The 57,671-nt window shown below is 31.1% G+C and carries 45 protein-coding genes, 1 tRNA gene and 2 pseudogenes; 15 read left to right on the top strand and 33 right to left on the bottom strand.

Translation table 11 applies throughout. The features are described from left to right. Window positions 1–132: 132 nt before the first annotated feature. Window positions 133–831, bottom strand: a complete 699-nt coding sequence (locus ES045_RS00245) for a zinc metallopeptidase (RefSeq protein WP_147110581.1) — start codon at window positions 829–831, stop codon at window positions 133–135. A gap of 94 nt (window positions 832–925) precedes the next feature. Between ES045_RS00245 and ES045_RS00240 the strand changes: the two genes are divergently transcribed. The 6 genes from ES045_RS00240 to ES045_RS00215 all read left to right on the top strand — a co-directional run bounded on the left by ES045_RS00240 (window position 926) and on the right by ES045_RS00215 (window position 5,297). Further along, window positions 926–1,963: an asparaginase gene (locus ES045_RS00240; RefSeq protein WP_147110578.1), complete on the top strand. Its 1,038-nt coding sequence runs from the start codon at window positions 926–928 to the stop codon at window positions 1,961–1,963. Window positions 1,964–2,190: 227 nt separating this feature from the next. Then, the gene (locus ES045_RS00235; protein ID WP_147110576.1) at window positions 2,191–2,913 is read left to right on the top strand and encodes a MotA/TolQ/ExbB proton channel family protein; all 723 of its coding nucleotides are present in this window, start codon (window positions 2,191–2,193) and stop codon (window positions 2,911–2,913) included. Window positions 2,914–2,919: 6 nt separating this feature from the next. Then, window positions 2,920–3,390 (top strand): hypothetical protein, encoded by a 471-nt coding sequence (locus ES045_RS00230; RefSeq protein ID WP_147110573.1) that lies wholly within the window; start codon window positions 2,920–2,922, stop codon window positions 3,388–3,390. A gap of 4 nt (window positions 3,391–3,394) precedes the next feature. Further along, window positions 3,395–4,018 (top strand): ExbD/TolR family protein, encoded by a 624-nt coding sequence (locus ES045_RS00225; protein WP_147110570.1) that lies wholly within the window; start codon window positions 3,395–3,397, stop codon window positions 4,016–4,018. An 18-nt stretch (window positions 4,019–4,036) separates the two neighbouring features. Continuing rightward, window positions 4,037–4,501 carry an ExbD/TolR family protein gene (locus ES045_RS00220; RefSeq protein WP_147110567.1) on the top strand — a complete coding sequence of 155 codons (465 nt, stop codon included), beginning with the start codon at window positions 4,037–4,039 and terminating at the stop codon, window positions 4,499–4,501. Between the two features lie 118 nt (window positions 4,502–4,619). After that, window positions 4,620–5,297: a porin family protein gene (locus ES045_RS00215; RefSeq protein WP_147110565.1), complete on the top strand. Its 678-nt coding sequence runs from the start codon at window positions 4,620–4,622 to the stop codon at window positions 5,295–5,297. Here the strand turns inward: ES045_RS00215 and ES045_RS00210 are convergent. The 10 genes from ES045_RS00210 to rplM all read right to left on the bottom strand — a co-directional run bounded on the left by ES045_RS00210 (window position 5,292) and on the right by rplM (window position 15,645). Beyond that, window positions 5,292–5,894: a hypothetical protein gene (locus tag ES045_RS00210; protein ID WP_223267140.1), complete on the bottom strand. Its 603-nt coding sequence runs from the start codon at window positions 5,892–5,894 to the stop codon at window positions 5,292–5,294. The two genes, ES045_RS00215 and ES045_RS00210, sit on opposite strands and share 6 nt — an antisense overlap. Then, a complete protein-coding gene (gene rpoN / locus ES045_RS00205) occupies window positions 5,894–7,351 on the bottom strand; it encodes an RNA polymerase factor sigma-54 (RefSeq protein WP_147110562.1) in 1,458 nt (485 codons plus the stop codon). Before rpoN ends, ES045_RS00210 begins: the two co-directional genes overlap by 1 nt. A gap of 24 nt (window positions 7,352–7,375) precedes the next feature. Further along, entirely contained in the window at window positions 7,376–8,809 is a 1,434-nt protein-coding gene (gene asnS, locus ES045_RS00200) for an asparagine--tRNA ligase (protein ID WP_147110559.1), read from the bottom strand. Between the two features lie 104 nt (window positions 8,810–8,913). Then, window positions 8,914–11,286 (bottom strand): efflux RND transporter permease subunit, encoded by a 2,373-nt coding sequence (locus tag ES045_RS00195; RefSeq protein WP_147110556.1) that lies wholly within the window; start codon window positions 11,284–11,286, stop codon window positions 8,914–8,916. A 95-nt stretch (window positions 11,287–11,381) separates the two neighbouring features. Continuing rightward, window positions 11,382–11,936, bottom strand: a complete 555-nt coding sequence (gene frr, locus ES045_RS00190; protein WP_147110553.1) for a ribosome recycling factor — start codon at window positions 11,934–11,936, stop codon at window positions 11,382–11,384. Between the two features lie 21 nt (window positions 11,937–11,957). Further along, complete coding sequence (gene pyrH / locus ES045_RS00185; RefSeq protein WP_147110550.1) at window positions 11,958–12,671, bottom strand: UMP kinase; 714 nt, start codon at window positions 12,669–12,671, stop codon at window positions 11,958–11,960. Between the two features lie 124 nt (window positions 12,672–12,795). Beyond that, complete coding sequence (tsf, locus tag ES045_RS00180) at window positions 12,796–13,761, bottom strand: translation elongation factor Ts (RefSeq protein WP_147110547.1); 966 nt, start codon at window positions 13,759–13,761, stop codon at window positions 12,796–12,798. A 47-nt stretch (window positions 13,762–13,808) separates the two neighbouring features. Then, window positions 13,809–14,651, bottom strand: coding sequence for a 30S ribosomal protein S2 (rpsB, locus tag ES045_RS00175; RefSeq protein WP_147110543.1), 843 nt, complete (start codon window positions 14,649–14,651; stop codon window positions 13,809–13,811). 152 nt (window positions 14,652–14,803) lie between these two features. Beyond that, window positions 14,804–15,190 carry a 30S ribosomal protein S9 gene (gene rpsI, locus ES045_RS00170; RefSeq protein WP_100946437.1) on the bottom strand — a complete coding sequence of 129 codons (387 nt, stop codon included), beginning with the start codon at window positions 15,188–15,190 and terminating at the stop codon, window positions 14,804–14,806. Beyond that, window positions 15,190–15,645: a 50S ribosomal protein L13 gene (gene rplM, locus ES045_RS00165; protein ID WP_147110540.1), complete on the bottom strand. Its 456-nt coding sequence runs from the start codon at window positions 15,643–15,645 to the stop codon at window positions 15,190–15,192. The genes rpsI and rplM overlap by 1 nt, the downstream gene beginning before the upstream one ends. 251 nt (window positions 15,646–15,896) lie before the next feature. Between rplM and ES045_RS00160 the strand changes: the two genes are divergently transcribed. Further along, on the top strand, window positions 15,897–18,536 hold the full coding sequence (locus tag ES045_RS00160) for a DUF5916 domain-containing protein (RefSeq protein WP_147110537.1): 2,640 nt from the start codon (window positions 15,897–15,899) through the stop codon (window positions 18,534–18,536). Between the two features lie 2 nt (window positions 18,537–18,538). On the opposite strand, the gene ES045_RS00155 is transcribed toward ES045_RS00160, so the two are convergent. The 5 genes from ES045_RS00155 to polA form a co-directional block, all read right to left on the bottom strand. Beyond that, window positions 18,539–19,495 (bottom strand): L-threonylcarbamoyladenylate synthase, encoded by a 957-nt coding sequence (locus ES045_RS00155; RefSeq protein ID WP_147110534.1) that lies wholly within the window; start codon window positions 19,493–19,495, stop codon window positions 18,539–18,541. A 175-nt stretch (window positions 19,496–19,670) separates the two neighbouring features. Beyond that, window positions 19,671–22,031 carry a S9 family peptidase gene (locus ES045_RS00150; RefSeq protein ID WP_147110531.1) on the bottom strand — a complete coding sequence of 787 codons (2,361 nt, stop codon included), beginning with the start codon at window positions 22,029–22,031 and terminating at the stop codon, window positions 19,671–19,673. 191 nt (window positions 22,032–22,222) lie between these two features. After that, window positions 22,223–23,029, bottom strand: a complete 807-nt coding sequence (locus ES045_RS00145; RefSeq protein WP_147110528.1) for an N-acetylmuramoyl-L-alanine amidase — start codon at window positions 23,027–23,029, stop codon at window positions 22,223–22,225. A 25-nt stretch (window positions 23,030–23,054) separates the two neighbouring features. Continuing rightward, entirely contained in the window at window positions 23,055–23,432 is a 378-nt protein-coding gene (locus ES045_RS00140; RefSeq protein ID WP_147110525.1) for a hypothetical protein, read from the bottom strand. A gap of 10 nt (window positions 23,433–23,442) precedes the next feature. Beyond that, on the bottom strand, window positions 23,443–26,301 hold the full coding sequence (gene polA / locus ES045_RS00135) for a DNA polymerase I (protein WP_147110522.1): 2,859 nt from the start codon (window positions 26,299–26,301) through the stop codon (window positions 23,443–23,445). A gap of 157 nt (window positions 26,302–26,458) precedes the next feature. Between polA and ES045_RS00130 the strand changes: the two genes are divergently transcribed. The 3 genes from ES045_RS00130 to ES045_RS00120 all read left to right on the top strand — a co-directional run bounded on the left by ES045_RS00130 (window position 26,459) and on the right by ES045_RS00120 (window position 28,882). Further along, window positions 26,459–27,682: a metallophosphoesterase gene (locus tag ES045_RS00130; RefSeq protein WP_147110518.1), complete on the top strand. Its 1,224-nt coding sequence runs from the start codon at window positions 26,459–26,461 to the stop codon at window positions 27,680–27,682. Window positions 27,683–27,767: 85 nt separating this feature from the next. Continuing rightward, a complete protein-coding gene (locus ES045_RS00125; RefSeq protein WP_147110515.1) occupies window positions 27,768–28,061 on the top strand; it encodes a thioredoxin family protein in 294 nt (97 codons plus the stop codon). Window positions 28,062–28,696: 635 nt separating this feature from the next. Then, the gene (locus tag ES045_RS00120) at window positions 28,697–28,882 is read left to right on the top strand and encodes a hypothetical protein (protein ID WP_147110512.1); all 186 of its coding nucleotides are present in this window, start codon (window positions 28,697–28,699) and stop codon (window positions 28,880–28,882) included. An 81-nt stretch (window positions 28,883–28,963) separates the two neighbouring features. Here the strand turns inward: ES045_RS00120 and ES045_RS00115 are convergent, their stop codons facing one another. Together ES045_RS00115 and ES045_RS00110 are read right to left on the bottom strand one after the other, a co-directional pair. Then, window positions 28,964–29,605 (bottom strand): polysaccharide deacetylase family protein, encoded by a 642-nt coding sequence (locus ES045_RS00115; RefSeq protein WP_147110509.1) that lies wholly within the window; start codon window positions 29,603–29,605, stop codon window positions 28,964–28,966. Between the two features lie 6 nt (window positions 29,606–29,611). Beyond that, a complete protein-coding gene (locus ES045_RS00110; RefSeq protein WP_147110506.1) occupies window positions 29,612–32,719 on the bottom strand; it encodes a DUF2723 domain-containing protein in 3,108 nt (1,035 codons plus the stop codon). Window positions 32,720–32,891: 172 nt separating this feature from the next. Here ES045_RS00110 and ES045_RS00105 point away from each other — a divergent pair. Next, window positions 32,892–32,963 (top strand) — tRNA-Gln (locus tag ES045_RS00105). Window positions 32,964–33,149: 186 nt separating this feature from the next. On the opposite strand, the gene ES045_RS00100 is transcribed toward ES045_RS00105, so the two are convergent. The 8 genes from ES045_RS00100 to ES045_RS00065 all read right to left on the bottom strand — a co-directional run bounded on the left by ES045_RS00100 (window position 33,150) and on the right by ES045_RS00065 (window position 46,835). Next, window positions 33,150–33,872 (bottom strand): hypothetical protein, encoded by a 723-nt coding sequence (locus tag ES045_RS00100; RefSeq protein ID WP_147110503.1) that lies wholly within the window; start codon window positions 33,870–33,872, stop codon window positions 33,150–33,152. Window positions 33,873–33,906: 34 nt separating this feature from the next. After that, entirely contained in the window at window positions 33,907–37,050 is a 3,144-nt protein-coding gene (locus ES045_RS00095) for a type I restriction endonuclease subunit R (protein ID WP_147110500.1), read from the bottom strand. A gap of 33 nt (window positions 37,051–37,083) precedes the next feature. Beyond that, a complete protein-coding gene (locus tag ES045_RS00090; protein ID WP_147110497.1) occupies window positions 37,084–39,582 on the bottom strand; it encodes a DUF4268 domain-containing protein in 2,499 nt (832 codons plus the stop codon). 57 nt (window positions 39,583–39,639) lie between these two features. Next, window positions 39,640–40,980 (bottom strand): Fic family protein, encoded by a 1,341-nt coding sequence (locus tag ES045_RS00085; protein ID WP_147110494.1) that lies wholly within the window; start codon window positions 40,978–40,980, stop codon window positions 39,640–39,642. Between the two features lie 64 nt (window positions 40,981–41,044). Then, window positions 41,045–42,190, bottom strand: coding sequence for a PD-(D/E)XK nuclease family protein (locus tag ES045_RS00080; protein WP_147110491.1), 1,146 nt, complete (start codon window positions 42,188–42,190; stop codon window positions 41,045–41,047). A gap of 2 nt (window positions 42,191–42,192) precedes the next feature. After that, on the bottom strand, window positions 42,193–44,004 hold the full coding sequence (locus tag ES045_RS00075) for an ATP-dependent nuclease (RefSeq protein ID WP_147110488.1): 1,812 nt from the start codon (window positions 44,002–44,004) through the stop codon (window positions 42,193–42,195). 28 nt (window positions 44,005–44,032) lie between these two features. After that, window positions 44,033–45,283, bottom strand: coding sequence for a restriction endonuclease subunit S (locus ES045_RS00070; protein ID WP_147110485.1), 1,251 nt, complete (start codon window positions 45,281–45,283; stop codon window positions 44,033–44,035). Continuing rightward, the gene (locus ES045_RS00065) at window positions 45,273–46,835 is read right to left on the bottom strand and encodes a type I restriction-modification system subunit M (protein WP_147110482.1); all 1,563 of its coding nucleotides are present in this window, start codon (window positions 46,833–46,835) and stop codon (window positions 45,273–45,275) included. Before ES045_RS00065 ends, ES045_RS00070 begins: the two co-directional genes overlap by 11 nt. 486 nt (window positions 46,836–47,321) lie before the next feature. Here ES045_RS00065 and ES045_RS00055 point away from each other — a divergent pair, with 486 nt between their 5' ends. Next, window positions 47,322–47,747 carry a hypothetical protein gene (locus ES045_RS00055; RefSeq protein ID WP_147110479.1) on the top strand — a complete coding sequence of 142 codons (426 nt, stop codon included), beginning with the start codon at window positions 47,322–47,324 and terminating at the stop codon, window positions 47,745–47,747. Next, window positions 47,740–48,726, top strand: a complete 987-nt coding sequence (locus ES045_RS00050) for a hypothetical protein (RefSeq protein WP_147110476.1) — start codon at window positions 47,740–47,742, stop codon at window positions 48,724–48,726. Before ES045_RS00055 ends, ES045_RS00050 begins: the two co-directional genes overlap by 8 nt. Window positions 48,727–49,128: 402 nt before the next feature. Here ES045_RS00050 and ES045_RS00045 read toward each other — a convergent pair whose 3' ends face one another. From ES045_RS00045 to ES045_RS00025, 5 genes are all read right to left on the bottom strand, one after another. Next, a complete protein-coding gene (locus tag ES045_RS00045) occupies window positions 49,129–50,019 on the bottom strand; it encodes a BT4734/BF3469 family protein (RefSeq protein WP_147110474.1) in 891 nt (296 codons plus the stop codon). Window positions 50,020–50,132: 113 nt separating this feature from the next. Beyond that, entirely contained in the window at window positions 50,133–51,287 is a 1,155-nt protein-coding gene (locus tag ES045_RS00040; protein WP_147110471.1) for an AAA family ATPase, read from the bottom strand. Window positions 51,288–51,289: 2 nt separating this feature from the next. Next, window positions 51,290–51,577, bottom strand: coding sequence for a helix-turn-helix domain-containing protein (locus ES045_RS00035; protein WP_147110468.1), 288 nt, complete (start codon window positions 51,575–51,577; stop codon window positions 51,290–51,292). A 110-nt stretch (window positions 51,578–51,687) separates the two neighbouring features. Continuing rightward, window positions 51,688–52,707: a hypothetical protein gene (locus ES045_RS00030; RefSeq protein ID WP_147110465.1), complete on the bottom strand. Its 1,020-nt coding sequence runs from the start codon at window positions 52,705–52,707 to the stop codon at window positions 51,688–51,690. Then, window positions 52,704–53,981, bottom strand: coding sequence for a tyrosine-type recombinase/integrase (locus ES045_RS00025; RefSeq protein ID WP_189662985.1), 1,278 nt, complete (start codon window positions 53,979–53,981; stop codon window positions 52,704–52,706). The genes ES045_RS00030 and ES045_RS00025 overlap by 4 nt, the downstream gene beginning before the upstream one ends. Before the next feature lie 290 nt (window positions 53,982–54,271). On the opposite strand from ES045_RS00025, the gene ES045_RS00020 reads away from it, so the two are divergent. Together ES045_RS00020 and ES045_RS00015 are read left to right on the top strand one after the other, a co-directional pair. Next, the gene (locus ES045_RS00020; protein WP_147110459.1) at window positions 54,272–54,793 is read left to right on the top strand and encodes a DUF421 domain-containing protein; all 522 of its coding nucleotides are present in this window, start codon (window positions 54,272–54,274) and stop codon (window positions 54,791–54,793) included. Window positions 54,794–54,921: 128 nt separating this feature from the next. After that, window positions 54,922–55,320 carry a VOC family protein gene (locus tag ES045_RS00015; RefSeq protein WP_147110456.1) on the top strand — a complete coding sequence of 133 codons (399 nt, stop codon included), beginning with the start codon at window positions 54,922–54,924 and terminating at the stop codon, window positions 55,318–55,320. Window positions 55,321–55,437: 117 nt separating this feature from the next. Here ES045_RS00015 and acs read toward each other — a convergent pair. Together acs and ES045_RS00005 are read right to left on the bottom strand one after the other, a co-directional pair. Next, a pseudogene (gene acs, locus ES045_RS00010) lies at window positions 55,438–57,348 on the bottom strand (acetate--CoA ligase); the annotation flags it as partial. An 81-nt stretch (window positions 57,349–57,429) separates the two neighbouring features. Next, window positions 57,430–57,671: pseudogene (locus ES045_RS00005) on the bottom strand (phosphoglucosamine mutase); the annotation flags it as partial.

Below are 57,671 nucleotides of genomic sequence, written 5' to 3'. Positions count from 1 at the left end.
TACATTCTATTATTTCTCAGCATAAGATACTTTATGTAAAAATAAGTTTAGATTATTCTTTCATAGAAATAACAAAAAAAATGCTTCGAAAAAATCCGAAGCATTTTAAATATATATTTAAGATTAGTACTACTAGTCTCTTCCTCCTAAAATCTGTAATCCCCAATACAATAGCATTGCTAAAGAACCTAAAGCAGCAACCAAATATGTTCTTGCAGCCCATGTTAAAGCATCAGTTGCACCAGCCAACTCTTCTTGAGAAACCATATTTTTGTTTTTCAACCAAGCTAAAGCCCTGTTACTAGCGTCATATTCTACGGGCAAAGTAATAAAGCTAAAAAGCGTAGCAAAACCCATAAAAATTAAACCCGCAACTGCAATATAGAAACCAATGCCAGCAGCCCCAGAAGCCGCACCTAAAATTAACCCACCAAATACCAACCATTGAGAAAACTTAGAAGTTACGCTAACAATGGGCACTAATTGAGAGCGCATTGTTAAATAGCTATACGCTTCTGCATGTTGCACAGCATGCCCACATTCATGTGCTGCCACAGCTGCAGCAGACGCGTTTCTTTGGTTATAAACACCTTCACTAAGGTTTACTGTTTTGTTTTGCGGATTGTAATGATCTGTTAACATACCTGGAGTAGAAATTACTTTTACATCCAAAAGACCATGATCTGCAAGCATTTTTTCGGCAATTTCTGCACCACTCATTCCATTTCTAAGCTGAACTTTAGAGTATTTTTTAAACTTATCCTTTAATTTTTTACTAATTAGCCAACTTACTAAAGAGATTGCGCCAATCAAAATATAGAATCCTATCATAATTTATACAGTTTTAAAATTATATATCATTTTTGTTTGATAGATTTACATCATAAAGTATTCCAATTTTAATTCGGAGTATAAAAATGACAAAATGACAAAGAAACCAAAGATTCTAATTGTCTATACTGGTGGTACAATTGGTATGATAAAAGACTACAAAACAAATGCTTTAAAAGTGTTCGATTTTAGCCAAATTATAGATAAAATTCCAGAATTAGAACAACTAGAATGCAACATAAAAAGTATCTCTTTTGAAGAGCCTATAGATTCGTCAAACATGAATACTAAATACTATGTTGACATTCTTGAAATCATAGAAAAAAATTACAATACATATGATGGTTTTGTAATTTTAACAGGTTCAGACACCATGTCCTATACGTCTTCTGCTATTAGTTTTATGATAGAGAATTTGCAAAAACCTATTATTTTCACAGGTTCTCAATTACCCATCGGAGACTTAAGAACAGACGCCAAAGAAAACTTAATTACCTCGATAGAAATTGCAGCTTCAAGAAAAAACGACAAGCCTGTTATTTCTGAAGTTTGTTTGTATTTCGAGTACAAATTATACAGAGCAAATAGAACAACAAAAATAAGTGCAGAACAATTTGAAGCGTTTGCATCGATGAATTATCCTGCATTGGCAGAAAGTGGTGTACATTTAAATTTCAATGAACATTTAATACCCGAGGTTAAAAAAAGAAATGAAGCGTTAATTGTTAGAAAAAAACTAGTTACAGACGTCGTTATTTTAAAATTATTCCCAGGAATAACAGAGCAGGTAGTGCAGGCAATTCTAAATATCAATAATTTAAAAGGTGTTGTTCTAGAAACTTATGGTGCCGGAAACGCACCAAATGAACCTTGGTTTTTAAACTTAATAGCGTCTGCAATACAAAAAAGTATTAAAATAATAAATGTTACTCAATGTTCTGGTGGTAGCGTAATTCTTGGTCATTATGATACAAGTATTGGTTTAAAGGCAATAGGTGTAATTGGTGGAATAGATATTACAACAGAATCAGCTATTGCGAAGCTTATGTATTTATTAAGCGAAGATTTAACGGATGAGAGTTTTAAATACTACTTTCAAAAATCTTTGCGAGGAGAAATTAGTAAGAAATAATTTTTTAGACAAAAACACCCAACTCTAAAAAAAAAGTTTATTTTTACGTAAAATAGATTGATTTTTTTTTGAGGAGCAACAATTTTTTTGTTACTTGCCACTCTATTAAGAAATGAATAAAGTGTTAAGTTGTTTCAAAAAGTATTAAAATTGATTAACATTTGTTTATTTGAGATGAAAATTTATATCTTTAACCCGTTAACTATTAAAAATTAATTATAACAGAGATGAAAAAAGTAGTAAATGTCCTATCTGTAACAGGATTCATGTTTTTTGGAGCTATTCAATCAACTTTTGCACAGGAAGCAGCAGCAGAGTCAAGAACTTTTCACCAAGAATTAAAACTTCGTTTTATTGAAGGTGGCCCAATATTTATGGGAATTGTATTAGTAGCCTTAATTTTAGGTTTAGCAATTGCAATTGAAAGAATTATTTATTTAAACATGGCGTCTACAAATACTAAGAAATTAGTAGCAAATGTAGATGAAGCTTTAAGTTCAGGTGGTGTAGAAGCTGCTAAAGAAGTTTGTAGAAACTCAAAAGGGCCTGTTGCCTCTATCTTTTATCAAGGTTTAGATAGAGTTGATGAAGGTATAGAAAGTGCTGAGAAAGCAGTTGTTTCTTACGGTGGAGTTCAAATGGGACTTTTAGAGAAGAACGTTTCTTGGTTGTCATTATTTATTGCACTAGCACCAATGTTAGGTTTTATGGGTACTGTAATTGGTATGATTGGAGCGTTTGATGCAATTGCAGAGGCAAATGATATTTCTCCAGGAGTAGTTGCAGTAGGTATTAAAGTAGCCTTATTAACAACTGTATTTGGTTTAGTTGTTGCAATTATTTTACAGGTTTTCTATAATTATATCGTTTCTAAAATTGATAGTATCGTTAATAATATGGAAGACGCTTCTATTCAATTGATCGATTTATTAGTAAAGTATAAAAAATAATTTATCATGATAGATAATAAATTATCAAAAATTATCACATATGTTGTGACGGCAATCGCTTTAGTAGGTATAATCTTATTAGTAAGAGTACTTATGGCAGGTGAAGATGCTGTAGAAAATGATGTGGCTGTACAAAACAGTGTTGTTAGCCCACTAATTTCTTTTTCTCAGTACTTATTATACGGAGTAATAGTAGTAACTCTTATTTTATCTTTGTTAGGTCTATTCAAAAACCCAGAAAATTTAAAGAAAACCTTATTAGGTTTAACTGTTTTAGGTGTTTTGTTTATAGTTTCTTATTTCTTAGCAGATAGTACCGTTGTCATAGACAACGCAGGTACTATTTTAGAAGGTGGAGAAGAAGGTTCTACAATTAATAAATTAACAGGAGCTGGAATCTGGTTTAGTATTATTTTAGGCGGAATTGGTTTAGCATTTTTCGTCCTAGATTTAGGTAAAGGTTTAATAAAATCATAAAATTATGGCAAGAAGAGAGAATCCAGAAATTAATGCAGGTTCCATGGCAGATATTGCCTTCTTGTTATTAATTTTCTTTTTAGTAACAACAACAATGAACGTAGATTCTGGTGTTTCTAAAAAGTTATCAGAAAAACCACCAGAAGATTACGTACCACCAATTATCAAAGAAAAGAATATTTTCGAGGTAAATATTAATAGAGATAATGATCTTCTTGTAGAAGGAGACAGAATGGAAATTAAAGACCTTAAAGATGCTGCAATGGCTTTTATAGACAATGGCGGTGGTGATGGTAAAATAGACGAAGGGGTTGCAACGGGGCCTTGTACATATTGTAAAGGAGCTAAAAGTACTTCTTCATCAGATCATCCAAATAAAGCAATTATTTCTGTTCAAAGTGATAGAGGTACAGAATATGGTACGTACTTAAAAGTTCAAAATGAATTGATAAGAGCCTATTCAGAGTTGCGTAACAGACTTTCAAAAGAACGTTACGGAATCCCTTTTCCAGAATTAGAAGAGTCTTACAAAGATGATAGGAGTAATGAAAGTCTGAAGAAAAAAGTAGAGGATATCAAAACTAGTTATCCAGAAATTATTTCTGATGCTGAACCTACGTCTAATTAAATTTTAAAATACAACAATATGTCTAAATTTAGAAAAAAGAAAAAAGGAATGCCAGCAGTGAACACTGCTTCTTTGCCAGACATCGTTTTTATGTTGTTGTTTTTCTTTATGGTAACAACTACCATGAGAGAAACTGAATTGCAAATTGAAAATCCTAGACTACCTAACGCTACAGAAGTAAAAAAATTGGAGCATAAAAGTTTGGTAAGTACTATTTACGTGGGTAAATCTAAAGACCCAAAGTATGGTGCTAGTTACAATAGGATTCAATTAAATGATAAAATAGCGACTGCAGATGATGTACCTGCTTTTATTATTAATGAAAGGTCTAAGGTTTCTGAAGCTGAAGTACCATTTATGACTACTTCTATTAAGGCAGATAAAGAATCTAACGTAGGTACAATTATAGACATTAGGTTAAAACTAAGAGATGTAAATGCGCTTAAAATTAGTTATTCTGCATCTAAAGGTGCAAGCAATTAATTGATACATTAGAGCAAAAAAAAAAGGATAATTCATTTGAATTATCCTTTTTTTTTTGCTCTAAATTTAAATTAGTAATATATGAAATATTGTATCTTTATATTTCGTTACTCGTATTATGAAAATTAGATTGATTTTATTTTATTTTTTGGTGTTCCCTTTATTGGTCTTTTCTCAGAAAGACTCCTTAAGTTTAGGTGATAGATATGCCGAAGATCAAATTTATTTGTCGGTTTCCTATAGTCAGTTTAATAAACAACCATCAACAATTACAAAAAGTAACTTTTCTTATTCTTTATCTACCGGTTTTATTAAAGATTTTATTTTAAATAAAAAAGGAACATTTTCTTTTGCAGCCGGTGTTGGCTATGGCTATGACTTTTTTAATCATAAATTAAAAGTAGCAGAGTTAAACGGTAGTACGATGTTTAGTAATGATAACTCTATCTCAGAAAACGTCTTTAAATCCCATAATTTAGAGGTTCCTTTAGAGATTAGGTGGAGAACATCAACCGCTAAAAAATATAACTTCTGGAGGGTTTATACTGGATTGAAATTCTCATACAACCTTAGTAATAAATTTCAATATTTAGATGCTAATTCTATTCAATTTAAATATGCTAATGTTTCTGCTTATAATAAACTGCAGTATGGTTTAACAATTTCTGCTGGTTATGATGAGTTTAATATTAACTTCTTTTATGGTTTAACACCTATCTTTAACAATGGTGTAATTAACGGAGAAGCAATAGATACAAAAATTTTAAAATTTGGGTTGATTTTCTATTTCTTATAGCAAATAATAGATTCCGAATGGAGCTGTAAAACCAAAGAAAAATCCATAATATATTTCTTTTGGCGTGTGTGCTTTTAAGTAAAGTCTTGCATTTGCAACAACGCCTGCCAGCAATACATTTACAATAACTACAATTGGGAAACTATAGGAGTAGATGATTCCTAGTAAAACAAAAAAACCTGTTGAAATTCCTAATGAAAGTAAATGAATACTAATTTTTAATTGAAAAGTAAAAAAGATATATAGCAATGTAAAAGCTGCACTTGTAGCGTAAAACAACAGGCTAATGTCTCTCATACCAGCAATTGTTGCAATGGTGTTTCCTAAAAGATAGAACAACACAATCATCATAGCAACGGGTATTTTTCTCTCTTTGATGCTGTGTGCATTAAAAGTTTTTATCAGTTTTAATTTTTTGAATAAGATTAATATTAAAAGAGGAACCAAATACGTAGTTACAAATACCAAGCTTAATAATGCTAGTTTTTTATGACTAGCATAGTTGTTAGGAATCAATAAAAAGTACAGCATAACACCAATTGTAGGCACTACAATAGGATGTAAAACTACAGATATGGCTTTGTAAAACCTTTCCACTAAATTTCTTTTCGTAATCTGGCAACAGATAAATCTAATTGCTCTCTGTATTTTGCTACAGTTCTTCTAGCAATAGGATAGCCCTTTTCTTTTAGAATTGCTGCTAACTTTTCATCTGTAAGAGGCTTCTTTTTGTCTTCTTCTGCAATTACTGTTTCAAGAATTTTTTTTATTTCTTTTGTAGAAACATCCTCACCTTGGTCGTTTTTCATAGACTCAGAAAAGAATTCTTTAATCAGTTTTGTGCCATAAGGAGTAGAAACATACTTGCTGTTTGCAACTCTAGAAACTGTAGAAACATCCATATTAATTTTGTCTGCAATATCTTTAAGAATCATAGGTCTTAATTTGCGTTCATCACCCGTTAAAAAATAATCGTATTGATAATGCATAATGGTATTCATAGTTACTAAAAGCGTTTGCTGACGTTGTCTAATTGCATCTATAAACCATTTTGCCGAGTCTAATTTCTGTTTGATAAAAAACACCGCATCTTTTTGTGATTTCGATTTCACAGTAGATTCTTGATAACCTTTTAGCATGTTATTATATTCTCTAGAAACATGTAATTCTGGTGCATTTCTAGAGTTTAAAACCAAATCTAATTCACCATCTATTAGTTTAATAGAAAAATCTGGAACAATTTGTTCTGCAATCTTATTGTTTCCAGCGTAAGAACTTCCTGGTTTAGGATTTAATTTAGAAATTTCTTTAATCACTTCCTTTAACTCATCTTCAGAAATAGTATACTTTTCTTGAAGTTTTTTGTAATGTTTTTTCACGAAATGATCAAAAGCATCTTCTAGAATTTCTATAGATAAACTTCTGTATTTTGTTTTGTCTTTTGCTTTTAATTGAATAATTAAACATTCTTTTAAATCTCTGGCTCCTACACCTAAAGGATCTAAAGTATGCACAACCCTTTTAAGAACCGCAATTACTTTTTCTTCTGTAGTAAATACATTTGCAGTAAAAGCCAGATCATCTACAAGGTCTATAATTTCTCTTCTAATATAACCGCTATCATCTATGCTACCTACTAGAAATTCTGCTATAGCGCGTTCCTCATCATTTAAACTAAACGTATTTAATTGATTGCTTAAGGATTGGTGAAAGCTAGTTCCGGCTGCATAAGGCACATTTTTTTCCTCATCATCTGCGGAATAATTATTGGCTTGTGTTTTATAATTCGGAATTTCATCATCACTTAGATATTCATCTATGTTGATGTCTTCAGCTTCAATTTTTTCTGTTCCGGTATCATCAAATTCATTCGATAAATCATCATCAATGTCATCGGATTCTTCCTTACCAGTATCTAACGCGGGGTTTTCTTCAATCTCTTGTTTTAGACGTTCTTCAAATGCTTGTGTAGGCAATTGAATTAACTTCATCAACTGAATTTGTTGCGGAGATAACTTCTGTAAGAGTCTATATTGTAAGCTTTGTTTTAGCATATTTTTAAAGATACAAAAATCGGATTAAAATTCTGCATTTTGTGGTGTTCTTGGAAACGGTATTACGTCTCTAATATTGCCCATTCCTGTTGTAAACTGAACCAATCTCTCAAAACCTAAACCAAAACCAGAATGCACTGCTGTACCAAATTTTCTCAAATCTAAATACCACCAAAGCTCTTTTTCATCAATATTCATGGCTTTCATTTTCGCTAACAAAACGTCATAACGTTCTTCACGCTGCGCACCGCCAACCATTTCTCCAATTCCTGGAAATAATACATCCATAGCTCTAACTGTTTTACCATCTTCATTTAAACGCATGTAAAATGCTTTAATATCTGCTGGATAATCAAACAATATAACCGGGCATTTAAAATGCTTTTCAACTAAAAAACGTTCGTGTTCAGACTGTAAATCGGCTCCCCATTCATTTATAGGATATTGAAACTTCTTCTTTTTATTAGGTTTAGAATTTCTAAGAATATCTATTGCCTCTGTATAAGAAACTCTTTTAAAATTGTTGTCTGCTACAAATTTTAGCTTTTCTAACAGGCTCATCTCACTTCTCTGTAATTGAGGCTTAGACTTTTCTTCTTGTGTAAATCGTTCATCTAAAAAGGCTAAATCTTCTTTACAATGTTCTAGAACATAGCTTAAAACAGATTTTATAAAATCTTCAGCCAAATCCATATTACCATCTAGATCCATAAAAGCAACTTCTGGCTCAATCATCCAGAATTCTGCTAAATGACGTGTTGTATTTGAATTTTCTGCTCTAAAAGTTGGTCCGAAAGTATAAACTTTACCTAAAGCCATGGCATACGCTTCTGCTTCTAATTGACCAGAAACGGTAAGGTTTGTTTCTTTTCCGAAGAAATCTTTAGAATAATCTATTTTACCATCTTCTGTAACGGGTGCTTTATTGTCTTCGAAAGAAGTAACTCTAAACATTTCACCTGCGCCTTCAGCATCAGACCCTGTTACAATTGGGGTATTTACATAGTTAAAACCATTGTCTTGAAAATATTTATGAACCGCAAAAGAAAGCTTAGAACGCACTCTCATTACTGCACTAAACGTATTTGTTCTTACACGCAAATGTGCATTTTCTCTTAAAAATTCAAAACTGTGTTTTTTGGGTTGAATCGGATATTCATCTGCATTAGAATCTCCTAAAATTTCTATCTCAGAAACTTGAATTTCTACCGATTGTCCTTTTCCTTGACTTTCTGCAATCGTTCCTTTTATAGAAACTGCTGCTCCTGTAGTTATTCTTTTTAAGGTTTCTTCAGAAGTGTTTTCAAAATCGATTACACACTGTATATTGTTTATGGTAGAGCCATCATTTAAAGCAATAAAACGATTGCTTCTAAAAGTTCTAACCCAACCTTTTATAATTACTTCTTGTAAAACGGTACCTGATTTTAATAATTCTGCTACGTTATTTTTCATCATCATCTTTAAATATATTGTATTCGAAATTGTCTTAGTTAAAAGAGTAAAGATACTTTATTGTTAGAAATTAATCAACAAATGAAAGGTCAATAAAATTTTAAAAGTTATTCTGTCTTCTCTTCTTCAGTAGGAAAAATCCTAATTTTTGGCTCTTTAAACACTTTTTTATTCGCAATTTTCTTTTCGAAAGTTAGCAATAAAGAAGGTAATAATAATAGGTTAGAGACCATGGCGAGTAATAATGTTACAGAAACCAAACCACCCAAGGCAATGGTACCTCCAAAACTAGAAAGTGTAAACACTAAAAACCCAAAGAAAAGCACAATAGAAGTGTAAAACATACTTACGCCGGTTTCTCTTAAAGCTGCATATACAGAAGGTTTTATCTTCCATTTATTAGCAATTAGTTCTTGCCTATATTTTGCTAAAAAGTGAATGGTGTCATCCACAGAAATACCAAATGCAATACTAAAAACTAAGATGGTAGAGGGTTTTATAGGAATGTCTAAAAAGCCCATTAAACCAGCTGTAATTAATAGTGGAAGCATGTTTGGAATTAATGAAATTAAGATCATTTGTGGTGATCTAAACATCCACGCCATAAAAATTGCAATCAACAAAATAGCTAATGAGAGCGAAAGGACTAAGTTATTAATTAAATAATTGGTCCCTTTTATAAATACCAATGCTTTTCCTGTTAATGTAACGGTATATTTATCTGCCGGAAATTCCTTGGCAATAACTGCTTTTAATCGCTTTTGAATAATATCCATTTTATCGGTACCAATATCTTTCATAAAAGTGGTAATTCTGGCATATCTACCTGTAGAATCTACAAATGTCTTAAGCATGCCAGCATCACTATTAGAGTTTTTGGTATATGAAAAAATATAGCTTTGTTCTTGATTTGTTGGTAATTGATAATATTTAGGATTTCCTTTATAATACGCTTGTTTCGAATATTTAACCAAGTTAACTACGGATATTGGTTTAGATAGTTCTGGAAAAGTTTCGATGGTTTCATTTAGCTCTTCCATCTTTTTTAAAGTAGAAAGCTTCATCACCCCGTTGTCTTTTTTAGTATCAATTAAAATCTCTAACGGCATAATACCACCAAACTCTTTTTCAAAGAATTTAATGTCTTTGTAAAAGGTAGTCTTCTTAGGCATGTCTTCAATTAAACTACCTGAAACTTTAATCTTATAGATACCAATAATACTTAAAACGATGACTATAACCGTTGCAAAATAGATAGTAATTCTTTGGTTTTTTACCATTTTCTCCATCCAATTTACTACATTTTCGATCCATTTTGTTTCTAAATGGCTTAAATGCTTTTTCTTAGGAAGTGGCATAAAACTGTAAATAATAGGAATGATTAGTAATGCCAGAATAAAAATACTGATGATATTTACAGAAGCTAAAATTCCAAATTCACGCAATAAATTACTTTTTACAAAGACAAAAGTTGCAAAACCAGAAGCAGTTGTAATGTTTGTCATTAATGTTGCGTTACCTACTTTAGAAATTACACGTTGTAAAGCTTTTGCTTGTTGCCCATGTTTTTTTATTTCTTGTTGATATTTATTGATAAGGAACACCGCATTTGGTACACCTATTACAATAATTAAGGGAGGTATCAATGCTGTTAAAACCGTGATTTCATAACCAAACAATCCTATAAAACCAAATGCCCAAACAACACCAATGATAACAACTAGAAGTGTAATAAAAGTAGCTCGAAAGGATCGAAAGAAGAAGAAGAAAATTAAAGCCGTAATGCCCAAAGCGCCCACAACAAAGAGAAGAATTTCATCTTGAATATTTTGTGCATTGAGAGTTCTAATATATGGCATCCCGGAAACACGGACGTCTAGGTTGTTTTCTTTTTCAAATTTTTCTATAGCAGGAATGAGTACTTTAAAGATAAAATCTCTACGTTTTGGCGTATTGATAATTTCTTTCTTAATATAGATTGCTGTTTGTAAAGTTCCTGTTTCTTTATTAAAGAGTAAGTTGTCATAAAAAGGTAGCTTCTCGAAAAGCTGTTTTTTAATCGCATTTACTTCTTCTACTGTTGTAGGATTCTCTTCATATAAAGGTTCTAAAATAAATTTTCTATTTTTTCTATCTGCCTTTAATTTCTGAACATCTGCAATAGAAATGGTGAAATCTATTTCCTCTCTTTCATCAAATTGGGCAACTAATTTGTTCCAAGCATTAAATTTCTCTGGAGTAAATACCGTAGAATCCTTCACACCAAGAATAACTAAGTTCCCCTCTTCACCAAAAATCTCTAAAAATTTATTGTATTCTAAGTTTGCTTGGTGGTCTTCTGGGAGCAGGTTTGCTTCTGTATATGAGAATTTTATATACTTCATTTGAGATGCTAAAAATGCTGTTATTAAAGCAATAATTAATAAAACCAAGTATCGGTTTCTTAATATAAGGCCAGCCGCTTTTGTCCAGAAATTCATTTAAAAAATTTTGAACAAAGGTAACTAAATAGAAGTTGGGTTTTAATCAAAAAAAAAGGTGTTTTATAAAAAACACCTTTTTTAATTTGCAGTTATTATACTGTCATTATTTCTTTTTCCTTAACAGAAAGTTTATCTTCTATTGTTTTAACATAAGCATCTGTAAGCTTTTGTACTTCAGCTTCAGAGTCCTTTTTTAAATCTTCAGAGATATCTGTTTTTTTAATATCGTTGTTAGCATCTTTTCGAGCATTTCTAATTCCAACTTTTGCATGTTCAGCTTCAGATTTTGCTTGTTTGGCTAAACCGATTCTCCTTTCTTCCGTTAATGGTGGAACATTGATCATAATAATATCACCATTATTCATTGGATTAAAACCAAGATTAGCAATCATAACTGCTTTTTCAATTGGCTGTAACATATTTTTTTCCCAAGGTTGTATCGCTATTGTTCTTGGATCTGGTGTAGTAACATTTGCAACTTGACTTAAAGGCGTTTGAGCGCCATAATAATCTACCATTACATTTGCTAACATTGCGGGAGTAGCTTTACCAGCTCTAATAGCTCTTAGTTCTTTTTCTAAATGAGCAATTGCATTAACCATTGCTTCTTTAGTAGTGTCTAATATAAATTCAACTTCTTCGTTCATCTTACTAGTAATTTCAAGATTTTATTTATTATTAATAACAATAGTACCAATTTTTTCTCCTGAAACCAACTTTAATAAGTTTCCGTTTGTATTCATATCAAATACAATTATTGGTAGTTTATTTTCTTCACTCAATGTAAATGCAGTCATATCCATTACTTTTAAACCTTTTGCTATTACATCTTTAAAAGTAATCGTTTCAAATTTAACGGCATCTTTATTCTTTTCTGGATCTACGTTGTAAATTCCGTCTACTCGAGTTCCTTTTAAGATTGCATCTGCATCTATTTCTATAGCTCTTAACACAGCAGCGGTGTCTGTTGTAAAATACGGATTACCTGTTCCTGCTCCAAAAATAACCACACGCCCTTTTTCTAAATGACGAATTGCTTTTCTTTTGATGTATGGTTCGGCAACTTCTTTAATTTCTAAAGCGGTTTGCAAACGTGTCTTTACATCTTCGTCTTCTAAGGCACTTTGCAAAGCCAAACCGTTTATACAGGTTGCCAACATCCCCATGTGGTCTCCTTGTACACGATCCATGCCGTTTGCAGCACCTGCAACCCCTCTAAAGATATTTCCACCACCAATTACAATGGCTACTTCTACGCCTGTTGCTACTACTTCTTTAATTTCTTTCGCGTATTCTGCCAAACGTTTTGGGTCAATTCCGTAGGCTCTTTCACCCATTAAAGCTTCTCCGCTTAATTTTAAAAGAATTCTTTTGTATTGCATAGTTTATTTTAAGAGTTGTGCGAAATTACGTATTTTTTTTGAGTTTCCTTTTTTTGAACAAAAAAAAACCTCGTTTTCAAATAATATGAAAACGAGGTTTTAAAAATATGATTTTTTAGAATGTTTATCCTAAAGTAACTCTTTTGAATCCACTTACAGAAACATCACCATACGTTTTAACGTATTGTGCAACATTTTTCTTTTCATCTTTAATAAAAGACTGATCTAAAAGACATTGTTCCATATCTAAAGTTGTGTTATCTGCAATAAATCTTTCCATTTTTCCTGGTAAGATTCTATCCCAAATCTGCTCTGGTTTCCCTTCAGCTTTTAATTCCGCTTTAGCAGCCTCTTCAGCTTTTGCTAAAATTGCATCAGATAATTGAGACATAGAAATAAATTGAGGTACGTTTTTCAACGTTTTCCCTAATCTACCTAACTCGATATTATCTTTTTCAATTACAGCTATTCTAGCTTCAGTTTCTGCAGCTACAAATGCAGGATCAAAATCTTTATAAGATAATGTAGATGCACCCATAGAAGCAACTTGCATTGCAACATCTTTCGCTAAAGTTTCTGCGTTATTTACAACAGCAGATAAACCAACAATAGCAGCAATTTTACCAATGTGAGTATAAGCACCAACATAAGCAGCTTCAATTTTTTCAAAAGCTGTTATCTCTAACTTTTCTCCAATGACACCCGTTTGTTCAACTAGTTTATCGGCAACAGTCATTCCTTCAAAATCTGCAGCTAAGAAAGCTTCTTTATCTGCTGAGTTTAAAGCGATGTCTGCAAATTGACCACCTAAAGCTACAAAAGATTCGTTTTTACCAACAAAATCAGTTTCACAAGCTAAAACGATTGCTACACCTTCTGTTTTAGAGTCGTTAATTCTTGTTACTGCAACTCCTTCTGTAGAATCTCTATCAGCTCTTTTTGCAGCAATTTTTTGACCCTTTTTACGTAAAATGTTTATTGCTTCGTCGAAGTTATTTTCTGCCTCTACTAATGCCTTTTTACAGTCCATCATTCCAGCTCCAGTAGCTTCTCTTAAATTTTTAACGTCAGCAGCACTTACTTTTACCATGTCACTTATTTTTTGTTAAGAAACCTAAGTTTCTAAGTTGTTATTAATTATTTTTTTTCTTCAGCAGATGCGTCAGTAGCTTCCGTTTTAGGAGCCTCTTCCTTTGCAGGAGCTTCAACTTCAGTTTCAGCCTTTGGAGCTTCTACTTTAGTTTCTTCTTTTTTAGGAGCTTCTTTAACTTCTTTTACTTTTTCTTTGTCTGCTTTTCTATCAGATAAACCTTCTGCAACTGCATTTGTAACAAAAGATAATACGATGTCTATAGACTTAGAAGCATCATCATTTGCAGGAATTACGTAGTCTACTTCTCTTGGATCAGAGTTTGTATCCACCATTGCAAAAATTGGAATATTTAATTTTTGAGCTTCTGCTACTGCAATGTGTTCTTTTTTGATATCAACTATAAATAAAGCACCAGGTAAACGAGTCATATCTGAAATAGAACCTAAATTCTTTTCTAATTTCTCTCGCTGACGATTGATTTGTAATTTTTCTCTTTTAGATAATGCATCAAAAGAACCATCGGTCTTCATTCTATCAATTAAAGCCATTTTCTTAACAGCTTTTCTAATAGTAACAAAGTTCGTTAGCATTCCACCAGGCCATCTTTCAGTAATGAAAGGCATGCTTACTGCTTTTGCTTTTTCTGCAACGATATCTTTTGCTTGCTTTTTAGTTGCAACAAATAAAATTTTACGCCCAGAGTTAGCGATCTTTTTTAAAGCTTCTGAAGTTTCTTCTATTTTTGCAGCAGTTTTATACAAATCAATGATGTGAACACCATTTCTTTCTGTATAAATATAAGGAGCCATGTTAGGGTTCCATTTTCTAGTAAGGTGTCCGAAATGTACACCATTATCTAATAATTCTTGAATGTTTACGTTTGCCATTTTTTAAATGTGTTTACTTTCTGTTTTGAAATCAATAATTAAGTAGTCTTTCGAGTCTTAACTATTTAGATGCTAAACTGTTTACTATTAATTGTTTGTAATAATAACAGTTCTCGATATAATATAATACAGCATAAATTCTGCGTAATATATTAACGTTTCGAGAATTGGAATTTTTTACGTGCTTTCTTCTGACCAAATTTCTTACGTTCAACCATTCTAGGATCACGCGTTAATAAACCTTCTGGTTTCAAGATAATTCTGTGCTCAGCATCAATATGAACTAATGCTCTAGTGATTGCTAAACGAATTGCCTCAGCTTGTCCTGTAATTCCACCACCGTAAACATTTACTTTGATATCATAAGATTCTAAGTTTTCTGTTAACATTAATGGTTGTTGCACTTTGTACTGTAAAGTACCTGTTGTAAAATAACTTTTAAAGTCTTTTTTGTTTACAGTAATGTCTCCTTTACCTTCTGAAAGATAAATACGAGCAACAGCTGTTTTTCTTCTACCTATTTTGTGTACTATATCCATTATAAAAGATCGTTAAGGTTAATAGCTTTAGGTGCTTGACCTGCGTGTTTGTGCTCTGTTCCTGCATATACATACAAGTTTCTGTACAAAGCTGCTCCCAAAATATTCTTTGGTAACATTCCTTTTACTGCTTTTTCGATTAATCTTGTAGGATCTTTCTCAAACATTTCTGTTGCAGTTAATGATCTTTGTCCACCTGGATACCCTGTGTGACGGATGTAAGATTTCTCTTTCCATTTGTTTCCAGATAATACAATTTTTTCTGCGTTGATAATAACCACGTTGTCTCCACAATCTACGTGAGGAGTAAAGTTTGGTTTGTACTTACCTCTAATTAGCTTTGCTATAATAGAAGATAGACGACCCAACGTTTGCCCGTCCGCATCAACCAAAACCCACTCCTTGTTTACGGTAGCGCTGTTTGCTGATACTGTTTTGTAACTTAATGTGTTCATAATTACACTATTAGTTTTTGTATATTAATATAATTCATTTTCCTTAAAAAAGGAGTGCAAATGTAATGCTATTTATTTGATTGACAAATAGTGATTTAGATTATTTTTTAACTTTTTTGTATCAAAAAAGCGTCACTTAAAATTAACACAATCTTAAGAAAACTTTAAGAAAACAGAAAGGTACTTTTGTAAAATCTATTAGTTAGCTATAAAAGTATCTCTGCTACATGATGTAATCAACCCAAAAATCAATGAAATTTATTCTTACACTATTTATATTTACACTCTTTTTTGCATTTAATTTACAAGGACAAGGCAGGTCGTTACAAAAGGTTTCTAAGAGAATTTACACAACTAAAAAACTGGTAAAAACACCGATTATAGATGGTAAAATTTCTGAAGATGCTTGGGATGCTGTAGAGTGGTCGTCAGATTTTGTAGAAAAAGAGCCAAACGAAGGAACCCCGCCAACATATCAAACAAAATTTAAAGTGATGTATGATGCAAAATATTTATATGTTGCTATCAGAGCTTTAGATGGTGAACCAGCATTAATTCAACAAAGGTTAACCAGAAGAGATGGTTTTGCGGGAGATAGAGTAAATGTGATCATAGATAGCTATCACGATAAAAGGACTGCTTTTGTTTTTACAACAACTGCTGCAGGTGTAAAAGGTGAAGAAATTGTTACGCAGAACGGAAGTAATTGGGACGAAAGCTGGAATCCTATTTGGTATACAGACGCAAATGTAGATGAGAAAGGTTGGACCGCAGAGATGAAGATTCCTTTCAGTCAGTTGCGCTTCGGTAATGCTAAAGAGCAAATTTGGGGATTTAATATCAATCGAACTATTTTTAGATTACAAGAACGTTCTCTTTGGCAAAGAATACCAAACGACCAAGCAGGTTTTATAAGTGAGGCTGGTGAATTACATGGTTTAATAGATTTAAAATCTCAAAAACAATTAGAAATTCAGCCTTTTACAGTTTTACAATATGATAATTATCCTAAAGAAGGAAGTAACCCTTTCAGAGATGGAAGTGATTTTAAGGTAAACGCAGGTTTAGATGCTAAAATTGGAATTACCAATGATTTGACTTTAGATTTAACAATCAATCCAGATTTCGGGCAAGTAGAAGCAGATCCTGGGACAATTGCTTTAGACGGATTTCAAGTTTTCTTCAGAGAGCAGCGACCTTTTTTTGTAGAAAATAAAAATATTTTTGATTTTAAATTTGCTAACGGACGAGATAATCTTTTCTATAGTAGAAGAATAGGTGGTAATCCACAAAGAAATGCAGATTTACAAAACGGTGAATTTGCAGATACTCCGAAAAATTCAACAATTTTAGGAGCAGCAAAATTTTCTGGGAAAACACAAAACGGATGGTCTCTTGGTGTTTTAGAAAGTGTTACCGCTAATGAATTTGCAGAAATAAGACAAGTAGATGGTAAAACAAGAGAAGAAATTGTAGCGCCTTTAACGAACTACCTTGTAACTAGAGCTCAGAAAGATTTTAATGAAAGAAATTCTTATGTAGGTGGAATTTTTACAGCAACCCATAGAAATTTAGATGGTAATTTTTCTGAATTACACAAAGCTGCTTATACAGGTGGAATCGATTTTAGGCATACTTGGCGTAAAAGAGAGTTTTATGTGGAAGGAAATTCAATTTTAAGTTATGTTACAGGAAGTGAAAAATCTATAGAGAAAACACAACGTTCTATTACTAGATTGTTTCAGAGAGCAGGTACAGATTATGTAGATGTAGATGCTACAAGAACTTCTTTAACAGGAACAGGGGGTAAGATTGAAACAGGAAAACAAGGCGGAGGCAACTGGCGTTACAACGGTGGTTTTATCTGGCGTTCTCCAGAATTAGAGTTGAATGATGTTGGTTTTTTAAGGCAAACAGATGAAATGATTCAATTTGTGGAAGGAAAATATTTATGGCAAGTTCCAAAAGGAATTTACAGAGATGTTAGTGTAAGTCTAGAGCAATCTAGTACTTATGATTTTGGTGGAAACTTAAACAAATTTAGATACGAGCTAGAAGGAAACGTAAACTGGGAAAATAATTGGTGGACAGAAGCTGGAGCAGGAGCAAGTAGTCAAATTCATAGAAATGCATTTTTAAGAGGGGGGCCCCGATGGCGAGCTGCAAATGATGCGTTTTATTATGGGTCTTTTGGTTCAGATAGAAGTAAGAAATTTAGTTTTAAAGTTGGCTATCTCGCCGTAAGAAGTGAAGAAGATGTTTTTAATAGAAACAGGTATGTTTTTAGTATGAATTATCAACCTTTCGATTCTTTTAGCATGTCTTTGGAAAATGTATTAAATCAAACGGAAAACAAGACACAATATATAACAACGAGAGATTTTGGCAATTCTAAAAGGTACATTTTAGGAAATATAGAAAATGATACTTGGTCTACTACTTTAAGATTAAATTATAGTTTAAACCCTAATTTTTCTGTTCAGTTTTATGGGCAACCTTTTATTTCTAGAGGAAGATATTCTAACTTTAATTTTGTAAATAATCCTACAGCAGCCTCTTTTAGTGATCGTGTGAATTTTTACAATTCAAATCAAATTTCTGAAGCAACAAATACAAGTGGTGGTGCTATTTATACAATTGATGAAAACTTAGACAATACTGCAGATTACTCTTTTAGAAAACCAGATTTTTCTTTTGTACAGTTGCAAACAAACTTGGTTGTAAGATGGGAGTATATTGCAGGGTCAGAACTGTTTTTTGTTTGGGCAAGAGGTTCTTCTGGATCACAAGACTTTAATGACTCGTTAACCGATAGTGTAGATAGTCAGGTTTTTGATGTGCCTGCAAATGATACTTTTTTAATAAAAGCAACGTACAGGTTCGTGCGATAATTTTATGTAAAAGTAGCACGTTGCAAACGGTCATTTATAGAATTTCCTAATCCAAATTCAGGAAATTTTTCGGCAATAATAATGTCTAAATTTTTACTGTCTAATGTATGCATTGCAGCATATAATCTAGATGCAGCTTCTTGTATAGAACCATTTTTTGATAAAACAATTTCTGTTAAAGAAGAGTTCTCTAAAGAGTTTTTGAAAACTAAAACACCTATTTTTTTTCCTAGATGTTTTTTTACTTCGGAAGCAACATCATCAACTAAAAAAGTACGTGTCTTTGGTGCATAATGTCTTGCTAACATGCCAGGAGCATCCGGACTTATTTCTTCTTTATTTTTGATGTTCATTCTACCTACAACAGCTTCAATATCTTCTAAAGCCAAAGCACCTAATCTGTAAATAATTGGTTCTTCATTTTCGAATCCAATAATGGTAGATTCAATTCCATTAGAACAAGCACCACCATCTAAAACCATTTGAATGTCATTTTTAAAATAACGTTCTACATGTGCTGGCTCTGTAGGGCTAATACTTCCAAAAGGATTTGCACTTGGTGCAGCCAAAGGAAAAGGTAATTGTCTTAATAGCTCTAAAGTTACGGGGTGATCTGGCACACGAACAGCAACGGTGTCTTTTCCTGCGGTAATAATATCTGGAATGTTCTTGCTCTTTTTTAAAACCAAAGTCATAGGGCCTGGCCAAAAAGCAGCTGCTAATAATTTTGCCTTTTCAGGAATATGAGTTGCAATAGCTTCTAAAGAATCTACGGAAGGGATGTGCACAATTAAAGGATTAAAAAACGGACGTTTCTTCGTAGAAAAAATACTTTTAATCGCTTTTTCGCTAAAAATATTACCAGCCAAACCATAAACGGTTTCAGTTGGTATCGCTACCAATTGCTCGTTCGTTAATAATGCTACTGCTTTTTGTATGTCTTTAGATATAATGCTCATAATTCGAACGCAAAATTACGTATAAAATTGATTTGTTACTGTAATTCTGGTTAATTTTACTTCATACCAGCTTTAGGGCATATTTATCAACCGAAAAAAAACCAATGAAAAATAATTCACTGGTTTTTTATGGATCAAAAATTTATCAATCTCTTTTAAAAGACTTCAGTTGAAACTATTTTTTGAGTGTTTCCTCAAATAACTTATAGATACGTCGGTATTCATCCGACCAACTAGAGGCTTCTATAAAACCGTGAGATTCCATAGGGAACAAAGCCATTTCCCAATTTTCTTTTTTCAATTCAATTAAACGCTGAGATAATCGTACAACATCTTGAAAATGTACATTTGTATCTACCATACCATGAAGTATTAATAAGTTGTTTTTTAAACCTTCAGCAAAATATAAAGGAGAACTTCGTCTATAAGCAACAGGGTCTTCTACAGGGGTGTTTAAAATATTTGCCGTATAACCATGATTGTAATGTGCCCAATCTGTTACAGATCTTAATGCTGCACCACTTTTAAATGTATCTGGTGCGTTAAATAATGCCATTAATGTAATAAAACCACCATAAGAGCCACCGTAAATGCCAAGCCTGTCTTTATCTATTCCTTGTTGGTCTACTAAATATTTAGCGCCATCAACATGGTCGTCTAAATCTTTTCCTCCCATATGTCTGTAAATAGAAGTTCGCCAATCGCGTCCGTAACCTTCACTTGCTCTGTAGTCGATTGCTAAAACAGTGTAGCCATTATCTACTAGAAAGTTATGAAACATATATTCTCTAAAGTAAGATGGCCACCAATAATGTACATTTTGTGTATAACCGGCACCATGAACAAAAAGTATGGCTGCACCATTTTTATTGGATGCTTTTGGTTTGTAAAGTGTCGCCGGAACTTTTACACCATCTCTGGCAGTAAATTGAACAATTTCAGAATCAATCCATTGGTGTGCGTTAAATTCTTTGGTTGTTGATGTTGTAAGTTGTGTCATTTTAGAACCCGCTTTATTAGGCATTACAAACAATTCCCATGGTTTGTTGGTGTAGGAATAACGAATCGCTAATTGTTTTTCGTCTGGCGAAATAGTAACTTCATGTCCACCTTTTCTAGCGGTAATCTGTTTCATTTCTCCTCCTTTCACTGGTAGGTGATAAAAGTGATGTTCGTGCGGACTTACTTTGTTACTTGTTATATAAAACGTCTTTTTATCTTTTGATAATTCTGTGTTTAAAATTTCAAAATCTCCTTGCGTCAGAGCTTTAATTTTGCCAGAGTTTACATTGGCAGTATATATATGAGAGTATCCCGTTTTTTCAGATTTAAACCAAATATTGGTGTCATCTAACCAACCAATAGCACCGCGTGAAAACCAACCAACTTCTGGTCCACCGATCCATGCATCATCATGTTGTCTGTCTAGTTGTTCTAAATTTCCGTTGGCAAGATCTAAAGACATAATCCAACGGTCTTTATAGTCTTGTGATGTTATATTTACAACTGCTTTACTATTGTTTGAAAAAATCGGATTGCCAATATTTACATTTCTAGCTGACTTGTAAAGTGGGTTAAATATAGAGTCTTTTGCAACATACTCTTTTAGGTATTTTGGTTTGTCAAAAATACCATCAATCTCGTCTGCTTTAATTTGATATATTTCCCTTGTTTTTAAGTTTAAAATCCAAGATTCTGAGGTAGCTTGTTTGCTTCCTGTTTTAGAATGTGCATTCAAATTTGTAGTATAACCGCTTTCTGTTACAAAATCTGGTACAATAGTATTTTTACTTTTTGAAGATTTATATAAATTATAAACAACATAGTTTAAGTCTGGAGAGATGTTTAGTCCGTATACACTCTTAACTCCAGTATAAGTAGTTTCTAAGTCTTCTATTTTTGTTTGTTCATTTCTGTATTTACGGGCATCACGTTCATTTTTACGTTTTTCAAGAACATTAAAATACTTTAGTTGATCATTTCTTAACCATTCATCTTGTTCAGTTGCTGTTTCCTCAGATTCTTTAGAGCCTTTTTTAAAGTTGGTCAACTGTTGTGTAATTCCACTTGTAATATCCCATTTGTATAAATTATTGTTTAGTTGATAAACAATTGATTTATTATCTCCTGAAAATTGAGGGCTCGATTCTCTCGCTTCAGTTTTTGTTATTTGTTTAACCGAGTAGTTAGACATATTCATTAAATAGAGATCACCGTTTTTAGAAGATACCTTCCATTTGTAATCTTTTGTATAATTACCATAACCAGTACTGTTTTTAAGTTCAGAAAAAGTTCGTTTTTTTATGGTTTTAGATTTTACATTTACTTTATATGATGAACGTAAAGTATCATTATCTGGGTTCCAACTAAAAAAAATATCTTTATTATCGTCGGACCAGTTGATGCGTGTTGGAGAATATCCTACAAAATCTTCACCAAGCATTATTTGGTCGATGGTAAGTTTTGATTGATTATTGCTTTGTGCAAAATTAAGAGATGTGGCCATACAGAGTAGCCATAGAAGTGGTTGTTTCATTTTTTAATTAGTTGAATAAAATTGTAAGTACTTTGTTTTGCCACCAATTTAGATATTTTATGAGTAAGATTGGAAACGAACAGAAATATTAACATTTTCTTTAGTAAAAGATGTACAGAAATGTAAGTAATATATTGATTTTAAGTTACAATAATAAATATTATTTAGAGCGTTAATTTTTAAAGGTCTACTTAAATTTCATTCATTAATAAAAACAATATTTTTTTATCTTTTTCAGCCAATTCATGAGATACCTCTTCAGAATTAAAACGGAGTTTAAAAGAGTAAATAGCATTTTTTAAGTTGGTTGTATTGTAGCCAATATATTTTAAAGCAAAAGTGGTATTAAAGTTTAAAGGAAGTACTACTGTGTCTAAATTTTCTTCATCATACCAAATTCCCAGTCCGCTATCTGCTAATGCCTTCCAAGGAAATAATGCACTTGGATCTGTTTTTCTTCCAGGGGCAATATCTGCATGACCAACGATGTTTTGTGTAGGAATTTTATATGTATCCGTCAATTTTTGAAGCAAGAAAACCAAACTGTTTATCTGAGCATAAGAAAAAGGTTCTGAACCATCATTATCTAATTCAATTCCTATAGAAGCACTGTTTATGTCTGTGTTTTTTCCCCAACTTCCGCCACCAGCATGCCAGCCTCTTAGTAAATCGTTTAGCATTTGTGTAATCGTTCCGTCGTTGCAAATTACGTAGTGAGAACTTACTTGTGTGCGCTTTAAAGCAAAGGTTTTGTAGGTTTGTTGGCAGCTATCTTGTGCTGTATGATGGATGACAATTAAATTTGGTTTTCTTAAGTTGAAGTTTTGAGACTTTATAACATTTGTTATTCTATTATTTATGGTGTCTTGCTTTATTTCACGAAGAGAATTTCCGAGTTTTTTAGCTTCTTTGTTGTATGTTTTTTTTGATACCTGGTAGCTGTTTTTAGCACAAGAACCTAGTAATACAAGAATAAGTAATAGTTTTAAATACTTCATAATTAATTTTTTAGTGCACTTTTTATTAAGTAGCAGTCGGACAAAATAACAAATCAGTAGGGTTGTCGATATCATATAGATATTCATAACCCTTAGACTCCTTCTTACAAAAAGGCTCTAAAAGTCTTGCCATGTTTGTAAAACCTTCTATGGTTAAAACACAGAAAAAAGTTTCATTGTCTTTTGTCATTATTCCTTCATCAGATTTAAATAAGCCAAAAATTAAATTGCAATTGCGTGGCGTTATAAAATCTACTTCAGCTAAATCTAACTTCTTTCTTTTAAGAATAATGGTCTCTACTAATAAATCTCTAAACAAAATTGCTTCTGCTTTGTTAAAGTTATATAGTCGTACAATATTTTGCTCGTGACCATTTATATTTTCAATATAATCTAATTCCATTTTATATATGCTAATGTGCTTGTAACCAATTCTCTCCAATTCCAACTTCAACATCTAGAGGAACGCTCATTTTAAAAGCGTTTTCCATTTCGTATTTTATAATGGGTCTGATAATTTCTAACTCGTCTTTATGTGCATCAAAAACCAATTCATCATGCACTTGCAATAACATTTTCGATTTAAAACCTTCTTTCTCAAAACGATTGTAAATATGAATCATTGCTATTTTTATAATATCTGCTGCAGAACCTTGTATGGGTGCATTTACAGCATTCCTTTCTGCTCCAGATCTTACCATTGCATTTCTAGAATTGATGTCTTTTAAATACCTACGTCTGTTTAAAACCGTTTCTACATAGCCATGTTCTCTTGCGAAATCTACTTGTGCAGACATATATGCTTTTAGCTTCGGATACGTTTCATAATAGGTATCAATCAATTCTTTTGCTTCACTTCTAGACAAATCGGTTTGATTGCTCAACCCGAAAGCAGAAACTCCATATACAATTCCGAAATTTACCGTCTTTGCATTACTACGTTGTTCACGAGTTACTTCATCTAAAGGAACATTAAAAACTTTTGCAGCGGTAGAAGCATGAATATCTTCACCATTTCTAAAAGCTTCCATCATGTTTTCTTCTTCACTTAAAGCAGCAATAATTCGCAATTCTATTTGAGAATAATCTGCCGCTAACAGCACATAATTTTCATCTCTAGGAATAAACGACTTTCTTACTTCTTTACCACGTTCTGTTCTAATAGGAATATTTTGTAAATTCGGATTGTTAGAACTCAACCTTCCGGTTGCAGCAACTGCTTGCATATATTCCGTATGAACTCTTCCTGTTTTCGGATTCACTTCATTTGGCAAGGCATCTACATACGTACTTTGTAATTTTTTATACTGACGATATTCTTGAATATCTCTAATAATTTCATGGTCTTTAGCTAAGAAAGATAAAATATCTTCTCCTGTTTTATACTGACCCGTTTTTGTCTTTTTAGGTTTCTTTACCAATTCCATTTTATCGAACAATACAATACCTAATTGTTTTGGCGAAGCAATATTAAATTCTTCTCCTGCTTGTTCGTAAATATTTTTTTCAAGCCTGTTGATGTCATCCGTTAAGGCAACAGATAGTTCTTTTAGGAAATCGGTATTGATGTTAATTCCTTCAATTTCCATGGCTGTTAAAACTGAAACCAAAGGCAATTCGATTTCATTAAAAAGTTTGGTTACATTTCCAGTTTCTAGTTCCCCCATAAAAAGTTGTTTCAATTGAAATGTAATATCTGCATCTTCAACGGCATATTCTGTTTGATCTGCAACTGGAACAACGCGCATAGAAAGCTGATTTTTCCCCTTTTTACCAATTAAATCTACAATAGAAACCGGTTGATAATTCAAATAGGTTTCTGCTAACATGTCCATATTATGACGCATGTCTGGATTGATTAAATAATGTGCAATCATCGTATCAAATAGTTTCCCTTTTACAGGCATGTCATAATTTGATAAAACTTTAATATCATACTTTAAATTATGACCAATTTTTTCGATTTCAGATTCAAAAAAGGGTCTAAATTCTTCTAAAATAGTTTTTGTTTCTTCTTGGTCTTCTGGGAAAGAAACATAATATCCTTTACCAACTTCATAAGAAAAAGCGATTCCTATTAGTTCAACTTCTAAGGCTTTTAAACCTGTTGTTTCTGTGTCAAAACAAACCGAAGTTTGTTCCATTAATTTTCTAAGTAATAATTTTCTTGAGAAAGGCGAATCGATATGTTGGTAAAAATGACTCGTATCTTTTATGGTTTTAAATCCGGATGCTACTTCGGCTTCAGAAACACTTCCGGTTCCTGGAGCCGCAAATAAATCAAACTGACCTTCAGGAATCGGTGCTGGCTTTTTAGTTGTTGACTTCTCGACCGCGCTCGAAGTGACGTTTGAAGAACTTTCTGCTGAATTTGTTTTTTCTGCATTTTCAACAGCAAAAGTTTTCGTGAAATTGGTTAATAAATTTCGAAACTCTAACTCGTTAAAAAGCTCGGTTACTTTTTGAATGTCTGGTTGATCTAACTCAAAATCTTTCGCATGAAAAGTAACAGGAACATCTAGCATAATGGTTGCCAATTGCTTAGAAAGGATGCCTAAATCTTTGGCAGCTTCTATTTTTTCTTTCATTTTTCCTTTTAGCTCATGCGTATTTGCTAATAAGTTTTCCATAGAACCATAAGTAGCTAAAAACTTTTTAGCCGTTTTTTCTCCAACACCAGGTAAACCAGGAATATTATCTGCAGAATCTCCCATCATTCCTAAAAAATCGATGACTTGTTCTGGGGTTTCTACTCCAAATTTTTCTTGTACTTCTGGTACTCCCCAAATATCGTAACCACCACCAAAACGAGGTTTGTACATAAAAATGTTTTCAGAAACTAGTTGCGCAAAATCCTTATCTGGTGTTACCATATAGGTTTTGTAACCTTCTTTTTCTGCTTGTTTAGAAAGGGTTCCAATAACATCATCTGCCTCAAAACCATCTTTTACCATTATAGGTATGTGCATGGCTTTTAAAATCTCTTGAATGTAAGGAACTGCCAATTTTATAGCTTCCGGAGTTTCATCTCTGTTTGCTTTATACGCTTCAAACATTTCTACTCTGTCTACACTTCCGCCTTTGTCAAAACAAACCGCTAAGTGATCTGGTCTTTCTCTTTTTATAACATCTAAAAGAGAGTTCATAAAACCCATAATTGCAGAGGTATCTAAACCTTTACTATTAATTCTTGGGTTCTTTATAAAAGCATAATAACCTCTAAAAATTAATGCAAAAGCATCCACTAAAAAAACTCTTTTTTGATCTGACATATCTATTTTGTAACCTATTTGGATAATAATTCTTATGAAAATGAGTGAAAATATTGTCACCACAGACGCAGCAGTAAAGCTACAAAACTTTAACATGCTATTAAAATTCCATCGACATTATAACCATTATCTTTGTCAAAATTTTTAAATAGAATATATGCCACGTTGGGTACTCCCGTTAATCTTAGTAACCGTTTTAATTGTTGCAGTAGAAATTTACACGTTTCAAGCCTTTAAAACTATTTCAAAAAGTAAGCTAGTCCGTTTTTTATTCTTAGCAACTAGTGTTGGGGTCTATTTATATTCTTTTATCACCATTTTCGGGTACGATAGAAGTAACGGTCAAACACCACAATTTCAAATGGCAATGGGTTTGTTATTAACGGTTTCAATACCTAAGTTGGTTATTATTTTAATTCTTTTTGGGGAAGATAGCTACAGATGGATTCTAAAATTAATTTCCGCAATCTCATCCGGAGAAACAAAATCTTTAGTTGGTAGAAGAAAGTTTATTTCTCAAATAGCTTTGGGTTTAGCAGCAATACCTTTTGCTTCTTTTATCTACGGTATTGTACAAGGAAAATACAATTACAAGGTTTTAAAATATCAATTAACATTTAAAGATTTACCAGAAGCATTCGATGGTTTTACAATTACCCAAATTTCAGATATTCATTCTGGGAGTTTTACCAACAAAGAAAAAATTAGATATGGCGTCGATCTAATCAACGAACAAAAATCTGACATTATGTTGTTTACCGGAGATATTGTAAATAATAAAGCAGATGAAATGGACAATTGGATGGATGTTTTCGACAAGTTAGCGGCAAAAGAAGGAAAATATTCCATTTTAGGAAATCATGATTATGGCGATTATATGGATTGGGACAATCCGCAAGACAAAATAGATAATTTTCAGAAAGTAAAAGACATTCATCAAAAAATAGGATTCGATTTATTATTAGATGAACACCGTTATTTAGAAAAAGACGGACAAAAAATAGCCTTAGTGGGTGTAGAAAACTGGGGGAAAGGATTTAATCAGGCAGGAGATTTGCAGCGAGCGGCTTCAGGCATAAAACAAGAAGATTTTAAAATCTTAATGAGCCACGATCCAAGTCATTGGGAATATAAAGTAAAACAAGATCCACTTCATTATCATTTAACTTTAAGCGGTCATACACACGGTCTGCAAATGGGCATCGAAATTCCGGGTTGGTTAAAATGGAGTCCGTCTAAATATGTGTACAAACAATGGGCTGGTTTGTATGAAGAAGCTGGCAGGTATATAAATGTAAATAGAGGTTTTGGGTACCATGCCTTTCCTGGTCGCGTAGGTATTTGGCCAGAAATTACGGTTATAGAATTGAAAAAGGGTTGATAATGAGTAGAGTCCTATAGGTTTCTTATATTTGTAAATTAACTATTAAATGTTCTATACGTTTTTCCCTTAAAAAACTTATGATATGACAAAATTCGGAGAATTAATTAGCATTCAAAAACCAGTTCTTATAGACTTCTATTCAGAATTGGGAGGTGCAGAAAACACCTTAGAAGTACTAAGAGGTGTAGCTAAAGCGTTGGGTGATAAGACCAAAGTAATAAAGATAGACATAAATAAAAATGAATTTCTTGCAGATTCTCTGCGTGTAAAAGGAAGCCCTACATTTATTATTTATAAAAATGGCGAAATGAAATGGCGCCAAACAGGTGCTCAAGACGCCAATACTTTAATTGGTTTGTTGCAACAATATATCTAATTTTTAGAAGCTATTTCCTGCTTTCACTACTCGCTTTTTTTATCCTGAAAAAGGAATAAAAAAGAGCTCAAACAAACCGCTCAATCAGGGCTAGAATTGCTTGCTAACTATTTGTTCTTGCGAAAAGTTAAGTGATTTTTTGTTTTCATTAAATTGGTGCAAAGACATTTTCCTTAGAAGTTACTAAGAAATAATCTTATTATTAATTGAAAATAAATTTATAAAAAGAGCAATGACAAAAATATTGATGGGAATTATATTGAGCATAATTTTTTCTAATTTAAGTTTCGGACAAGAGTTATAAAAGGGTCAAAAAAGATAGAGTGCTAAAGAAAAACTTACAGCTGAAGATTTTAAAATAAAAATTAGTGACGAAAATAATCCTACTGTTTATAGTCCGTTTATGATTTCCTGTGCTGCACAAGGATTTTATTTTTTAAAAAAAAAATCTGAACAGTAAAATTGAAAACCTATTTCTAGGAAATGCTTCTTGGTTAGACGCAACGAAAGTAGAAAGTATTAAAAAGCAAATTGAATTTCAACAAACTCAGTTTGAACTTGCCGAAATTCAGGCACGTAAATTTAGACAGCGATTATTTATAAAAAAATGGAAAATATCGAAAGGTTTTAACATTATGAATGCTATAAGTAATGATATAATGGCAGAATTTTCTGAAATTCGACTGAAACTAATCAAAGAAACAGAAAGTAGTACAAACGAACAAAAAGTTTTTGAATGGAATCAGAAAATTGCGAATGAATTGAAAGAACTAAATGAGTTTCGGTTTGATAATAAAAAGAAAATAAAAAGGAAAAAATAAAACCTGTTTGTTGATAATATTAAGTATAATTTACCACCAAGTTTTTGCTCGCGATAACTATTTTATTAAGAGAAGAGTACCTTAAATTGCTTTAAAAGTAAAACCCTGTTTAGAAAACTCTTTTAAAACTTTAGGCAATACAAAACTTACCTTTTCTGCTGCTTTTATACTGTCATGAAAAACAATAATACTCCCGTTTTTAGTGTTTTTTAAAACGTTCTGCAAGCATTTCTCTTTAGAGATTGAAGTATCAAAATCTGCAGATAAAACAGTCCACATAATTATTTTATAGCCTTTCTTAAGAATTTCTTTCGCTTGAGATTTTTTTATCTTTCCATAAGGAGGTCTAAAAATTTTTGGTTGAATTGTTGCATTGCCATACCTCGTAATTGTTTTTTCGCATACCTCAACATTTTCTAGATAAACTTCGTTTTCAGTGCTCCAGCCTTTTAAGTGATTTTGCGTATGATTTCCTACAGCATGCCCTTCAATAATAATTCGGTTAAAAATATCCGGATGATTTACTATGTTTTTTCCAATGCAAAAAAAAGTAGCTTTTGCATTGTATTTTTTTAACGCGTCTAAAACAAAATCAGTAATTTCTGGTGTTGGTCCATCATCAAAAGTGAGGTAGATTTCTTTTGTATCCAAAGAAAAACGCCAAACATATTTAGAGAAAAATCTCATAATACTATTTGGCGTTTTTGTAAAATATGTTTTCATAAAAGCTTACTCTTCATCTGGCATTAAATGACCAAAAAGCTTTACTGTATTCATAAATTCTGTTTGAATTTTAGAAACGTACTCTCTGTCTTCACTTCCTCTTTCAATTTGATCTATTAAGTTTTTAAACATATAGAGCGAAGTGTCAATTTCATCAAAAATAAGATCACTATCGTTTTTATCAAAAGTACTTAACCAAATTAGTTTTTCTCTAATTAGACGTGCTAAAGTGTTTGCCGTTTGTTCTGCTTTTTCATTTTCACCTAAATTATAATACATCTCTGGGTATCCTAAAGAGAGACTATAATGATCAAATTTTTCAATAGGTAATTTGTCTAAAGATAAATCTAAAACTTCTACGGCTTTTAAAGTATCACCTTCTTTTGCAAAAGCATCAGAAAGTCGCATTAAACTATTTCTTAAAGAAATAGCGTTTCTTTTTGTTTGTTCATCTAAGTAAATTTTACCGCTGTTTATGTTTTTCCATTCTAATTTCTGAATGTTTGCATACATTTTTTCAGCATCGATTCTACCAATATCGAACAAGCTTACTTCTCGCTTTCTACCGCTTTCATCAATATATTTTGCAGGTGTTTTTATGGGTACTAATTTAAATGCCAAACCATCTAGCTGTAAATAATCTTTCAACCAAATATATTCTTCATCTGCATTTGCACCACCTGTAAAGTAAATAGGGCGTTTCCAGTCGTTGTTTGCTAAAATATCTAGCATTAAAATACGGTTTTTAGTAATCCCGCGATCATCAATAGTAATGTCTATAAAATCTACAATTTTGTCTGCATCCTTTTGAGCAACAACACCATTTTTTAAAACATTTTCTTTGTTTACTGGAATTCGGATTCTATTTGTTGGATAGAATTTTTCTTTAATATTATTCTCTTCATCAATATAATATGTGGCATCACTATCTGAAGAAATCCAACGCATAAAGTCTTTAATTGCAATTACAGAATCTTTAAACCTCGGGTGTTCTATGTGGTATGCAATGTCTAAACTTCCGTATTTATATTGGTGATGTTCTAACTGCGACGGAATAGGAGGTGCGTCATAAGTGGCGCGTTTCATCTGATCGATGTACCAATCTGTCGCAAATAAACTCGTGTTAATTAGCTTTAAATCGGTTCTAATACCTTCTACTTCTTGCATGTACCAAAGTGGGAATGTATCATTATCTCCAATGGTAAACATAATGGCGTTATCGTCTGCACTTTCTAAGTATGCTTGGGCATTTAAACGCGTTGTGTATCTGTTAGAACGGTCATGGTCGTCCCAGTTTTGAGAAGCCATTAATGTTGGCACTGCTAGTAAAGAAACTACAGAAACTACAATAGCAATGGTTTTTTTATTGGCAAAGTTTTTTAAATATTCATACAATGCTAAAACACCAAAACCAATCCAAATTGCAAAAACATAGAAACTACCAACAACGGCATAATCACGCTCTCTTGGTTCAAAAGGTTTCGGATTTGTATAAAATATAATGGCAAAACCAGTAAAAGCAAAGAATAAGAAAAGTGTAAAGAAGTTATTTTTGTCCCATTTTATTTGGAAGAATAAACCAATTAGTCCTAAAATTAGTGGTAAAAAGTAGTATTTGTTGCGTCCTTTATTTTCTAAAACCTGTGCAGGAAGTTGCTGTTGAGAACCCAACCTAGCTTCATCAATAAAGTCAATTCCGCTTATCCAATTTCCATTAAAAATATCTAACCTTCCTTGAACATCATTTTGTCTTCCAGTAAAATTCCACATAAAATAACGCCCATACATGTAGCCAAATTGGTAGCTAAACATAAACTTTAAGTTTTCACCAAAAGTGGGTCTTCTTTTACTATTTGCAGGAATACCTGCAATGCCTTTATACATTTTCTCTGAGCCAGGAGCTACCATTCTTGGTATGAACCCCTTGTGCTTATCAGAATAATTAGGCGTTACATTTTTGTATTTATTTACAATAACATATTTGCCGTTTATTTGTTCATATTTAGGTTTGTCATCTTTAAAAGGCTGCTTAGCGTCTTGCTCTCTTTCAAAAGAATTTGAATAATAGGTATCATAAAAAACATTGGCATCTCCATATTGTTCACGCTCATAATACGCTAGTAATTCTCGTGCGCTAGAAGGGTTGTTTTCATTAATTGTGGTATTTGCATTGGCTCTAATTGGTAACATCATCCAAGAAGAAAAACCAATCATAATAAAGAGTACGGATAAAATTAAGGTGTTTGTGTGTATTTTATTGTTTTTTCGTGTGTATTTTAATCCGAAGAAGAACAGGGCAATTAAAATTATGGCTGCAATAATACTTCCAGAATTGTAAGGCATTCCAATAGAATTGATAAAAAATAATTCTGATGCACTAAAGAACTTTAATGTAAAAGGGAATAAAAATTTAAAGACAAACATTAATGCTATAACAGAAAGCACAGTGGCAATTGCCGTGGTCTTTAAATTGATATTTTTATACGTCTTAAAGAAATACAATAGTACAATTGCTGGTATGACCAATAAAGATAATATGTGAACGCCAAATGATAAACCAACCACAAAACTTATTAATATTAACCATTTATTTCCTCTAGCAGTGTGTATTTCACTTTCCCATTTTAAACCTAACCAAAATAAGATGGCCATTAAAAAGGATGACATTGCGTATACTTCACCTTCTACAGCACTAAACCAGAAACTATCTGAAAAGGTGTATGCTAAAGAACCAACAATGCTACTTCCTAAGATTGCGATGTAGCTTCCTTCTGTTGTTTTACTTGATTTTAAGGACAATTTCTTAGCTAAGTTGGTAATTGTCCAAAACATAAATAAAATGGTAAATGCGCTTGCTAAAGCAGACATAAAGTTCACCATTTTTCCTATTTCGGAAACATCTGAAGTAAACATTGCAAAAAATGCACCTAGCATTTGAAACAAGGGAGCACCTGGTGGATGCCCAACTTCAAGTTTTACAGAAGTTGCAATGTATTCTCCAACATCCCAAGCACTAACCGTTGGTTCTATAGTTAAAGAATAAGTTATTAGAGCAATTACAAATGTTAACCATCCTAAAATGATGTTCCATTTCTTAAAGTTTGCTTTTGTCATAAGGATTACATAATATTGTGATGGCGAATTTAACAATAATTATGAATAAATTGCTTGTTAAGCGCTTAATTGCTAAGAGAAATCCTCATAAATGTTTGTTAAATGAAAAATATATTTAAAAATGTTTGCAGATTTTAAAAAAAAGTCTAAATTTGCATCCGCTAAGCAGTATTGGCCTATGGTGTAATTGGTAACACACCGGTTTTTGGTACCGACATTCAAGGTTCGAGTCCTTGTAGGCCAACTTTATAAGCTCATAATCGTTTGATTATGAGCTTTTTGCATTTTATTTGGTTTTTTTGTGTCGGTAATTGTGTCGGTAATTTATAGTTTGTTCTTAAGTACTGATAACGATTTGAATTCTATTTTTTCAATCAGTCTCTCTTATTTTTTACTTTTTTTTAATATTTTTCAATTCTAAAATAGAAATTTAATCCTTAATTTCATCAAGCAAAGGATCTATTTCATTAGCTTTATTATACGCCCAATGGATGTAATCTCGGAGGCTTTCATCTATTTTGTGTCTAAGGTTCAACTTCTGCTCAAGAGCTTTAAGGTAAAGACGTATTTCATGAGCCGTTTTATAATTTGATGCATTCTGAATTAAAATTTCAGTTTTTTCATTTTCAATTACAATTAACATTTCTTTCTCTTCTTCTAGCTTTCTTTGTGCTTCTCTTTTTTTTTCTTCAATTTTTTGGTGTCTACGATGTTCCGCCCATTTTTTACTCTTCTCTTCTATATGGCTATAGATTTTAGGTAAATAATCTTCAATTTTTATAGTTTTTTTATCTATCCAACCTTTACGAGCATAACTACCAACTTGAAATTCTAGATCATCACTTTTAACAAAAGTATTATGAGAAAAACTATAGTCTCCTTTTACTCTAAGTCTGTAATATTTTTGTCTTAAATTAAATTCAGTTAATTGACCATACATTTCAATATGAAGACGATTATATGCAATTTTAAAACCATGACCATTAGCTTCTATAAGATTTATTAAACCATCCATAAAACTAAATGCTCTAGATCTCAATTTAGGTTCTACTGAAATGGGTAAAAGAGAACCTGTATAATTTTTCCTTTCACCCCAAGTAACTTGGTTATTTTCATCTAACTTTTCGAGATCTAGTTTTGTTTTTTGAACCAATGGGTGAGGTTTGTTTGGCATAAAAATTTAAGACCTATGTATTGTACTTCTTAAAATTCTCTGCTTGCTCAAATATTTCTTTAAAAACCTCATCTTTTGTAATAGGAGGGTAGTCATTTTCAGCAAGTAGAATAATTAGATCAACTTTTAGTTCTGCTTTAATATCAGCTCTTTGATTCCAGTCTGTATATTTTGCTTTATCATCCACTACTTTTTTAACTTCTTTAGCTAGATAAATTAATTTATTATCAGGATAAGAAAAATCATATTTATGTGCAATGGCTTTTAGAATATCATAGAAGGCTTTTTCTTCAAAATCAATTCCCATTTCAGAAAAAGAATCTTTCTCTTTTCTTAATTCATGGTACAAACCAATTATTTCATCTGTAAAATCTTCTAAAACATTACTATTTAAAATATCTTGTTCACTACGATCATTATATTTATCAACGATACCTTTAAATTTTTGAGAAAAATCGACTCCTTTTATTTTATTCGTCTTCTTTAATTCATCAATTGCTTTTAACAACAATTGTTGCAGTAATTTTATTTTAGTATTTGGTAATTTTATTTTTTCAATTTTAGCTAAATATGCTTCATCAAAAATATCTATTTCAACTTGTGTATCTTCACCTAATTTAAAAATCTCTTCTACACCATCACTTTTAAGCGCTTCCTTAATTAACTCTCTAATTCTAGCATTCATTTGTGCTGTATCTGGCGCATTTCCTTTCGTTAGCTTAAATACTATTGAACGTATGGCTAAATAAAAGTGAATATGGTCTTTCTGAACACTTGTAAACTGATCTGCACCACAACAAATATCATAGGCAGCTTTTAAACGCTTTACAATATTCATAAAACGTGTTTCAATGTTTTTTGTAAGTTGAACAAATTCTGCACCTTTATTTAAGCACTCTAATTGTTTTAAACCAACTCCAGTAAAATAATCTGTAGCTTCAAACGTGTGGAACAATTTATCTAATAAATCTAATTGGTCTTTAACAACAACTATTGAGGTTTCAATATCTTCAAAATTCTGACCATCTACTTTAGAGTATTGTTTTAAAGCTAAGTTCATTTGCTTTTTAAATCCAATATAATCGACGACTAAACCTTTTTCCTTTGTTTTATATTTACGGTTAACTCGAGAAATAGTTTGAATTAAATTATGCTGCTGAATCGGTTTATCTATATACATGGTGTCTAAAAATGGAACATCAAAACCTGTTAACCACATATCAACGACAATCGCAATTTTAAAATTAGATTTTTCATTTTTAAACTGTCTGTCTAATTCTTTACGGTGTTCTTTTGTCCCAAGTAAATCATACATTTCTTTAGGATCATCTTTACCTCTGGTCATGATCATTTTAATGCGCTCAATCGGTTTTATCTCCTTTTTCTCTTTATCAGATAATTTAGAATCGGCTTCAAAAGCCTTAATTTCTGCCCATTGTGGGCGTAAAGCAATAATTTCTTGATATAAATTAAAAGCAATATGTCTAGAACTACACACAAAAAGTGCTTTTCCTTTTATGGTTGCACCTTCTTCTATTCGAGTTTCATAATGCTTCACAAAATCTGCTGCAACTGCTTTAATTCTGTCAGGATCACCAATAATAGCATTCATATTGGCAGATGCTTTTTTACTTTCTTCTATTTGATAATCGTTTGTACCCTCTTCTGCACAAACACGATAGTATTCTTCTATTTCGTAAAGTTTCTTGTTTTCTAAAAGGACTTTAGCTGCTCTACCTTCATATACAATTCTTACAGTAATATCGTCTTTTTCAGATTCAGTCATTGTATAAGAATCTATAATATCTCCAAAAACATTTAGCGTTGCATCTATTGGTGTTCCTGTAAAACCAACATAGGTTGCATTTGGCAAAGAATCGTGTAAATACTTCGCAAAACCATAGGTTTTTTCTACACCATATTCTGTAACTTTTATTTTTTGATCTAAGTTTATTTGACTTCTGTGTGCTTCATCTGAAATACAAATTACATTTGTTCTATTGGTAAGCAACTCTGTATCCTCTGTAAATTTATGGATGGTTGTTAAAAGTACACCACCACTTTTTCTTCCTTGCAGTAATTCCTTTAACTCTTTTCTACTTTCGACACTTACAACTGTACTATCTCCAATAAAATCTTTTGCATTGGTAAATTGAGCGGATAATTGATCGTCTAAATCTGTTCTATCTGTGATGATTACTATCGTTGGACTTTTAAAATGTTTACTACGCATTAAAAGTCTTGATAAAAACAACATGGTGTAACTTTTACCACAACCTGTTGCGCCAAAATATGTACCACCTTTACCGTCTCCATCGGGTTTTTGATGTAGTTTTATATTTTCTAATAATTTTATTGCTGCATAATATTGCGGATACCTGCATACGATTTTTAAATCGTGCTTGTTGGTATCTGGAAAATATATAAAATGATGAATTACTTGTCTTAATCTGTTTTTATTAAACAAGCCTTGTATCATGGTAAACATAGAATTAATACCATCTACCTCCTCATCTATACCAAGTACTTTTCTCCAAGCATAATAAAACTCATAATTTGCAAAAAATGAACCCATTTTACTATTTACTCCATCACTAATAATACAAAAAGCATTGTATTTAAATAGTTCTGGAATGTCACGTCTATATCTATTCGTTAATTGATCGTAAGCATTCCATATTGTTACATTTTCCTGAATAGCAGTCTTAAATTCAAATACAACTAATGGCAACCCATTTATATATAAAATACCATCTGGAATCCGTTTTTCAGACCCATAAATCTCTAATTGATTTACAATCTTATAAATATTATTATCTGACGATGCATAATCTATTAAATGAATATATAAATCTTTTTTAGAACGATCCTCACGCTCTAATTGAAACCCATTACAAACCAGTTTCATAATAGCTTTGTTAGACTCATACAAATCTGAAGCACTAAAGACTTCTAACTTACGGATAATACTCTGTATTTCATTCGTTGTTATATCATCTGCCTGATATTGATTTTGCAAATAACTTTTAATATCTGCTTTTATAAGAACATCACTTTGTTGGCGGTCAATTGTATTCCCTAAAACATGAGGAATACCTTCTTTACCTAATAACTCTATAAAAACGTTTTCTAATTGTGCTTCTGTAAATTTGCTCATAATATATTTGCTTACAATTGCTAGTAATAGTTTTTATTTTAATTTAGAGATTGATGGTTTAATTGCTTTTTCGAATTTGGGTAAATTATTAATGATAAAATCATTCATTTTATCCCAATCGTTTTGCTCAAATAAACTCACATCTTGTAGTTCAAACTTAATTCGACTCATTTTATGCTCTAAAAACTCTTTCCAAACCAATGGCTCTCCAAAAGAATCTTCAATTGCATTTTTATCTTTTAATAATTGATTAAAATACTGTTTGTTCCTTTCTTTGCTCGCTGAGGAAATGTTCAATTCGACTCTTACATAAGAACCTGTAGTTGTTAATATAAAAGACAAACCACTAATTCCTGCTCCAACACCTACCCAATAATTTTTTGAAGGGCTGATATTAGAAAAAAGGTTGGTGTCTTTGATAAGTGGCAGTAATTGCTGCCAATACTTTTTTCTAATAGAAAATCTACTATGCTCCGTGTCTTCACTTTTATACTTTACGACAAGCTCATCCTCTAATTCAAACAGCGTTAATAGTCTTTTTATTATATTAAATTTTGTCCGACTATCTATATTATACTCAATAAAGTATCCATTTAAAACCTCACCACCTGCTCTAAAGTCTTCTTCATTTTTTGTAATCTTTAATAACTCTTGATTATTAAGTAATAACTGCGTATTCTTTTGAAACAAATTTTTAATTACAAAATGATACATGTTAGCTATTACACTTTCTTCCACTTTAGTATCTTCAAAAATAAAATAGTCTAACTTTTTATTTGTTGGACTTTCAGCTACAAAAATATTTTGTTCTATCGTATTATCTGTTTCTAGTATTTCAGCTTTTGGATATTCCCATATTTGTAGAAAACGATTATAAATAATTTCAAAACGCTCATCACACGCTTCTATATCCCAACTATCTAAGTTTTTTAAATGTGAGTTTAACCAAAGCCTACTAAAATTGTAACCTTGTTCTTCCTCATTTTTATTCATACTTTTTTTGTCTAAAAATGACTTATTACTTAAAGCTCCATTATTACCCGATAATGTTAAGTTTGCGATTGTATTTAAACGTTTTTCTTTAAAAGTAAAATAATCATTTTGTGGTATTGCTGTGCTCCAATCTTCATTTGGATTCCTTGGGAAAATGTGCTCTATAGTAATGTTTTCGTTAGAAGTATCTACATATTCTCGATTATTAAAATTCTCAATCATTTCGAACATGTACTTTCTGTTCTTTGCTTGAATATCGTATAGATTTCTATCTTTTAAAGCAGTTTTTAAATCATCATCTGTAGGGAATTTAGAACTTCCTTTTTTCTTCTTTAAAGAAATTTCAATAGAATTGTAATAATCTTCTACATCAACATCTGCATACAATGCCATGAAAATTTTATTCAATGCACTAGTTGGCAATCCTACTATAAATCTTCGCCAAGTATAACTTTGTATGAGTTTTAATATTTTAATTAGTTCCGTTCTATCAATAATACCGTTTTCCATATCTTCAAACACTTGAAGTAAAAAAGGAAAGGCAACATTAATTTCTAATCGGTTTATGTATTCTAATTCTTTTTTAATACCTGCATCTGAAACATGACTTGGATTTATAAAGCGCTTATAGTGTGCAGAAAGTGATTTAATATTCTCTAATTCTTGCTGATAAACCTCACCTTTTTTATTCTTGTAGAGTTTTTTAAACTCTGCATACACCTTATTTTTATTTGGTATTTTTTTACTTTTAAGCGTCAAATAATCTCTAATATAATCTGAGACCATAGATTTTTGCCTAATTAAATCTTTCGCATTTTCTTCTATTGGATTCCATATTTGCTCAAAAACACGCGATTGATCTTTTGGCTCTAAATCCATTAGAATAAAATTTCTAATTAAATCTGATTGCGATAATTCTAAACCAGTAGAATTTAAACTTTCAAAAATACGTTGTGGATCGTCTTTATCTCTCTCTAAAGAGATTTCTACAAATATCAACCGCTTTAAACCATTTTTAATGACTTCAAAATTCTCAGAAGTAATAATTGTTCTAAAAAAATTATAGTTTTCTATAACATTAGAATAACTGCTAAATTCGTTTTCTGTTGCATTCATTATTGCTTTGAATGCTAACGAGTTTTGATCTGTTTGCTTTAATTTTAACTTACTAGATTCTTGTTCTACATATTGATTGGTCAAAAACATATTGTACAAACGATCTGCTTCACTTTTTAAGCTATTTTCTTTTGCAAATCTATACAATGCAACGTATAAAATATTGATAGTAGTTAAGCGTTGTTGCCCATCTATAATTACCAATTCTTTCACCTCACTAGTGCTATAAATACCTTCGTGAATAAATACAATACTGCCTATAAAATGAGTACCTCTTTTTTCTGATTCTACAGCTATAATATCATATATTAATTCTTTGCACTCTGTAGTGCTCCAATCATAATTACGTTGGTAAACGGGTATTACAAATTGCACATTAGCAGCTTGTAAAAAGTTGTTTATTGGTAGTTCGTTTGCTTTCATTGATTATAGCCTTTTTTTAATTTCTTTCTTTTTCTAACAATCCAATAAAAACACTTTTTAACTTTGTTTTTTTAGATTGACACCTTTTTCTGTTAATTTATATTTCTGTTTACTACTTCTCGGTTTGTCTGGTATTGTCAATTCAATAAAACCTTGTTCTATAGCTTTCTGAAGATATTCTGTTCTAAAATATTCTCTATGTGTTAGTTCTAAAAACTCCATTAATTCTGTTCTGCTATGAACTTTTTCCATGACACCTACTAACTTTTTAACTTGCTCGGTGACTTGCTCGGTGACTTGCTCGGTAACTTGCTCGGTACTTACCGATTTAGGCAACACAATTCGTACAAAATTATCTGAAAAATGAAAACAATCTTTTGAGTAAAACTCAATGATTCTAGGAATGCCAGAACCTAATTGCTCTACCAATTCTAAGTCTTTAAAAACCCGAATTAACTCTTTGTTTCTGGGAATTGAAAAGCCTTCAAAAAACTCTTTTTCACTTAAACCATCTGGCAAAGAACCTGTAGATGTAATTTCTATTCTATCATTAAAAATCTCAAATTTTGGTGGTGCTTCTCTTGTAAAATCATTGTGTACAAAAGCGTTAATAATGGCTTCACGTAATGCAATAGAATTCCATATACGTTCGTCTTTTCGTTCTTTGGCTGTAATTAATGTAGCGGTTTTATTTTCAATATTAATTTTATCTAAAACGTTTTTACAGGCTTTTATTAAAGAGTTATAACCATATTCATTCGTTTCAGAAAGATCTACACGATTTTCACCTGAATACTTGGCTACTTTAATAGACATGTTATTTTTATCTGCTAATAGGTAAGCAGCGTAATTAAACGCATTGTCTGTCGTTGCTAATTCTAGATTTTTTTTAAACTGTTTGTTTAGTGGTTTATTTTTTTCTTGATAGTAAATGTGCAGCTGTTCAAAATCTAAATCTTGTTGTGGCGACGTTATTTTACCAATAGAATTTCTAGTGCGTTTTGCATACAACTCATCAATCATTTTTTGGGTCATCGGTTCTGCAGCTGTACCAATACGAATAAAAGAACCTTCTGGTGTCATCCCTTTTTTACGTTTGTAATACGGTTTTTCTGTACCGCTAGAAATAATAATTTTAATGAGGTTTTTCCCTTCTTTTTCAATAGCTATAATATCAAACAAGCCTAAACAAGATGGCTGAATATTATTTTTAATAATATCTTTTATTTTAAGCATCTCTCCATCTAAATCCGATACACCATATACAAGACCATTGGCATCTAACCCAATATAGATTTCACCTCCTTCTGAATAATTTAAAAAAGCAATTACCTCTTTTTCTAAATCTACTTTTTTAGAAAGTTCTCGTTTGTATTCTATACGGTTGGTTTCGCTCATAATTTAATTCTATCTATTTTACAATGGTCTTGTAAATATCATAATTTTATTTTTGTTGGAATAATTACTTTACTTCAGAATTATCCAAAATGCGTTCAATTTTTTTAAATATAGAAAGTAAATGATCTTCTTCTAATTTTCGCATAATAAAACTTGATAATTGGTGAATGTCTTTAGCCAATAAAATATATTCTTTTATAGCAAAATGAGACCAATTGTAATTTGTAGTTCTAAAGTTTTCAGAAAATGAAATTTGTAATTCATCTTCAGAAAAATCAATTTGTTTATATTTTTCTCTATTAACTAAGGCTTCATTTTGAAGTTCTACAATTAAATACAATTTGTTTTCTCCAGTTAATAAATAATCAAAACCAACAGTAATCATTAGGTTTTTGTTTTTCTGAGAAACAAAACATCTAATCCTACTGTTCATATTAGAATTAGCCCTTGGGCTACTTAAAACTACACCATTTAAAATATTTCCAGCTTTTTCAATTTCAGCTTTTACATGATTTTCTACACCTTCACTAAATACTTTTGTTTCTCTTATCTTTTGTTGGTTATTGAAGTAAAAGTCAATTTCTTTTTCATTCATTATTGTAGAGCTTAGGTTCTTCATGTTTTGTATAAAATCTTTTAAAAATACTGTGTATTTTTCACTAGCTTGTAATAAATAAGTTCCTATATTTTTTTTAATACATTCTAATAATTCTATATGGGTTATGTTTATGTAGTTTGATGCATTTTCATATTCTGAATAATTACTCCTTGAAATATGGTGTAAAGACAAAATTACACCAACCTTGTTGGTGCTTTGAACACTGTTCCAATAATCATCTAAATCATTATCTAAGTAATGATATACTTTATTCTCTATGATTATAGCTTGTTTGTCATTACTAAGTAGCAAGTCAATTCTTCCCTCTCCAATTGTATAGAATTCTGTTATAATATCAAAATCAGTTAAAGTAATATTTTCTTTATTTAATTTAGAGTTTTGTATTAGCTCAAGCAAACTCTTTATAAATAAATCTTTAAAACCATGCTCTTCGAAAACGTTAAAAAAGAAAGCATAAATATTAGACAACACATTCTCATAATGTGGTTGTTTAGCAATACCTAAAAAGGTTTTGGGTTTGCCTTTTATTTTTGGTATCTCGTTTTGATTGAGAAAGTTTTGTAACTCTTCTGGTTTTAGATTTTTACTCATTATTATAAGATTGGATTTTCTTCTTCTTCAACTAATTGTTCATTAATTTCTTTTTTTAAACCTAAAAAAAACTCTAGTTTTTCAGGAAATAAACTTTCGTTAAAATCAAATCCGTTACTATTAATTAAATCCCAAATAGCCAAACTACTTTTATCTACAGAATCATAACCAATAACAGTTTCAAGTTTTTTAACATTAAAATGTATATTATCAATACCTGCGTTATTAAGTAAATTCCAATTGTTAGTTATCATTGCTTTCTTGCTACTTTCTGAATAAATTTGATCTGCCTTTAAATCAGCCAATGTGTCAAAACCAACAATTGATTCTAGTGATAATTCTGCTTCTGCAAAATCCCAATCATTTATAACAAAATAATCAAGTTTAAAATGCTTACACAATTCAATAATATAATTTGCTGTGCTTTTTCCATGATGACATACAATTGTAATGTTTTCAAAATTCATATACGCATCAGCATATTTATCTTTATTTAAAATTGAATCATCATCATTTATAAATTTTAAAACTTTTTGTTTGATGGAATAATTATACACCATAACATCATTTGGGCCTTCAACAATAATTACTTTTTTACTAAAAAGCATTTTATTCAAATTAGGTTCAATAGTTTTAATAAACTCATTGTAACGAGAAATATTTATTGGCTCACCACTTAATGCGTCTAGACCCTCAAAATTAAACTCACCAACATTATTGTATTTTTTTACAGTTTGATTATTTTTATTCATTTCTAATCGGATTAACCCTTTCGTATCAAAAGGATTAATCATTTTAGCTGAATGTGTTGTATAAATAACTTGATGTCCTTTTTCTGCTAAACCACATAAAACAGTTTTGTAAAAATACTCTTGATGATTTTCATGTAAAAAACTCTCTGGTTCTTCAAACAAGAAAAGGCATTCATCATCTTCACTTGATTCTGCAATTGCCTGTATAACTGCCATAACAAACATCGATATATAACCATCTCCAAAATGATCTATTGGTACTAAATTTTCAACATCACCATTCAACCCAACCTTAAATAACATTTTAAGAAAAATATCTTCATAATTTGGCATACCAAATTCTACAGTACAATCATCATTTCTTAAATTTGTAATGTAATTTTTCTTGATTAAGTTTATAAAGTTTTCTAAACCTGAATCTGCTAATACTCTTTTTGTACTTAAGTCTACTTCTTGCTCAAAAACATCTTTTTTATCATTCATAGCAACATCTGTTTTAACTATTTTTTGAATGTGTTTACCTAAAAATGATTTTAAATTGCCCCAACTTGTTTTTTGTGTACTTATTTCCTCTTTAATTTTATGAAAATTAATGTAAAATATATTAAAATATCTTGCAGCTCCATAAGACTGCCAATTTATATCATCAACTAATTCGCCTCCGTAGTTTGGAACTTGAGCTAAACCATTTACTGATTCTATTTTGCTTCCTTCAATTTCATCTCCATCAATATAAAATTTTAGTCGGTGGTAACCTGTAAGATTAGCTTGTTTTTCTCCATCAAATTTAGCTTCAATTGAACTTGTAGCACCAAGTATAATTAAAGGTTCGTTCTCAATTAATCTATTATGAAAATCGTTAATTGTAAAAGTGTCTTTACTAACAAAATTAACCTGTAATGCATACAAAATAGCATTCATTAAGTTTGTTTTACCTGAATTATTGTAACCAACAATAGAAACAGGTTTTTTATATTCGGCATTGGGGAAAACAAAATCTTGTCGTTCGTTAAACGATCTATAATTTGCTATTGAAATTCCATTAATTCTAATTTTTGACATAGCTTTTTTTTATCGAGTGTTTACATAACTAAACCATTTCTTTTTCAACTTCAACCTTAGTCATTTTTGAGAGAAGTAAATTCTTAATTCTTTTAAGTAAGATTTCTTCCTCTTGTAATTTTTGAATTTTATTGTCAATCGTATTAGATATTACTTCAAACTTTTGAAAAACAGAATCTAACGGACAAGTAATTGGAAATGTTTCTATATTGTACATTGGTAATTTTGCTTGGACTGCACCAACATTTCTAACTTCAATTTCATTTTGCCCTTGTTTTGATTTAAAATAATGATATAAATAACTAGAATTTAACTTTGTAAAGTTTGTTATTTTCATACAATTCTCTGTCATATTAGCATTATTCAGCGACTTGTTTATTATTTTAATAACACCGATTGTTCCAACAATTGAAATTAATAAATCTCCTTCAGCAACAATATATTTAGCTATTTTAGATTGAATATCATTTTGCACATATTCATATTTATCATTTAAAATAGCAAATTTTTTAGTTCCTAAATCTGCAACTTTAATATAAGGATGATTGTTTATTTTAGAAGTTAAACTGCATCCAGCGGGCATTCTTTTTCCTCCTTTAATATCAGAAAATGAAACCAAAGGTTTCACCTCCCAATCAAAAGGAATCTCCATATCCAATTCCTCATTAAACTCCATCTCTCCACCAGAAGTTTTATAAGGTTTACCTTCCTGATTTGGAAACTCAAAATCTACAAACCAATGTTTATACAATGCTTGTGCAGTTTCTTCTAGTTTTTGGTTTAGGGTTTCGTTTAAAGTAATTCTGTTTACAACAGTATTGTATTCTTTTATAATTTCTTGCTGTTTTTCTATGGTTGGGATTGGTAAATCTATATCACATAATTCATCCCAATCAAAAGTTTCTCTTGCGCTTCCATGAGATTTATAACGAGCATATCTATCAAATTCTGGTCTTCTAAACCACATCATCAAGTATTCAGCATTTAATACTTCACTATCAATAATTTCAAAAACAGTATATGCTTGTGAAACGATAGCTTCATTATAATCCTCTAAAAGAGCAATGGAAATTTTATCTCCATTTCTAGAAGTTACAGGACCATAAGCAAACTGATGCTTTTTTATAATCTTGTAAGTTTTCATATTTGTGCCAACAGTGTTTGCTATGGAAGGCATTAATACTTTTCTTATACTTACACCTAAAAGCCTTTCAACTTTTAAATCTTTATTTCTAATATTAACAGGTTGTATGTATTTTCCTAGTTTTTTATAACTCATACCCTAAGTCTTTAAAAACTGCTAATAAATCTTCTTTAGATTCTGCTTCTTGTTTTAATAAATCAGTCATTTCTGTTTGTAAAGTTTTCATTTTTTCATCAAAATTGATGTTTTCATCTCTGTTTACAAACTCAATATATTTACTAGGTACTAAAGAATAATCTTTCGCTTTTAAATCTTCTAAAGTTGCAGATTTACAATATTCAGGGATGTCTTTATAACCTGCTTCTTTTTGTTGCCAATTATGATAAGTATCTGTAATCTCTTTAATATTATCTTTAGAAAATTGGGTGTATTTTTTCTCAAAAGGCTCTCCTATTTGGCGTAAGTCCATAAATAAGATTTCTTCTTTTCTGTTTCTATAATTACGAGTAGTTTCTGGTAATTTTACGGTACGTTCTTTTTTATTGTTGTTTAAAATCCAAAGTGTCACAGAAATATCTGTAGTATAAAACATTCCTCTTGGTAAAATTACAATTGCTTCTACCAAATTATTTTCAATCAGTTTTTTTCTAATTTTATATTCTTCTCCACCACCAGACAATGCACCATTTGCCAAGATAAAACCTGCAACTCCATTTTGTGAGAGTTTAGACGCCATGTTTAAAATCCAACCATAGTTAGCATTACTTTTTGGAGGTACATCATAGCCTTTCCAACGTGGGTCGTCTATTAATTCATCACTAGCTCGCCAATCTTTTTGGTTAAAAGGTGGGTTTGCCATAATAAAGTCGGCTTTTAAATCTTTGTGTTGGTCTTTGGCAAAAGTATCTGCAGGTACTTCCCCTAAATTAGCAGCAATACCACGAATGGCAAGATTCATTTTTGCTAATTTGTAGGTAGTAGATGTATATTCTTGTCCGTAAATAGAAACTTCTTTTTTGTCTCCTAGATGGCTTTCTATAAACTTAATAGATTGCACAAACATACCACCAGAACCACAAGCAGGATCGTAAATAATACCTTTGTACGGTTCTATCATCGTAGCAATAAGGTTTACAATACTTTTTGGTGTGTAGAATTCTCCTTTTCCTTTTCCTTCTGCTAGTGCAAACTTGCTTAAAAAGTATTCGTACACGCGCCCAACAATATCTTGCTCTTTGTCTTTAAGCGTATCTATATTGTTTATGGTGTCTAGTAAAGCAGCTAATTTGCTTACGTCCATATTTAAACGAGAGAAATAGTTGTCTGGCAACGCACCTTTTAAGGCAGGATTGTTTTTTTCTACGGTATGTAAAGCGGTATCTATTTTTAGGGCAATATCATCTTGTTTGGCATTTTCAATAATGTAACTCCAACGCGATTCTGTAGGTAAGAAAAAGACGTTCTTCATATTGTAGAACTCCTTCATTTCAAGGTACTTTTCTTTGCCTTCTTCTATTAGTTCTTGTTTGCGTTCTTCAAACTTATCACTCGCAAACTTTAAGAAAATTAAACTTAAAACGACGTGTTTATATTCTGATGATTCTACTGTTCCACGTAATTTATTTGCGGAATCCCACAATGTTTCTTCTATGGATTTTGTCTTTTTTGTGGTTGCTTTTTTAGCCATTCTTTAAATACTATTTTTCACGGTTACATATTGCGCTAACTTCATTCCTTTACTTATTTCTGATCCAAAAGATTCTGGAATATTGGCAGTTTTTGCACTCTCTTTTTTACTAAACTTACTTTATTTTAATTCTTCAGCGTATTTAATTCCGAATAAATGAATCATGGCAACAGCCTCTCCTTTTGGCGCATTATGATACATGTCGCTTAATGCTACGCCTAGTTGGTTGATAGTCATATTTATTATTTTTAATTTATAGAATAGAAATTTTACTGTTCTTTTAGCAAAAGTTTACAGCAGTAGCATTTTTTTTGTTAAAAATAGTCAAAAGAAGCGAAATGCAATTACGGAAACGCATAAAACTATAGCTGTAGAATTTATATGGTGTCTATATGAATAGATATTTTGAATAAACAATAAGAAAACACCTACTTATAGGTAATTTTTAAAGGGATTCTATCTGTACTTTTACGAAAAGGTATTATCATGAGCAAAATAAATATAAATTTCGATGTAAGTAAAAAAGATGCTGCTATGTTTATAACATCTATTGAGTACGTAATAAACAATACCAGAAACCAATCAGCAAAAAACCGTTTGTTTAAAATTTTAAAGGAAATAAAGTTTGATTATTGGAAGGACGACAAAATATTACTTTTTGTAAGCAAGATATTACAAGGTGTAACCAATGAGCCTATTTATATAAATTCTTCTTTAAGAGAGCATTTGGCAATAAACCCAATTTGGATTGGAAATACCCTTTATATAGCATGCAATAATATTGTTAAAAAATTAATGCTGTTAAATGGTAAAAACAAGCCTTTTGTAAAAATAACTCCACAACAGGCTGGTAAATGTGACGTTGTAAATGATATCATTAATTTAATAAGAACTACTTATGACAATGCGTAACCTAATATTTACATTATTTTGTATTATTTCTATACAATTTGTATCAGCACAAGATGGTTGGAAAAAAGGAGTTTCTATAGGACAAGCTTCAGATAATTCTTACACAAAATCATTACCCGCACAATACATTGCAATTTACCCTTCTGATGCAACATCAAGCAATTCACAAAGTATTAACGGTTTTGTAGGGCTTGACTTTTATAAGACAAAGAATGAAAGACAAGCAATAAAGCTTTCTATTTCATACGAACTACATAAAAATAATCTCATTGACAAAGAACAAAACGTATATCAGTTTGGTGTTTCTATAGGAAATATTTTTAGTCTATCAAAAAGCATGACTCCATCTTATCTTTTAACTGATATTTCCATAAAAAAGTCTGAAGATAAAGTTGAGGATAAAAAAGGAATGCAATATCTTGCATATGCGTCCTTCACTTGGTCTAAAGTTTATAAAAAAGGTTCTTTTTTGAATTATCTTCAACCTAATAGGATTTATCCAGGAAACCAAAGAACAAATATACCACCAACAGATTCTAAAAAAGAAGAAGCAAAAAAAATGAAAGAGTATAAAAAAGTTGATTGGTCTAATTTAAAAACTTCGGATATTATTCAGATTAAACATAACCATGCAATTGGCTTAGAAAATATTGCTTATGAAAATTTAACAATGTATAGTGCCAGTTTTAATATTGAAGTGTACCCTTTTAGCGGTCTTTTATACTCTGCTTTGGGAAAATATCAATTCTTGAAATTTCATTATAACATTTCCCATAGAAATACCTTAGGCAATTACTCAGGAAACCTTTTTATTGGAAACCTTATAAAAAAAGGAATTTCTTTAAACTATAAAATAGACAATAAAGACAAGACTGTATTTTCATTAGGATATGAACATGCACAAGGAGGTAACCCATTAAAAGGACTTAAAGACAATACATTTGGTCAATTAACTATTGGAGCTAAAGTAAACTTATAAAATATTTTTGAGATTTATTTAGAATTTAAACACTCTCTAATCCATTGCATAAAAAATCTTCCAAATCACAATTGTAAAAACCTTTATCATTTAACTCCTTATCACTTAAACCGTTTCTCATAGCTCAATTTTTTACAGACAAGTTTGGATTGTTTAGTTTCTTAACTTTTTAGCTGAGATAGTTTTTGCTTACAATTGCAATAGTTTTCCTTTTCTAGCAATATTTTTACATTATTGGTGCAATACTTTTGTGATACAGTTGCAATACTAATTGCAATACTAATTGCAATAGAGCTGCAATAGAGCTGCAATACCAGTATTGCAATCCTTATATATTTATCATTAAAACCCCATTTTACTGGGTTTTTAGATGTCCCCATGCCTGCAATACCAGTATTGCAATTAATAATTAGATACATTATTCAGTTTGCAATAATGAAAGAATGTTGCAATACTAAAACCATATTTATTTTTAATGCAATGATTGTATTGCTTTTCGGTATCTGTATGTTTATACTTATTACTCATTTTACTTAGAGTATGAAAATACGCTCTACCGTTTTCTTCAAACTCATTTGCAATACTACAGCCGATTGAAAACCAATCTTCATAACTCAGTGCGATATCAATACTTTTTTCTTGAATTATGTTTAGGTTTTTTTCTACACTGTTTTTAACTGAAATTGAATTGTTTGTTTGGTAATTTTTTATTGTAATTCTGGTGCTTGTTTTTGGTTTTAAAATTTGTGTAAATTTTGTTGCGGAATGATTAAAATAGGCATTATCATCAAAAGAATAACCTCTAAGTCTTGAAACGTCTTTGCAGCTTTTATCAATAATAATTCCCAAGTTTTTAAACTTTAGATATAATGCTTCAAAATGTTGTTTGTGTTGTTTAGTATTGCTGATAGCAATTAAACCCCAGTAACCTTTTCCAGAAACGGATAAACCACAATAGGCAACTTCTTTTATTTTTCTGATTTCATTTTTTAAGTTTTCATAGTTTTTAATATGTAAATTGTCTTTGTAATCAATGTCAAATTGGATAAATCCAGAATGTTTAATAAGGTTTTTTGCGCATCTTTTAGAAAATGTTCCACTAGGTGTAATTGCAGGAAGTTTAGACTTTAAATTTTTTTTGATTGCTTCATCTGTGGTGTGCCTTATTTTTTCTACTTCTAAGCAATACTTTTTTGAGTTTAACCAAACTAATAAATTTACTTCTTTAGGTTCTGTTGCTTTGTAGTTTGAAAATGTACTTATGTTGATGTCTAATATTGATTTTTGTTCCATAATTATAAATAAGATTTAAAGGATTGTTAAGTTGGTTAGTCAAGTTTGTTAATTGATTAACCAACCTGTTTGTAGGGTAGGTCGGTTGGTTGTATGTGTACACATACCTTTGACTAACTAACCCTAAATCTATCAGAAAGTTTAAAAGGTTCTTGCTGATTATTTCTGACTATCATTTTACTTGTCTCATAAAAAGTTTTCCAATCTCTTATTATTGTATTTCCAATATTGATAGTGTGTTTTGCTAAAGTGTCTTTTAGAAAACGTTGAAAATCTGTGCTTAACATTTCTGTTTTGTTCTTAAAAACTTCATTTAAAATAGTTTTGTGAACATCTTCATCTACGTCTCTAGGTAGTCTTATTTTTTTTTCAGAATTAGTATTGCTGTGATTGTAATCAACAAAGTATGGTAATCCATTATCATCAACTGAAAAACATATAGGTTGTATATCAATTCCTCTACTATGTGATGGAGTTACGGTTGAAATATCTCTGTCTTTTTCTACAGAAAGTACGGTTTCGGCTTTTTGTAAAATAATACTACCTAAATGTCCTTTTGCGTTATTGTCTCCTTTGTTTTGATGTACAATTGTAATTAAATGAATGTTTAGTTCGGCAGTCCACTTCATTATATCATTTACGATGCTAACGGCACTTTCTTCATTATTGTAGCCAACGATTAAGTCTGCAATACCATCAATAACCACTAGTTTTAAGCTTTTTGTATTATAAATGGCTTCCTTAATAATTTCAGCTCTTAATTTTGGGGCATAAGGCCTTAGGCAAAAACACCGATAATACTTTTGACTAATTTCTTTATCGTCAATAAGAGAGATTATTCTTCTTGATACTTTTTGAGTGTGGTACTCGCTTTGTTCTGTATCAAAATGCAATACTGTTGTATTCGGAATTTCTGTTTTAATTCTTTGAAAACTCCCATTATCATCTAAAGCTGCTGCAATTAGAATAGATAGGAAAAATGTTTTTTTACTCTTGGATTTACCAGTAATACAAGAGAAGTTTCCTAAAGTACCGTAAGAAATGTTATCAATACTTAATACTGTTGGTGGTTTTTCAATGGCGGAAAATGGATCTATTTCCGCCTCTGTTAAAAGTTGTTTTATTGATTTAGATTCTTGGTTTACTCTATTGGTATTTAAACTTAAACCCTCTTCAATATTAACTTCATTTTTAGTATCTTGCACTTGATTTTTAACCGAATCTTGGGTGCTGTTTTCAGTGCCCTTTCCTTTTTTTGATTGCTCCATAACTAATTATTAATTTTAGTTAATGCGTTTTCCACTTCGCTGAGCTTGTATCTTTTTTTATTAGAAATTCTGTAAGCTGTTAAGAGGTTTTTGCGGGTCCAATCATCTACTGTTACTAAGCTGATGGAGAGTATTTCTCCAACTTGTTTTCTGGTTTTCCATTCAGTGGGTTTTTGAGGCTGGAAACGTTCTTTAAAAGGTGCGAAGATTTTTTCTACCGCTGTAGAAATGCTTTCTGCTAATTCTTCTGGATTAACATTGTGTACTTGTGTAATTTTTTTATTGCTCATAACTATATTATTTTATTGTTATGGCAAATTTCACTAGTTTAAACATGGATAACCTTACATAGAAATGTTAGTTTATTACATGAAAAAGTTTTTATCTAATATGGGTATATTCAAGTAAAGTTTGAATCTTCTTCAAAAAATTCTTGAACCGCCGGCTCATGAGATGAACCATTAGATAAACGGTCAATATCTAAATCATACTCTATATTTATCATATTTTTAATAAAATCATTTTTATCAACATTGTATTTAAAAACATTTTGATCTTTAAAATCTTTATCTGTTGAAATTTTATAGAATGCATGACACAAAGGTTGAAATTTCCGAGAAACAGGTTTGTTGTTTTTATCTACAGCATTTAATTCGTGTAAAAATTTTTTAAATATGTTTTCGGATTTTATGTTTTTAAAAATTGTAGGGTAGTTAGATGGATCTTTAGTCTCAGTTCCAGAAGACGATTTAGTTTTTTCTTCTTCTTTGTTTTTTGAGGCATTTTTTAAAATATTTAATGCTTCTATGTTTTTGGTGCAGAAACATAATATCTTCCTAGAAATCCACAATTTTGAGCAATAATTAAAGGATTCAGTGCCATTCTCTGGAAAAGAGATACCTAGTAAATAATCAAGAATGTCTTTAGGGTTTTGGTGAAGGAAAAATTGTTTGATTTTAATAAAAGCTTCATCTTCATTTGAAATTTTTATAAAATCTAATTCTTTCTTATTGTTTAAAGATTTTATTGAGTTTTTATAAAGTTTTTTTAAGTACTTTATTTTCTCTTTTTTAGTTAAAAGCTTTTCTAAATCTATTTTATTGCTTGATAAAACATCACCTTGATAATATCCGTTAAATAATTCATTAAAAGACATGTCAAAAAAGTTTATGTATTCATCTATTATGTCTTTTTGAATGTCATAAGTTATTTTTTGATGTAGAATAGTTAAACCAAAAGAATTTATATTTTCAAGGTAAAAGGAGTTTTCTCTTTTTGAATAATTTTTGTCGCTAGTAAAAAACAATTCATTGTCAATTAGATATTGTTTTTTTTGAGAAACACTAAAATTTTTGAAAAGAAAATAATCAATAATTGCTGAATATTTTAGTTGACTGTAATTAAATTTTTTTTCTGTCATTTTATTTTTTCTTTAAAAAAACTGTTTTCTGAAATCTTTAAAGCTCTTTCGTCATCTGTAATTTTTATGTAATTCAAAAAAACTTTTTCTGAAGTATGTCCACTAATTGCCATGATATCTAAAGTAGGCATGCCTGAAAAATAGGCATTGGTGCAAAACGAGCGTCTTGATGTGTGATTTGTTATCAGTTCGTGCTTTTTCTTTGATTCTGTAATTTCTTTTCCGCCTTTGGTCTTCGTTATTATAATATCTTCGTTTAATTTTGCTTTTGCTGCAATCTTTTTTAAGGCTTTATTTATATGCTGTTCTGGCATTCTTTTAGGAGGACTTCCTTCGTTCTTTTTTAAAATAACTTCTACAATTGGGTGAATGGGAATTGGTAGGTACTTGTTAGTTTTTTTTACGATGATTCTAAAAAAACGTTTGCCGTTACTTACATGGATATTGTCTTTGGTTAGACCATTAAAATCAGATACTCTTAAACCAGTATATGCACCAATGATAAATAAGTCACGTGCTATGTTTAGTGTTGGGTCATCGCTGTAGTCAATATCAATAATTTTCTTTAACTCAACTTCATTTAGGTATACTTGCGTAGATTTTGCGCTAGGTTTTATAAAGCGCTTACTTTGAAAACTTAAATTTGTGTTTAGGTTTTCTTCAGTGGCGGCATTCATAAATACTTTTAGTTGCTTAATGAACTTTCCAATTGTGTTTAAAGAGAAATCTAAACTTTCTAGGTACTCAATAAATAGACCATAGAAATCCATGTTTATAGATTCAAAAGTAATTGGATAGCTATATTTCTGTTCAAAGTCTTTAAGTAAATCTAATGTTCTTTCATATTCTTTTATAGTTCGGTTAGAAAGTGTTCTACCAGTGCTATCTATAATTCTGTTTTTTGATTGGTCGATAAACTGTCTTGAAAAAGTGTAGAATGTTAGTTTTTTTTCTATTGTTTTTTTACCAAAGTAAATATCAATATCTTTTTTGAGTTGTATTTCAATTTCAGTCGCCTCATAAGAGTCGTATTCTGTAATTTTTTTTAGAACAAAACTTTTAAATTCAGATAATTTTTTATTGATGTTATCTTTAATTTTAGAAACGTTACTCATGTTTCTAACTTTCTGATTTTTATCATCCCAGTATTTTGGATGAATTTTTAATTTTGTAGCACCTCTTATTCTGCTTTTTGCAGATAGATTTATAGCGAAATAGATAGTAACAAATTTTGTTGCTTTCTTGTCTCGAAGAAGAAATTTAACCGAAGCCATGAAGTAATGATTTTTAACCATATCAAAGATAGTTAAATATTTATTTGTGTCGGTATTTGTGTCGGTAATTTACCTGTTTGCCTTTGTTTGTCTTTTTTCAATTTTGTTAAATATCCTTGTTACCCCTTTGTTTAAAGGGATATATGTAGAGTTTGAAAAAGTGTGGAAAAGAAGCAATTAGTCCTTGTAGGCCAACAAAAAAGTCCTAACAAATTATATTTGTTAGGACTTTTTACTTTTTCGTCCTTTTTTGTATTTTTGTTTATCAAGAAATTTAAAGTATTGCAAAGATGAAAGAATGGATTTTTACAAATATTGAAACACTTCAATTTATAAGTATATCTGCTTTAGGTGTTTACATAACGATCGTTTTACTTACTAGAATCTTTGGCAAACGTAGTTTTTCTAAAATGTCTAGCTTTGATTTTGCTTGCACAATTGCTATTGGTTCTATTATTGCATCTACATTATTATCTAAATCGGTTTCTTTATTTGAAGGAATTTTCGGACTCACCATTGTTTATTTACTTCAAGGAATTACCGCTTATTTAAGAAAGTTTAAATTTTTTAGAAATATAGTTGACAATGAGCCATTATTTTTGATGAAAAAGCAAGAAATATTATGGCACAATATGAAAAAAGCGAACGTTACAGAGGGAGATCTAAGAGCAAAATTAAGAGAAGCAAATGTACTTCGATTATCGGAAGTAAAAGCGGTTGTTTTTGAAACTACTGGAGATATTTCTGTGCTCCATTCTTCAAAAAATGAGGAGATAGCAGAGTGGCTTGTCAAAGGTGTTTTAGAAAAATAGATCAATATTTAAGTGCCTAAAAAATAGAGATACCGTTCATATAAATAGCATTCAAGCAAAGGAATACGTTTTTGAAGCTCTATTTTTGTACGGTAACACAGCATATTAATCTTTAAAATCTAAAAAATATGAAAGTACAAGCTTATTTAGCATTCGACGGAAACTGTCAAGAAGCATTAAATTTTTACGGAGAATTATTTAACGCAGATGTAGAGAACCGAGTTACTTATGAAGATAAAAAAATAGATGTTCCTTCTTCATATAGAAAAAAATTACAACACGCAGAATTAAAAGGAAAAGGCATCGCTTTTATGGCATATGATGCTGCACCAGACACTCCAATAAACTCAGGAAACCAAATACATTTAAGTGCAGACTTTAATGATAAGGAAGAGGCAGAAGATGTCTTTAATAATTTATCTGGTAGTGGAATTGTTCATCACGAATTTAGAGAAAGAGAATGGGGTTTCTTCGGAAGGTGTACAGATAAATACGGCATTAATTGGATGGTAAATGCTAGAAATTAATTTATTATTTCATTCAATATAAAATAGAAAAAATGGATTGTAAGAAATTACAATCCATTTTTTATGAAATTTTTAGTCTATTTTTAACCTTAAAATTTATTGGTGTAAGTTGTTTTTTTACAACCTATTATCAATAATACTCTGCACCACTTCTGGATTTAATAGGGTAGAAACATCCCCCAAATTATCCATTCCATTGGAAGCTATTTTACGTAAAATACGTCTCATGATTTTCCCAGAACGTGTTTTTGGTAATCCATCAGAAAATTGAATTTTATCTAATTTTGCAATTGGCCCAATATGTTCTGTAATAATTTGATTGATTTCTTTTCTCAAATTATTATGATCTCTACTTTCTCCTACATCTTTTAAAGTTACATAACCATACAATGCACTTCCTTTAATATCGTGAGGAAAACCTACAATAGCACTTTCTGCGACTGCTGGATGTTCATTTATTGCATCTTCAATTGGTGCAGTTCCTAAATTATGACCAGAAACAATAATTACATCATCTACTCTTCCTGTAATTCTATAATAACCAACCTCATCTCTTAAAGCACCATCACCAGTAAAATACATGTCTTTGTACGCAGAGAAATAAGTTTCTTTATAGCGCTTGTGATCTCCCCAAATGGTTCGGGCAATACTTGGCCAAGGAAATTTAATACACAAACGTCCTTCTACCTGATTTCCTTTTAATTCTTTTCCGCTTTCATCCATTAAAGCAGGTTGCACTCCTATAAAAGGCAACGTTGCGTACGTTGGTTTTGTGGGTGTTACATACGGAATTGGTGTAATCATAATTCCGCCTGTCTCTGTTTGCCACCAAGAATCTATAATCGGACTCTTCTTTCTACCAATATTATCGTTATACCAATGCCATGCTTCCTCATTTATGGGCTCTCCAACAGATCCTAGCACTTTTAATGAAGATAAATCATATTTACCGACCAACTCTGTACCTTGTTTAGCCAAAGCTCTAATTGCGGTTGGTGCGGTATAAAATTGATTTACTTTATGTTTGTCTACAATCTCCCAAAAGCGTCCGAAATCTGGGTAACTTGGCACGCCTTCAAACAATACAGTGGTTGCTCCGTTTGCTAACGGGCCATATACAATGTAAGAATGACCAGTAATCCATCCAATATCTGCCGTACACCAATATACATCATCATCTCTGTATTGAAATGCATTTTTAAAGGTATATGCTGTGTACACCATGTAACCTGCAGTTGTATGCACCATTCCTTTAGGTTTTCCTGTAGAACCAGAAGTGTATAAGATAAATAACGGATCTTCTGCATCCATAATTTCTGCATCACACACGGTAGAGGCATTGTCTAACAAAGGTTGTAACCACTTGTCACGACCTTCTTTCATGTGAATATTAGACTTAATTCTTTTTGCAACTAATACTGTTTTTACACCAGGACAGTCTTCTAAAGCCTCATCAACAATTCCTTTTAAGTCGATTGTTTTTGCGCCTCTATAAGAACCATCAGAAGTAATGACCATTTTACAATCAGAATCATTAATTCTTGTAGACAACGCTGTGGATGAAAACCCTGCAAAAACGACAGAATGAATCGCGCCAATTCTAGCACAAGCTAATAATGAAATGGCCAATTCAGGAATCATAGGAACATAAATACAAACTCTATCTCCCTTTTGAACCCCGTGTTCTTTCAATACATTTGCAAATTGATTTACCCTTTGGTGCAACTGTTTGTACGTAATATGTTCTGCTGGTTCATCCGGATTATTAGGTTCGAATAAAATAGCCGTTTTATCTCCACGAGTTGCTAAATGACGATCAATACAATTTTCTGTAATGTTTAATTTTGCACCCTCAAACCATTTTATTTCTGGTTTAGAGAAATCCCAATCTAAAATTTTGTCCCATTTTTTTCTCCAAACAAAATGCTCTTCGGCAATTTCCTCCCAGAAATTTTCAGGTTCACGAATCGATTTTCTATAAACTTTATAGTATTCTTCTAAATGTTTTATGTGGTAATTGCTCATAGAGTAGGTAGTTTTAAGTTTTCTAAAGGATGTTTTTTTAGAAAAGTGAGATTATAAATTGGGGTATTTTTAATGATTTACAAATTATGAAATTATTTTTTTAATCTCATTGATAAATCTTACAGCCAAATTATCTGCTGCTTGTTGTGATTTTGCTTCTGTATAAATTCTAATAATTGGCTCTGTATTCGATTTCCTTAAATGAATCCATTCTTCTGCAAAATCAATTTTTACACCGTCAATTGTGTTTACATCTTCATTATTATAGGTAGCTGCCATGGTCTCTAAAATCTTGTCAACATCTATTTCTGGTGTCAACTGAATTT

It is taken from the genome of Polaribacter sp. IC073 (genome assembly GCF_007997075.1).
Taxonomy (GTDB): domain Bacteria; phylum Bacteroidota; class Bacteroidia; order Flavobacteriales; family Flavobacteriaceae; genus Polaribacter.
Note: the sequence above shows the minus strand (reverse complement) of the source record. Positions and strands in the feature narration are given on the sequence as shown.

Coding starts and splice junctions, on each gene's coding strand:
- ES045_RS00020 (WP_147110459.1), top strand. CDS start 54,272: ATGAAAGAATGGATTTTTACAAATATTGAAACACTTCAATTTATAAGT.
- ES045_RS00045 (WP_147110474.1), bottom strand. CDS start 50,019: ATGGAACAAAAATCAATATTAGACATCAACATAAGTACATTTTCAAAC.
- frr (WP_147110553.1), bottom strand. CDS start 11,936: ATGAACGAAGAAGTTGAATTTATATTAGACACTACTAAAGAAGCAATG.
- ES045_RS00090 (WP_147110497.1), bottom strand. CDS start 39,582: ATGAAAGCAAACGAACTACCAATAAACAACTTTTTACAAGCTGCTAAT.
- ES045_RS00140 (WP_147110525.1), bottom strand. CDS start 23,432: ATGGAATTAGATTATATTGAAAATATAAATGGTCACGAGCAAAATATT.
- rpsB (WP_147110543.1), bottom strand. CDS start 14,651: ATGGCAAACGTAAACATTCAAGAATTATTAGATAATGGTGTACATTTC.
- ES045_RS00160 (WP_147110537.1), top strand. CDS start 15,897: ATGAAATTTATTCTTACACTATTTATATTTACACTCTTTTTTGCATTT.
- ES045_RS00155 (WP_147110534.1), bottom strand. CDS start 19,495: ATGAGCATTATATCTAAAGACATACAAAAAGCAGTAGCATTATTAACG.
- ES045_RS00130 (WP_147110518.1), top strand. CDS start 26,459: ATGCCACGTTGGGTACTCCCGTTAATCTTAGTAACCGTTTTAATTGTT.
- rpsI (WP_100946437.1), bottom strand. CDS start 15,190: ATGGATATAGTACACAAAATAGGTAGAAGAAAAACAGCTGTTGCTCGT.
- ES045_RS00215 (WP_147110565.1), top strand. CDS start 4,620: ATGAAAATTAGATTGATTTTATTTTATTTTTTGGTGTTCCCTTTATTG.
- ES045_RS00120 (WP_147110512.1), top strand. CDS start 28,697: ATGAATGCTATAAGTAATGATATAATGGCAGAATTTTCTGAAATTCGA.
- asnS (WP_147110559.1), bottom strand. CDS start 8,809: ATGATGAAAAATAACGTAGCAGAATTATTAAAATCAGGTACCGTTTTA.
- ES045_RS00080 (WP_147110491.1), bottom strand. CDS start 42,190: ATGAGTAAAAATCTAAAACCAGAAGAGTTACAAAACTTTCTCAATCAA.
- ES045_RS00035 (WP_147110468.1), bottom strand. CDS start 51,577: ATGAGCAATAAAAAAATTACACAAGTACACAATGTTAATCCAGAAGAA.
- rplM (WP_147110540.1), bottom strand. CDS start 15,645: ATGAACACATTAAGTTACAAAACAGTATCAGCAAACAGCGCTACCGTA.
- ES045_RS00230 (WP_147110573.1), top strand. CDS start 2,920: ATGATAGATAATAAATTATCAAAAATTATCACATATGTTGTGACGGCA.
- ES045_RS00030 (WP_147110465.1), bottom strand. CDS start 52,707: ATGACAGAAAAAAAATTTAATTACAGTCAACTAAAATATTCAGCAATT.
- ES045_RS00125 (WP_147110515.1), top strand. CDS start 27,768: ATGACAAAATTCGGAGAATTAATTAGCATTCAAAAACCAGTTCTTATA.
- ES045_RS00240 (WP_147110578.1), top strand. CDS start 926: ATGACAAAGAAACCAAAGATTCTAATTGTCTATACTGGTGGTACAATT.
- tsf (WP_147110547.1), bottom strand. CDS start 13,761: ATGGTAAAAGTAAGTGCTGCTGACGTTAAAAATTTAAGAGAAGCTACT.
- ES045_RS00075 (WP_147110488.1), bottom strand. CDS start 44,004: ATGTCAAAAATTAGAATTAATGGAATTTCAATAGCAAATTATAGATCG.
- ES045_RS00085 (WP_147110494.1), bottom strand. CDS start 40,980: ATGAGCGAAACCAACCGTATAGAATACAAACGAGAACTTTCTAAAAAA.
- ES045_RS00145 (WP_147110528.1), bottom strand. CDS start 23,029: ATGAAGTATTTAAAACTATTACTTATTCTTGTATTACTAGGTTCTTGT.
- ES045_RS00055 (WP_147110479.1), top strand. CDS start 47,322: ATGAGCAAAATAAATATAAATTTCGATGTAAGTAAAAAAGATGCTGCT.
- ES045_RS00050 (WP_147110476.1), top strand. CDS start 47,740: ATGCGTAACCTAATATTTACATTATTTTGTATTATTTCTATACAATTT.
- rpoN (WP_147110562.1), bottom strand. CDS start 7,351: ATGCTAAAACAAAGCTTACAATATAGACTCTTACAGAAGTTATCTCCG.
- ES045_RS00025 (WP_189662985.1), bottom strand. CDS start 53,981: ATGGCTTCGGTTAAATTTCTTCTTCGAGACAAGAAAGCAACAAAATTT.
- ES045_RS00040 (WP_147110471.1), bottom strand. CDS start 51,287: ATGGAGCAATCAAAAAAAGGAAAGGGCACTGAAAACAGCACCCAAGAT.
- ES045_RS00015 (WP_147110456.1), top strand. CDS start 54,922: ATGAAAGTACAAGCTTATTTAGCATTCGACGGAAACTGTCAAGAAGCA.
- pyrH (WP_147110550.1), bottom strand. CDS start 12,671: ATGCAATACAAAAGAATTCTTTTAAAATTAAGCGGAGAAGCTTTAATG.
- ES045_RS00065 (WP_147110482.1), bottom strand. CDS start 46,835: ATGGCTAAAAAAGCAACCACAAAAAAGACAAAATCCATAGAAGAAACA.
- ES045_RS00235 (WP_147110576.1), top strand. CDS start 2,191: ATGAAAAAAGTAGTAAATGTCCTATCTGTAACAGGATTCATGTTTTTT.
- ES045_RS00110 (WP_147110506.1), bottom strand. CDS start 32,719: ATGACAAAAGCAAACTTTAAGAAATGGAACATCATTTTAGGATGGTTA.
- ES045_RS00225 (WP_147110570.1), top strand. CDS start 3,395: ATGGCAAGAAGAGAGAATCCAGAAATTAATGCAGGTTCCATGGCAGAT.
- ES045_RS00070 (WP_147110485.1), bottom strand. CDS start 45,283: ATGAGTTATAAAAAACTAGGAAAATACATACAACCTGTTAATATTAGA.
- ES045_RS00115 (WP_147110509.1), bottom strand. CDS start 29,605: ATGAAAACATATTTTACAAAAACGCCAAATAGTATTATGAGATTTTTC.
- ES045_RS00245 (WP_147110581.1), bottom strand. CDS start 831: ATGATAGGATTCTATATTTTGATTGGCGCAATCTCTTTAGTAAGTTGG.
- polA (WP_147110522.1), bottom strand. CDS start 26,301: ATGTCAGATCAAAAAAGAGTTTTTTTAGTGGATGCTTTTGCATTAATT.
- ES045_RS00150 (WP_147110531.1), bottom strand. CDS start 22,031: ATGAAACAACCACTTCTATGGCTACTCTGTATGGCCACATCTCTTAAT.
- ES045_RS00195 (WP_147110556.1), bottom strand. CDS start 11,286: ATGAATTTCTGGACAAAAGCGGCTGGCCTTATATTAAGAAACCGATAC.
- ES045_RS00220 (WP_147110567.1), top strand. CDS start 4,037: ATGTCTAAATTTAGAAAAAAGAAAAAAGGAATGCCAGCAGTGAACACT.
- ES045_RS00095 (WP_147110500.1), bottom strand. CDS start 37,050: ATGAGCAAATTTACAGAAGCACAATTAGAAAACGTTTTTATAGAGTTA.